We start from the raw sequence: 56,753 nt of genomic DNA, 5'->3' as shown, positions 1-56,753 counted from the left end.
CCTGGTACGGTAGGTACGCCGGCAACCTTCATGGCCTCGATGGCCGATACCTTGTCACCCATCAGGCGGATGACGTCGGCAGACGGGCCGACAAAGATGAAGCCGGAGCGTTCCACCTGCTCGGCAAAACCGGCATTTTCCGACAGGAAGCCGTAGCCCGGGTGAATTGCGGTCGAATCCGTTACCTCGGCGGCAGAAATCAGTGCCGGGATATTCAGATAGGATGCGCTGGAGGATGCCGGGCCGATACAGACGGCTTCGTCGGCCAGGCGCACGTGGATCAGGTCCCGATCAGCCTTGGAGTGCACGGCAACAGTCTTGATGCCAAGCTCCTTGCAGGCTCGCAGGATGCGAAGTCCAATTTCGCCGCGGTTGGCGATCAATACCTTCTCTAGCATGAGGGGTGTCCGTTGCGAATCAGGAAATGATGAGCATGGTTTGATCGAATTCAACCGGCTCGCCGTCTTCCACCAGAATGGCTTCGACGATACCGTCCTTGTCAGCCTCGATCTGGTTCATCATTTTCATGGCTTCAACGATACAGATCACATCGCCTTTCTTGACGCTGTGACCTACTTCGACAAAGGACTTGGCGCCCGGGGCCGGGGAGCGATAAAACGTGCCTACCATCGGAGAGGTCACGGCATGGCCGGCCGGGACGGAGGGGGCGGCGGAGTCTTCAGCCATCGGGGCTGCCTGCGCTGCCGGTGCCGGAGCGGGTTGTTGCGGCATTGCCTGCGGGTAATAACCACCCATCATGGGCTGCTGCATCTGACCCTGCCCCATGTTGCGACTGATGCGAACGGACTCCTCGCCTTCCTGAATCTCGATTTCGTTGATATTGGATTCTTCCAGAAGTTCGATCAGCTTTTTGACCTTGCGAATGTCCATGGGGGATATCCTGAATGTACATGGCTTGAGGTGTGGCACGGGGCCATCACCGTGAAAAAAGGAGGGTGTCAGACGCTGTTAACCTTGTCGTGTTTCAACACGATCACATCATTAACAAGCAAAATAGCGTCTGAAGTCACTGTTGGCGGAGTTTGCCGAAAAATGAAAGAGGTGTCCAGTCCGGGAGGCCTGGTAGCACAAACACTGTTTCTGAACCTTAGTCTGCCAGCACTTGTTCAAGCGCCTGTTGCAGACGTGCTGCCTCAGGCTCACCGATCAGACGGGTTGACTTGATTTCGCGCTTGCCATCATAAAATAAAAGTCCGGGTGGGCCGAACAGTCCCAGCTCCTTCAACAGCTTTCGACTGGCGAGTGAGTTGTCGGTTACATCCAGTCTGATAAGGGCCAGTTGCTTCAATGAAGCATGAATGGGGGGGCGGGGAAACAGTTCGTGCTCCATCGCCTGGCAGCTGATACACCAGTCGGCATAGACATCCACCATGGCCTTTTTACCTTGTTGACCTGCCTTTTCCAGCGCGGCCTGAAGTTCGCTTTGGTTGGTTACCGTTGTGAAGGTAAGTGTCGCTGGCGACGATGCGCGTGGTGCCTGCTCTGATGTAAAGGGAGCCAATGGCATCAGAGGCGATGAGCCCCCTGCCAGTGCGCCCAAAAGGGCACTGCTGCCATAAAGCCCCAGCGTCATGCCAGCGACCAACATGATGATACGGCGTGGTCGGGCGGGGTCGCTGGCTGGCGCTGAAGACACCCACAGGGTGACGGCGCTCATCAGCGCGAGTATGCCCCACAGGGCCATGCTGATCGTGCCGGGCAGCCAGCGTGCCGATAGCCAGATGGCCATGCCCAGCATCAGTATGGCAAAGCCGTGCTTGACTGTTTGCATCCAGGCGCCGGAGCGTGGCAGCAGGTGCGCGCCCAGTGTGGTGGCAATGATCAGCGGTAGCCCCATTCCCGCGCCCAGCAGGCCCAGCGCCAGGGCACCCTGCCAGACATCGGCGGTGGCTGACAGGTAAAGCATGATGCCGGCCAGAGGCGCTGAAATGCAGGGAGAGACTACCAGCGTTGACAGGGCGCCGGCGCCGGCAAGGCCCAGTGGCCCGCCGGTATGCAATCGCGTCTGCCACTGATCCGTTCGCTGCTGCCAGCGTCCGGGCAGTCTGACCTGTACCAGGTCGAACAACCACAGCGCAAATATCACAAACAGCAACGAAAAGGTCCCCAGTACCCAGGGAGACTGCAGGCGTGCCTGCAGATTCAGTGACGCGCCGAACAGGCCAAGTAGAATTCCCAGTACGGTATATGTCAGCACCATGCCGGTAACGTAACTGCTGGAAAGGCTCAGGGCACGACGTCGAGTGCTTTGGCGGCCGGCAATCAGCGACGCCAGTATCGGCAGCATGGGTAACACGCAGGGAGTGAATGTCAGCCCCAGTCCTGCCAGGAAATACAGGCCGAATGACCAGAGTCGTGGGGCATTATCCGGCGGCTCGATACCTTGTGTGGCCGGCTCGGACCTGACGGTATATCTGTCGGTGCTGGCTTGAGGTGATGCATTGAGAGGGCTGTCGCCACCGGTATCGACAGTCAGGGTGCGTGTTTCAGGCGGGTAGCACAGCCCGGCATCGGCACATCCCTGATAGTGAACCACAAGGCTCAGGGTTTCAGGCAGGGGGCCGTCAATGCTTCGAATGGGAGCAGATACCGTGACGTCGTGATAGTACGCCACAATGTCGCCGAGATAGTCGTCGTGTTTTGGCGTGCCTGCAGGCAGATCAAGCGAGCCAAGCGTTACGCCATCAGTCTTGCTGTCAAAAGCGAACTGACGCTTGTAAAGGTAATAGCCGTCGGCATTGGTAAAGCGTACAAAAAGCCGGCCCTGGTCTACCCATGCGCTGGGCGAAAAGGCCTGATCCACCGGCAGGAAGGCCGTGGCTTCACTGTGTTGGCCGGGAAGAGGGCTGCGGGTGGTGTTGCCATCGAACAGGCCGGCCTGGGCCGAAAGGCTCGAAAGAAGGGTCAGCAGCAGGAGGCAGGAGGCCAGAATCTGGGTCATGACAGGGCTCGGTGCAGGCACGCCGGTATCAGCGCGGCGCTGTAGAATGCGTAGGACAGTACGCACCATCAAAAAGGCCACCCGAAGGTGGCCCGTATTACGGTGCGACAGAACTAGTTGGACTCGTTCTGGTAGGCCGCGATGGACTTTTCGATGGCCTTGCGAGCGGCATCAGCATTGTCCCAGGACTCGATCTTGACCCATTTGCCCTTTTCGAGATCCTTGTAGTTCTCGAAGAAGTGCGCGATCTGCTGGCGAAGCAGCTCCGGCAGGTCGGTGACTTCCTGAACGTCATCGTAAAGCGCTGACAGTTTCTCGTGCGGTACGCAGACCAGTTTGGCATCTTCACCGGCTTCATCGGTCATGTTGAGTACGCCGACCGGCCGGGCCCGAATGACAGCACCTGGCTGTACCGGGTAGGGAGTTACAACAAGTGCGTCGAGCGGGTCGCCGTCATCTGCCAGAGTGTTCGGGATGAAGCCATAGTTGGCAGGGTAGAACATGGGGGTGGCCATGAAGCGATCCACGAGCAGCGCGTCCATGTCCTTGTCGATTTCGTACTTGATCGGCGCGTGATTGGCCGGGATCTCGATGGCGACATAAATGTCGTTGGGAATATCCTTTCCGGCCGGAATCTTGTCGAAACTCATGGTGAGTCCTTGCTTGGGTCAGTAAAACATAACGTAAAGTGGACGAATTATACGAACAGGCTCGTCCGATTACCAATGCCAGGTTTTTAGAGTTACGCTTTGGCACAATTTTGTGCGATGCACCATGCGGAGTGCTCAACCCTGGCGGCAGAATGCTTTATCATATGTTTTCAGCTTTAAAAAGAACTGAAAGCGAGGCGCGTGAATGGAAGATGCCGCTCGATTGAGTTTTGGTCAGGCGTTTGTGGCTGCGGACAAGCGCTACCATCGTTCCTCGATGGTGGTACAGATTCCCGACGGCGAAATGATGGCCAGTCAGGGTGCGTGCGCGCTGATTTCGGACTCGACATCACGCAATGCCATTGCCCGCCAGGCAGGCGACCTGTCGGCTCGTGGCTTTCTGGCTGACTATTATTCAACGCCCGAGCACTGGGACGTCAAGACGGCGGCAACACGAGTACTGCGTGCGCTGAATGGGTGGTGCTATAGCCAGAGCCGTTTCGTCAAGGGTGGGGGGTATGTGAGCTCCCTGTCAGCGATGGTGTTTCAGGGCACGGATGCCCACCTGTTTCACATGGGTGATACGCTGGTCTTTCGCCTGCGCGGCGCGGAGTTCGAGCAGATTTCCCGGGATCACGTGACCGATATCGGCGGCTATCGGTATCCTTCCCGCGCTCTCGGAATGGACGCCAATATCGATATCGATTACATGACCCTGCCGATGAAACAGGGCGATATCTTCCTGTTCACAACCCAGGCCGTCAGGGGAACGTTGCTGCCCTCCGATTACGTCCAGCAGATCCGTCTTTCTGCCGATTCTCTGGATGGGGCCTGTCAGCAGCTGGCCAGAGCCGCGGCTGCCCGTGCAGGGGAGCGGGGGTATGATGGGCAGTCGTTCTGCTTTCAGCTTGTCCGGGTGGATCGGTTGCCCGAGTCCGGCAGTGAAGGGCCGGACTTCCGCTTTGGCAAGCTGCCGGTGCCACCGGAGCTGGTGCCGGGGGAGCAGTTCGAGGGTTATGATATCGAGGTGGCACTTTCTCCTGGCGGGAAAGCGCGTGTATACCGTGTTCGCGATGTTGATACCGACCGTCGCTTCATCTTCAAGTCGCCCAGCCCCGGGCTGGCGCTGGATGATGCATATCTGGCTCATTTCATGCTGCAGCAGTGGGTAGCCGAGCGGGTCAGTTCACCGTTTATCGTACGCTCTGTCTCGCCGGCGCGCCCGCGTCGCCATCTTTATTACCTCATGGAGGATGTAGAGGGGGAGCCGCTTGATCAGTGGATGGCGCGCCACCCGGAAGCCAGCCTCGAGCAACGTCTGGATATTGCCCAGCAGATTTGCAAGGCCGTGCATGCTCTGCACCGCAAGAATATTCTCCATCAGGGGATCTGCCCCGAGAACATCATGCTGGACCGCCATGAGGGCGTGGTGCTGATTGATTTTGGAGCCTGCTACTTCATGGAGCACGATGATCAGGAGGGTGCTCGCGCACTGGTGTATGACATCGGGATGAACCCTCATCATTCGCCTGAATATGCGTTGAAGGATAATGTCAGTCGACGCAGCGATCAATTTGCGCTGGCCTCTGTCATTTACTGGCTGGTCAGCGGTGGCCTGCCTTACGGAGAGAGTCTGAATGGCCTTGCGGGTCGAAGTGAACTGGATGGTCTCTCCTACAGGCCGCTTGCACTGCAGCAGCCATCATTGCCACCGGTACTGGATGACACCCTTCGGCGAGCATTGATGCCTCAGAAGGCTCTGCGGTATCGACGCCTCTCTGAACTTGTGTATGGACTCAAGCTGGCGCGCCAGGCCTGGCATGCCGGGCAGGAGCTCATGGAGCCGCCGCCACAGCATGTTCCTGCCGGTCGCAGGACAGAAACCCGCTGGAAGATCGTGGCAGGGATTTCATTGCTGGCTCTGATTATTTCGTGGTGGTTTTGAGCGGATTACCGCCTCTGGTGGGACGCGGGGCAAAAAAAGGCAGCGACATCGGTCGCTGCCCCTGAGCCCCATCAGGCTGCTTCAGATTTCAAACGGTGCCAGCTTTTTCGGTACGGTAGCCAGTTTCAGTTTGGCATAGTCCGGCATGCCGTTGACGAACGGCGGGAAATCCTCGCCCTGGATCAGTGGCTCCAGGTAATCGCGGCAGGGCTGGGTGATGCCGAAGCCATCTTCACGAATGAAGTCAGCCGGCATGAATTTTTCCTGGTTGGCGATGTCGGCCAGCGGCGCATCAAAGATCGACCAGCTGTAGGGCGACTGACTGTCACGGCGAATGGCAGGCATGATGGCGTTCTTGCCTTCCAGAGCACATTCGACGGCGCGCACGCCGACGGCGTAGGCCTGCTCGACATCTACCCGTGATGCGAGATGGCGTGCAGAGCGTTGCAGGTAATCCGGGACTGACCAGTGATACTTGTAGCCCAGGTCCTGTTTCACCATGCCGGCCAGTGTCGGTGCGACACCTCCGAGCTGACGGTGGCCGAAGGCATCGGTATTACCTGCATCAGCAAGAAATGAGCCATCTTCGTAGCGGGCGCCTTCCGAGACCACAATGACGCAGTAACCGTATTGCTTGACGGTTTCATCGACCTTGCGCATCACGCGCCGGCGGTCAAAGGGGACTTCCGGGAAAATGACCATGTGAGGAGGCGCGGCGCCTTCTCCGCCAGCCAGCGCGCCGGCGGCGGCAATCCAGCCGGCATGACGTCCCATGGCTTCCATCACGAAGACCTTGGTAGAGGTGGCGCACATGGAGGCCACATCAAGCGCGGCTTCACGAATGGATGTCGCGATGTACTTGGCCACGGAGCCAAAACCGGGCGAGTTGTCGGTCAGCGGTAGATCGTTGTCGACGGTCTTGGCAACGTGAATTGCCTGGAGCGGATAACCCATGCGCTCGGAAAGCTGTGACACCTTCAGGCAGGTATCGGCACTGTCACCACCGCCATTATAGAAAAAGTAGCGAATGTCATGGGCCTGGAATACTTCGATCAGGCGCTCGTACTGAACCCTGTGAGTGTCGATGCCCTTGAGCTTGTAACGGCAGGAGCCGAACGCGCCGCCGGGGGTATGACGCAGTGCAGCGATGGCCTCATCACTTTCCTGGCCCACGTCAATCAGGTCTTCTGTCAGGGCACCAATGATGCCGTTATGGCCGGCATACAGGTGACCGATACGGTCACTGTGCTGTCGACAGGTTTCGATCACGCCACAGGCACTGGCGTTGATGACCGACGAGACACCGCCGGATTGCGCATAGAAGGCATTATGTTTTGCCATGGAAACTTCCTGCTGTTTTTTGGGGTTCTTCTCTCTTCTCTCTCTGAAATGCCGGGTTGCCTACTTGCGCTAACCGAACACTTGCGCCGGCCATCTTAGCGAAAAGAGATGACCGCTGCGAGGCAGAGACTGACGACTTGTTGATCTGCGTGCTAGTCTGATCCGGCTTTATTGATGAGTCAGGATTTATGCACGTTCATATTCTAGGTATATGCGGTACGTTCATGGGCAGCCTTGCGCTGCTGGCGCGGGAGTGCGGGCATCGGGTGACCGGCAGCGATGCCAATGTCTATCCGCCGATGAGTACTCAGCTTGAAGAGCAGGGCATCAGACTGATGTCCGGCTTTCATCCTGATAACCTGGCCGATACTCCGGATCTGGTGGTGATCGGAAACGCGCTGTCGCGCGGTAACCCTGAGGTGGAAGCAGTTCTTGATCGAAAGCTGCCTTACACCTCCGGCCCACAGTGGCTTGCCGAGCATGTGCTGCCGGGGCATCGTGTGCTGGCAGTAGCAGGAACACACGGGAAAACGACAACGGCGAGCATGCTGGCGTGGATTCTCGAGTGGGCGGGTCTGGCGCCCGGATTTTTGATCGGGGGTGTGCCCGGCAACTTTGACGTATCGGCGCGCCCGGCCAGCGGCAAGGCACCACTGTTTGTGGTCGAAGCGGATGAGTACGACACGGCCTTTTTTGACAAGCGTTCCAAGTTTGTTCATTACCGGCCGGATATCGCAGTGTTGAACAATCTGGAGTTCGATCATGCCGATATCTTTGATGATCTGGCCGCCATAGAACGTCAGTTTCATCACCTCGTGCGAACGGTGCCTGGGTCGGGCAGCGTTATTGTTGCCGACGATACTGCGGCACTTGAAAGAGTGCTCGAAAGAGGCGTGTGGTCGACGGTTGTTCGGTTCGGGGGAAGCGATAGCGGCTGGCAGGCACGTCTGGCCTCCGGTGGTCAGCAGGTGCGTGTAAGTCACGGTGAGGCGGAGTACACCATCGAATGGGGCATGACCGGGCGGCACAATGCCTTGAACGCTCTGGCGGCAATGGCGGCTGCCGAGTCGGTGGGTGTCGATCCCGAGTGTGCCGCCGCTGCGCTGTGCCGGTTCAATCCACCGAGGCGCCGTCAGCAGGTGCGCGGCGAGGTGCGGGGTGTCATGGTCATGGATGATTTTGCGCATCATCCGACCGCTATCGAGGCCACCCTGGAGGGGCTTTCTTCCCTGGCACGTCAACGTGGTGGCCGCCTGTGGGCCGTGATCGAACCCCGCTCCAACACCATGCGTCTGGGTACCATGAAGGCTCGGCTGAGTAGTAGTGTCGCCCAGGCCGATGGTGTCTGGTGGTTCCAGCCGACTGGACTCGACTGGTCACTGGATGAAGTGGTCTCCACCAGTTCGGTGCCATCCCATGTTTTCCATCATATCGATGAACTGGTGGACAGTGTGGCGGGGATGGCATCAGCACATGATCTGGTGGTGGTCATGAGCAACGGCAGCTTTGAAGGCGTTCACGAGCGCCTGCTGGCGGCGCTCGTGAACTGACGCTGACTTACACGGCCGGGAACAGCATGATGCGCCCGGCCATGAGAACCGCCGTTACCCACAGCAGGTGCCCCCAGGGCAGACGTGCTACCGGTCGATGCGAAAATCGGTGGTAGCTGATCCGAGTGACCGCACAGACGCACAATCCCAGAAGCGCCCCGCCAATCAGATCGCTGACCCAGTGTACGCCCATCATCAAGCGCGACCATGCCATCAATGCAATCAGCAGGGTTGCTGCCCAGTAGACCCAATGACGTCGTTGTGGTCGCACTACGCCATCGGCAATGAATGCCGCCGCCAGCCCATAGACAACTACTGCGCCTGAAGTATGTGCGCTTGGGTAGGAGAAGGAGCCGGTCAGGTAATCCGGTGTCATGGGTCGAGCGCGGCCTACCATATGCTTGAACCAGATATTGGCCAGCGCAATGCCACCCAGGGCCCCAAACCAGTGCAACAGGGTGACCCAGTAGCGCTGAATGACAAGCCATAGCATCCATGGTGCCATCAGTACCAGAATCCCCAGCTTATCGCCGGCCTTGGCAAGCATCAGGGCTACCGCATTGGCGGCAGGGCTCTCAAGGGTGGTAAAAAAGGCGTTGGCCCGGTGATCAAAGGGCAAGGGGTCGGGATGGTGGGCAATGAAAAGGCTCCATCCGGTAAAACCGATAAGTGCGCCAATCAGCAGCAACAGTGATGGCAAGGGTGGGGCGCCTGCAGTTTTATTCATTCGAAAGCTTAACCATAAACGTCGGCGCCATGCGGCACGGCGTGCCCACTGAAGCACAAGGCGGTACAGCGAGCCTGTGCGCTCGGTATGGCGCCTGATAAATGAAAAAAGCCAGGAGGCAGTAATGACTACCAGTCCCAGCAGCAATAACCAGCCAAAACTGTCCTGATAATGGCTGAGCGTGGTTTTCCAGGTTCTGCCCAGATAATACCCCGGCAACACATAGGCCGGCGCCCATAACAGGGCCGACATGATATTGACGGTAAAAAAACGGCCTGACGGCATGTGACACATGCCGGCGACCAGCGGAATGAAGGGGCGAATCGGGCCTATGAAACGGCCCAGCAGCACCGACATCACGCCATAGCGATGAAAAAAGGATGTCCCGCGGGCCAGGGCCTCCGGATAACGGTGAAAGGGCCACATCCGCGGCAGCCGCTCTCGGTTGCTGTATCCCAGCCAGTAGCTCAGCCCGTCGCCAACGATGGCACCGAGGGTGGCGCTGACCAGTAGCAGTACGATGGACAAATTGTCATGGCCGGCCAGAGAAGCAATGGCAGTGATGATGATGACGCCCGGAAAGGCCAGTCCAACCACTGCCAGGGATTCCAGCGCCGCCACCACGCCCAGCGCGATGATCAACAGGGTGGGTGAATGTGCGATGGGGTCTATCCACGTGGAAGCTTCCATTGACCATTATTTCCTTCGTCCATGTATCTGTGGGTATCCTGCCCACTAACGCAGTGTGCCATAAGCGGGTTGTGGGTGGCCTTGATTTTTACTTGCCCGGGCAGCTGACTTATAGTGACGTGAATGCGTTATACACCGGTACAGGGAGAGAGGCATGAATCAGGGGCAGGCCGAATCAGTATCGGTCGAGGAACACGTTTACGCATTGTGTCAGGCGGCTCGTGAAGCCAGCCAGGTGCTGCGAAGTACACCGGCACACGACAAGAACAAGGCGCTGCTGGCCATGGCCGAGGCGCTGGATTCGCGCCGTGAGGCACTGAAACAGGCCAATCAGCTTGATCTTGATCTGGCCAGAGCGCAGGGGCTGGACAAGGCTCTCATTGACCGGCTGGCACTGACCGATGAGCGCATCGATGGCATGATCAAGGGGCTGAGCACGGTTGCCTCGCTGGCTGATCCGGTGGGGGCGCTTGACCAGGTGCGCGAACAGGCCAATGGCCTGCGCATCGGCAAACGGCGAACGCCGATCGGTGTCATTGGCATCATTTATGAGTCTCGCCCCAATGTGACCATCGATGCGGCAGCCCTGTGCCTCAAGGCAGGTAATGCCGCGGTGCTTCGCGGAGGATCAGAGGCTCGTCATTCCAATGCCGCCATTGCTGGCTGCGTAAAGGATGGCCTTGCGGTTGCCGGATTGCCTGACGGTTCCGTCAGTGTCATAGGTACCACGGATCGCGCGGCGGTCGGAGCACTGATCACGGCCAGCAAACTGGTTGACCTGATCATTCCGCGGGGTGGCAAGTCGCTGATTACGCGCATTTCGAACGAGGCAACGATTCCAGTGCTCAAGCATCTGGAAGGGTTGTGTCATGTATATATTGATGCCCAGGCGCAAAGTGATGCCATGGCCATGGATATTGCCTTCAATGCCAAGTGTTATCGGTATGGCATCTGTGGCGCCATGGAGACATTGCTGGTCCATCGGGACCGGGCAGCAGCGATACTGCCTGCGCTGGTGTCGCGTCTGGTGGAGCATGGTGTCGAGGTTCGGGGATGTGACACGGTGCAGTCGCTGGTTGCCGTGCATCCTGCGACGGTTGATGACTGGTCCACCGAGTATCTCGGGCCGGTGCTGGCCGTCAGGGTGGTAAATGATCTGGATGAGGCTATTGCACACATCAACCATTACGGATCCCATCACAGTGACGCCATCGTGACAGACAGTCTGACGGCCAGCGAACGCTTTATGGCCGAGGTCGACTCAAGCTCTGTCATGGTCAATGCGCCGACCTGCTTTGCTGATGGCGGTGAATATGGTCTGGGCGCTGAAATCGGTATCTCTACCGACAAGTTGCATGCACGTGGACCGGTAGGGCTTGAAGGCCTGACGACCCAGAAATACATCGTGATCGGTCAGGGGCAGTGCCGTGGCTGAGCGAATTGCCATGCTGGGGGGAACGTTCAACCCGGTTCATCTGGCGCATCTTCGCAGTGCGGTTGAGCTTGGTGAGGCGCTGGCGCTTGACCGGGTGCATATGGTTCCGTGCCATGTGCCACCGCACCGCGATGAGCCGGCTACTTCCGCGGTGGACCGGCTGGCCATGCTGAAGGCCGGCATTGATGGCGCCTCGGGGCTGCTGGCGGACGATCGAGAGTTGAAACGAGACGGACCTTCCTGGTCACTGGATACATTGCGCTCCCTTCGAGAGGAGTATGGTCCCGATGTCCGTCTGGTCATGGCCATTGGCGATGATGCGTTCGAACGGCTGGATCAGTGGCGAGCGCCTGCCGCGCTTTTTGATTATGCCCACCTGGTGGTGATCGCACGGCCGGGCCATAAGCTGTCCCTGCCAGAAGAGCTTGGCGAATGGCTGAAGGCGCGTCATGCCGCCGATCCCGCAGCGCTGTTTGATGACGCGCCGGCCGGTCGCTGGCTTCGCCTCTCGCTTCCGTCGCCCATGGCCATTTCCTCCACCGATATTCGGGCTCGTCTGTGTGCGGGAGATTCCATACGTTTTCTGGTTCCTCGCGCCGTGGAGCGTTACATTCGGGACCATGGCCTTTATGATCAATAAATGCTGGCGAAAGCTGACTGTGTCAGTACAATGCCACCTCTTTTAATCAACCGTCGAGACACCATGCAAACAGAAACCCTGACCTCTTTGGTCGTCGAAGCCCTTGAGGGGCTCAAGGGGCGTGACATTACGACGATGGACGTTTCCGAACTGACCAACGTTACGGATGTCATGATTGTAGTCAGCGGCACTTCGAGCCGTCACATCAACGCGCTTGCCAATGCCGTCGTTGTTGATGTCAAGGCCAATGGCCTTCAGCCCATTGGAGTAGAAGGCAAGCAGGGCAGCGAATGGGTCCTGGTAGATCTGGGTGACGTGGTTGTTCATGTCATGACACCGGATACCCGTGCGCTTTATGACCTTGAGCGTCTCTGGAGTGATTTGCCCTCCGATACGGATCGCGAGTCCAGGGTCCGCCATTGAAGCTGAAGATTCTGGCCGTCGGCACAAAAATGCCGGACTGGGTGGAACGCGGCGTCAATGAATATGTCAAACGCATGCCACGCGACATGCCGGTCGAGTTCATTGAGCTGGCACCGGGGCCGCGACAGAAAAGCAGCTCCGTAGACAAGGCGATTGCCCAGGAGGGTGATCGCATGTTGTCAAAGCTGCGCGAACAGGATCATGTGGTTGCGCTTGATGTCCCGGGGAAACGGTGGGATACGCCGGCGTTATCGGGGCACATGGAGCAGTGGCGATCGCTGGGACAGGATATTGCGCTGTTGATCGGGGGCCCGGACGGGCTTGACGCTCGCTGCCTTGCTCGTGCGAATCAGTCCTGGTCACTGTCACCGCTGACGCTGCCGCACCCGCTGGTTCGAATTATTCTGGCAGAGCAGCTTTACCGTGCGTGGACACTGCTCGCGGGACATCCTTACCACCGCTAATTCCAACTTGGGTCAAAGTGCGACATGCGTCCACGCCGCCGCGCAACGCTTAACAATACCCAGCAGGAAATCAGTCTGTTCAGACGCCGCAGCATTGTGGCGCTTCTGGTCGTTGTGCTGCTGATGTCGACACTTATAGGCCGTCTGGTCTATCTGCAGGTCATCAAGCACGACGTTTTTATCACGCGTTCCGACAACAATCGGATGCGCGTTGAACCCCTGCCGCCCAATCGTGGCCTCATCTTTGATCGTAATCATCGCGTCCTGGCGGAAAATCGTCCCACTTATAACCTGACCATCGTGCGTGAGCGGGCTGATGATGCTGATGAGACGCTCAGGTTGCTGGTGGATATTCTCAATCTGCCAAAGGATGATATAGCGCTTTTCGAGCGTCGTTCACGTCAGCGCCAGCGTCCCTACCAGTCCGCCCTGCTGATGAGTGATTTGACGGAAGCGCAGATCGCCAATCTGGCTGTGAACCGTTACCGACTGCCCGGTGTCGACGTAGAGGCTCAGCTACTGCGCTATTACCCCAACGGCTACGTCATGTCGCATGTGCTGGGGTATGTAGGGCGGATCAGTGAAAAGGACCTGAAACGGCTGGATGCGGGGAACTACGCTGGTACGCACTTTGCCGGCAAGCTGGGCATCGAACGATTTTATGAGGACGAACTGCACGGCAAGGTTGGCTACCGCACGGTGGAAACCAACGCCCGCGGCCGTGCGCTTCGTGAACTGGATCGCACTCCGCCGATGTCCGGGAAAAACCTGACGTTGACCATCGACAGTGACCTCCAGTCACTGGGTTACAGGTTGCTGGAGGGCAAGCGTGGTGCCATCGTGGCCATCAATCCTGCTACCGGTGGCATTCTGGCCATGGTCTCGACACCTGGTTATGACATCAACAAGTTCGTGACCGGCATCGGGACCAAGGACTATCGGGCCCTGCAGGAAGATCATGATTTGCCACTGTATAACCGGGCGGTACGGGGGCAGTATCCGCCTGCCTCGACCGTCAAGCCCTACATGGCCCTTGCCGGTCTGGAGAACGGGGTGGTTACGCCACAGACAACCGTCTATGACCCGGGCTATTACAGGCTGCCGAATGACTCGCGCCGTTACCGCAACTGGCTGCGCTGGGGGCATGGGCGCGTCAATATGCGGCGGGCGCTCAGGGTTTCCAACGATACTTACTTCTATACTGTTGCCCATGACATGGGCATTACCCGTCTGTCGGATTTCATGAAACGCTTCGGCTTTGGCACGGATTACAGCATGGATGTATGGGGTGCTCAGAGTGGCATCATGCCATCGCCGGACTGGAAGCGCGGCCGGTTCAACAAGCCTTGGTATCCCGGCGAGACCCTTTCGGTGGGCATCGGGCAGGGATACTGGCTGGCGACGCCGCTACAGATGGCGACAGCTGCCGCAGTGCTGGCCAACAAGGGCAAATGGGTGCGTCCGCATCTGGCGATGAAGGTGGGTGATACTCCGATCGCTCCTCCCTTCGCGGAAACGCCGCCGGATGTCGAGCTGAAAAACAGCCAGTGGTGGCATCTGGTCGACCAGGGGCTTGAAGACGTCATTCAGAGCAATGAAGGGACGGCCAGGTCGCTCAAGCGGGGACTTGAATACACGATGGCAGGCAAGACCGGGACGGCGCAGGTCTTTACGCTGGGCCAGAACCAGAAGTACAACGCCTCCGAGCTGCGTGAACGATTGCGGGATCATGCGCTGTTCATGGCCTTTGCCCCGGTTGATGAACCCCAGATAGCCATTGCCCTGATCATCGAAAATGGTGGTGGTGATCATCTGGCAGCGCCCATCGGCCGCAAGATGCTGGATGCCTGGTTGCTGCCTCGAATGAAAAAGGAGGCAGCAGTGGCTGCGGCTCCCGATATTGAAGAGCTTGCCAGTGGTGCGTCTGATCATTAAGGAAGGCTTATGCAGCATGTAGCATCACGTTCTCGCCGGCGTCATAAAAAAAGATTTCATTGGCGCAGCTGGCGAATCGATCCCTGGTTGACGCTGGGGCTGTTGGTGCTGGTCTGCAGTGGGCTGGTGGTGCTTTATAGTGCCAGTGGCGAGTCCCGTTATCTGGTGGAAGCGCAAACCATGCGGTTTGTCGCAGCCTTCGCGGTCATGGCTGTGGTGGCTCAGATCCCGCCGCATTTGCTGATGCGAATGGTCCCCCTGTTTTACCTGTCGATTGTAGCCATGCTGGTTGCTGTGGATGTGATCGGTTCTCACGCCATGGGGGCGACGCGGTGGCTTGAGATACCCGGCGTTGTACGGTTTCAGCCGTCAGAGCTCATGAAGATCGTGATGCCAATGACGATTGCTGCCTATCTTTCCAAGCGTGACCTGCCTCCCAACTGGACCGATCTGGGTATCTGCCTGTTCATCATGGGATTGCCGGTAGCCCTGATTGCCAAACAGCCTGATCTGGGGACCTCGCTGCTGGTGGCTTCCTCGGCCGTATTCGTGGTGCTGCTGGGTGGTCTGTCGTGGCGACTGGTCGGTTTTTTTGCCGTGCTGGCACTCGCGGCGCTGCCGCTTTTATGGCTTAACATGCATGGCTATCAGAAGCAGCGTGTTCTGACCTTTCTGAATCCTGAAAGTGATCCGCTGGGCGCCGGCTGGAACATCATTCAGTCCAAGACCGCGATCGGCTCCGGAGGGATATCCGGCAAGGGGTGGATGGAGGGAACGCAGTCCCAGCTCGAGTTTCTGCCCGAGCGCCATACCGATTTCATTGTCGCGGTTCTGGGTGAGGAGTTCGGGCTGATCGGTATGCTGCTGCTGCTGCTGTGTTATCTGCTTATCATCTGTCGGGGGCTGTTCATGGCCAGCAGGGCTGGTGATACCTATGGTCGCTTGCTGGCGGGCAGTTTGATCCTGACGTTTTTCGTGTATGTGTTCGTCAACATCGGTATGGTCAGTGGTTTATTGCCGGTCGTCGGTGTGCCACTGCCTCTTGTCAGCTACGGCGGTACGGCCAGCGTGACCTTGATGGCCGGCTTCGGTATCCTGATGAGCGTTTATACCCATCGCAAGTCATCGTCGTGAAAAGGGAGTTCTGCATGGCGCTACATGCTGTAAAAGGAAAGGGACTGGTTGCTGGCTGTCTGGCAATATCGCTGGGCATCTTCTCTTCTGGAGCGATGGCAGCAGGGGAGTTTGACCCGGCCGACCATCCCGAGGTCAGGGCGATGATCGACAGCCTTGATGCCAAGGGGCTGGACCGCAGCAAGTTGATCCAGGTCATGCAGAACGCCGAGCTCAAGCAGAGCATCATCAAGGCCATGACACGGCCTGCCGAGCGCCACCTTCGCTGGGATGAATACCGTAATATCTTCATTCAGCCCAAGCGTGCGCAGGCCGGTGCGGCCTTTATCGAAAAATATCACGATGCCATGATGCGTGCCCAGCAGGAATACGGCGTACCGCCCGAGATCATCGCGGCCATCATCGGGGTCGAAACCTCCTATGGTGGTAACAAGGGCTCTTATCGCGTCATTGATGCACTGTCGACGCTGGCTTTCGAGTTTCCGCGTCGTGCCGATTTCTTCCGCAAGGAACTCGAAGCCTACCTGGATATTACCCTGAATCAGGGGCTTGATCCGCTGGCGCTGAAAGGGTCCTATGCCGGTGCCATGGGGTATCCGCAGTTCATGCCCACCAGTTATCAGGCCTACGCTGTCGATTTCAATGGCGACGGAATCAAGGACCTGTGGAACGAGCCGGAAGATGCCATTGGCAGTGTCGCGAGCTATTTTTCACGTCATCACTGGCAGAGCGGCGAACCGATTTACATTGATGCAACCGGTCCCATGACACCGCCCGGTGCCATCGCCTTCAACCAGGTGAGCAAGGGAACCTCGACCACCATCGCAGCGCTTGAACAGGCTGGTATCAAGGCTGACGGCGCATTGCCGAGTAATACCTCGGTGCTGCCGGTAGCGCTTGATTTCGAAGATGGCCATACCCGGTATGTTCTCGGAATGCCCAACTTCTATGTCATTACGCGCTACAACCATAGCCACCTTTACGCCATGGCAGTCACGACCCTGGCAGAGCACATCAAGGACGTCATGGCACAGGAGAAATAAGGTGTCGAGACAGTTTTGCTGCATTCTGGCACTGGCGCTGGCCCTGACGGGCTGCGCCAGCAGTGGAGGAGGCGCCGGTAGTTCCTCTTCCGGTGGTCGCTATCACCTGGACAAGGATGGGTATCCCGAGGACATGCTGGACATGTCCCATGTCAAGGACGCGGTACCTCGCAAGGAGCCGCGGTCCGCCAGCGGCAACCGACCGACCTATTCCGTATGGGGCAAGACCTACCATGTTCTGCCCAACAGTAACGGGTACAGTGCCACCGGGCTGGCTTCATTTTATGGTACCAAGTTTCAGGGGTATGCCACGGCCAGTGGCGAGCTTTATGACATGTATCAGATGACGGCAGCCCACAAGACCCTGCCACTGCCTACCTATGCGCGCGTCACCAACCTTGATAATGGCAAAAGCGTGATCGTGAAGGTCAATGACCGTGGTCCATTTCATGATGACCGTCTGATCGATCTTTCCTACGCTGCTGCCTATCGACTGGATATTCTGCACCACGGCACCGGGCGGGTTCGGGTGGATGCCATTGATCCCGATACATGGAAACAGGCAGCGCCAGTCAAACAGGCTGCAGGTGCTGTGCCTGCCGCGGTATCGAACAACCGTCAGGCCGCTGCGGCCGGCAATTATTTCGTTCAGGTGGCAGCCTTGAAGCAGGCTGCACAGGCTGAGCAGATGAGACAACAACTTGCTGCACGGGTAGCGCACCCTGTCCGTGTGATTCATGAGCAGGGGGTGTACAAGGTGCAGGTTGGACCACTGGCCGACAGGATTGTCGTACAATCAACAAAATCTGCCCTGGGGCGTGCTGGTTATCCTCAGGCGTTTACGGTCTCTCCCTCGGAGTGAATAGCAGTTTAAACGAGAGCAAGCTCTATGACTTTTTTAGCAGCATCCTTTACCCTTTTGCGGCGTTGTTCCATGGCCGCAGTGATAAGTACTGCCTTTCTGGCAGCGGCTCCGGTGCTGGCCGCCGATGAAGATCCGGTCGCTGATCCGCGACCCAATGTAGCCAATTTCGTGCCATCTCCCCCGGAGCTCAATGCCAAGTCGTGGGTATTGATGGATGCACGTAACGGCAAGATTCTGGTGCAGCACGATGCAGAAACCCGGCTGCCGCCAGCCAGCCTTACCAAGATGATGACTGCCTATATTGCTGAATACGAGATGGATCACGGCCGTCTGTCGCCGAATGATACCGTACGTATCAGTGAGAATGCCTGGCGGACCGGCGGGTCGCGGATGTTTGTCAAGGTAGGCTCACAGGTGCCGGTCAAGGACCTGATGCAGGGGATCGTGGTGCAGTCGGGCAACGATGCGACCGTCGCCATGGCGGAGCATATCGCCGGTAGTACTTCTTCCTTTGCTGATCTCATGAATCAGCATGCACAGCGCATGGGGCTTCAGAATACGCATTTCAAGAACCCTACCGGTCTGCCGGATGATGAGCACTATTCAACCGCGGCTGATCTGGCCACGATTGCTCAACACATCATCAAGGACTTTCCTGATCACTATAAGCTGTATTCCGAGAAGTATTTCACCTGGAATGGTATTCGCCAGCCGAACCGCAACCTGCTGTTGTGGCGTGATGCCCGGGTTGATGGGCTGAAGACCGGCCATACCGATGCTGCGGGCTTTTGCCTGGTGGCTTCGGGCAAGGAAAACGGTACCCGACTGATTTCCGTTGTCATGGGCACGGGGTCGGAAAATGCGCGTGCTCAGGAATCAGAGAAGCTGTTGAGCTACGGGTTCCGCTATTTCAAGACCCAGAAGGTTTACGATCAGGGGGCGGTGCTGAAAAAGGTTCGCGTCTGGGGCGGGGCCAGCAATGAGCTGTCTGCCGGCGTGGATCATGATGTTTTCCTGACGCTGAGCAGTCAGGGCAATACGGCGCTTAACGCCCGAATCAATATCAACAAGGATATCGATGCGCCCATCACGAAAGGGCAGCAGGTTGGTACGATCGATATTGTCCAGAACGGTAGCGTTATCCATCAGGAACCGCTGGTGGCCCTGAACGACATTGATGAAGGCAGCTTCTTCAAGCGCATCTGGGACAAGGTTGTTCAGTTTGTCATGAACCTGTTCTGACAGGCATGCTGATTCAGCGATGAAGTGATGCAATGAAGGCGGCCCGGCTGACGGGCCGCCTTTTTTTGCGTAAAATACCCGGCATTCCCCTGGACGTGGAGCGACATATCATGTCTGCATCTGATGAGCTTGTTGATTATCCGCGCGACTATGGTCTGCGCGTAGTGGGTGACAACGTTGACCAGCTCGAGCTGGACGTTATCGCTCTTATGGAAGAACACTGTGGTGACAGCTTTGATCCTGACAAGGTGACCACACAGCCCAGCAGTAATGGCACTTACATGTCGGTACGTGTGTCGTTTCGCGCTGAAAGCCCGCAGCATCTGTCACTGCTGTTCAGAGCGCTTCAGGCCAACAAGCGCGTGCGGATGGTGCTTTGAGCGCCCTGGACGCCATTGAGGTATTCTGTCTGGGTCGCCGATCCTATGAGCCTGTCTGGGCGGCGATGAAGGCCTACACTGATACCCGGGGAGACGATGACCCGGATCAGATATGGGTTGTCGAACATGACCCGGTCTTTACTCAGGGGCAGTCCGGCAAGGCCGAGCATATCCTGGCGTCTACGGGCATCCCTCTGGTTCAGACAGACCGTGGTGGCCAGGTCACCTATCATGGGCCGGGTCAGCTGGTAATGTATCCCCTGATCAATCTGCGGCGTCGCGGTGTGGGGGTACGTGACATGGTGAGCGCGCTGGAGCAGTGCGTGGTGGAGAGTCTCGCCGATCATGGCATTTCTGCAGCAGCCCGACCCGATGCACCAGGTGTTTATGTAAACCAGTGCAAGATTGCCTCTCTGGGTTTGAGGGTGCGCAAGGGAGCCAGCTATCATGGCGTTGCCTATAACCTGGATATGGATCTGACACCGTTTTCCGCTATCAATCCTTGCGGTTATGCCGGTCTGCAAATGACTCAGCTGGCTGATCTGATTACGAAAGCCGTTGATCAGTCTGCCGAAATGCACCGTGTGCTGGGGCATCTGGCACATCATCTCAACGACGCTTCATGGGTCATGCGGCCTGATTTACCTGCCGCTCTGGCCGACACTTTTTTCGACACAGGACAGCGTTAATGACCGAAACTCATGCAACTCCGAAAAAACAACGCGCAGAACGCGGTGTAAAACTGCGTGGCGCTGAAAAGGTCGCGCGCATCCCGGTCAAGGTTATCCCGACAGAAACCCTGCCTAAAAAGCCGGACTGGCTGCGGGTTCGCATGCCGGTATCCCAAGAAGTTACCCGTATCAAGGAAACCCTGCGTCGCCACAAGCTGCATACCGTGTGCGAGGAGGCATCATGCCCCAACCTTGGTGAGTGCTTCAATGGGGGTACGGCTACCTTCATGATCATGGGTGACATTTGCACTCGTCGTTGCCCCTTCTGCGACGTGGCTCATGGCCGTCCCAACGCATTGAATGAAGACGAGCCACGTGAACTTGCCGATGCCATCGCTGAAATGCGTCTCAAGTACGTGGTCATTACATCCGTGGATCGTGATGACCTGCGTGATGGAGGGGCCATGCACTTCAATAACTGCATCCGCGAGATTCGGGCTTCCAGCCCATCCATTGAAATCGAGGTGCTGGTTCCTGATTTCCGCGGTCGGATGGATGTCGCCATTGATATCATGCGCCAGGAGCCACCGGATGTGTTTAACCACAATCTGGAAACTGTCCCGACACTCTATCGGAAAGTGCGTCCGGGGGCAGATTATCAGTGGTCACTGGATCTGCTGAAGCGTTACAAGGAAGCTCGCCCGGAAGTGATGACCAAGTCAGGCCTGATGCTGGGTGTCGGTGAAACCGATGAGCAGGTTATCGAGGTCATGAAGGACCTTCGCGCCCATAATGTTGATATGCTCACGCTGGGTCAGTATATGCAGCCATCGCGTAACCATTTGCCGGTGGATCGCTGGGTTCACCCGGATACCTTTGACTGGTTCGCCGAAAAGGGCCATGAAATGGGATTTGTGCATGTGGCTTCCGGTCCGCTGGTTCGCTCAAGCTACCATGCCGACAAGCAGGCACATGGGGAAAAGGTGAAGTAAGCTCGCCGACTTCATGTTCAAAAGCCCGCCACAAGGCGGGCTTTTTTTACGCGATCGGAATATCTTTGGTGCCTGGTGGAGGCATAAAAAAACGCCTCAAGGCGAGCCTTGAGGCGTTTTGATATTCATGGTCGGAGCGACAGGATTCGAACCTGCGACCTCTGCAACCCCATTGCAGCGCGCTACCAAGCTGCGCCACGCTCCGAATGTTGTCAGGCGTAATGCCTTGAGAACGGAGCGTATCCTACACCACTGTTTAAAAAAAGAAAAGAGGTGTCGTTGTCCTTTTGCAGCTTGTCCCATAATCAATGACGTAGGAAAATAACAACAACGTCATGACAGAAACAGGAGAGGGTGGATATGCCGCTATTGTTTGGCTTTTCCGGACTGCTTGTATGTCAGTTCCTGGGAGAGCTGCTTGTCAAGACTACACATCTTCCGGTGCCTGGGCCCGTCGCCGGCATGGTGATCATGCTGGTGGCGCTGATGATCATCGGACGCGTGCCGGACAGCGTCAGACTGGCGTCGGAAGGGCTGTTGAAGTATCTGACATTATTGTATGTGCCGGCCGGGGTAGGAGTGATGGTGCACTTTGGCCTGATTGGCAACAACTTCGCGGCCATCGCTGCAACGCTGGTTGTTTCGACCATTGTGACCCAGCTGGCCACGCTTTATTGCCTGGCCTGGATGAAACGTCGCAACGGGCAGCAGTTTCAGCAGGAGGAAGAGGCATGACCCTCGGCGCACTTGACCAGCTATGGGTATATCTTACCTCCGAACCCTTGTTGAACCTGTTACTGACGCTACTGGCCTATATGGTGGGGGTGTATGCCAATCGCTGGTCAAAGGGGTTTGTTCTTTTTCACCCCGTGATTGTGGCGACAACCCTGATTGTCAGTGTGCTGCTTTATACGCAAACTTCCTACGCGCGTTATTTTGAAGGTGCCCAGTTCATTCATTTTCTTCTGGGGCCTGCTACGGTGGCACTGGCGATCCCGCTTTATGATCACCTGGCCAAGGTGCGTGCCATGTTGTTGCCCATTCTTGGAGCCTGTCTGGTGGGGATTCTGGTATCTGCCATGACGACCCTCGGTATCGCCTTTTTGATGGGGGCGCCGCACGAAATACTGATGACGCTGGCGCCGCGCTCCGTGACTACCCCCATTGCAATGGGCATTGCCAATGAACTGGGGGGGATACCTTCTCTGGCGGCAGGGCTGGTACTTATCACCGGCGCCATCGGGTCGGCGACAGGTCCACTGCTGTTCAGGCTGGCCGGCATGAAGGACCCTACGGTGCAGGGGTTTACCATGGGACTGTCGGCGCATGGCTTCGGCACTGCCCACAGCTTTGCTACACTCGGACCATTGGCAGGGGCCTTTGCTGGTCTGGCCATGGGGCTTACCGGCCTGATGACTGCTTTCGTGCTGCCCTTTGTTCTTCATCTGTCAGGGCTTTCCTGATCTGTCTTTTCTGGAGTGTGATGTGAGCCAATTGAATGTGACGCTGGTGCAGCCTGATTTGCACTGGGAAGATCCGGCGGCCAATCGAGCGAGTCTGGGGAAACTTCTTTCCAGCGTGGAAACTACCGACATCGTTGTACTGCCGGAGATGTTTGCCACCGGGTTCACCATGAATTCAAGGGAAATGGCCGAGCCCATGGCCGAGAGCACTACGGTATCCTGGATGCAGGACCAGGCCCGTCGACTGGGGGCTGTCATTACAGGGAGCGTGGCTATCGAGGATGATGGTGAATGCTTTAATCGCATGATATGGGCCACGCCCGAGGGTGAGCTTGTCTGGTATGACAAGCGTCATTTATTCCGTATGGCTGGTGAACACGAGCGTTATGGCATGGGCAGGGCGCCTGTCATTGTTGAGCGTAATGGTTTTCGAATCATGCTGAGCGTGTGTTATGACCTGCGCTTTCCTGTCTGGCTTCGTAATAATCCGGTGCATTATGACCTGCTGCTGTGTGTGGCCAACTGGCCGGCCGTTCGCCGTCATGCCTGGCGCACATTGTTGCAGGCCCGTGCCATTGAAAACCTGAGCTATGTGGTGGGCGTGAACCGCGTGGGTGATGATGCAAAGGGGCAGGCATACAGTGGGGATTCGCTGGCCATTGACTTCAAGGGCGAGTTGCTGCTGGACCCGCCTCAGCATCAGGCCTTTGTCGAATCGATCACGTTCAGGCGTGATGAGCTTGAAGCCTTTCGTGCAGGCTTTCCTGCCTGGCAGGACGCGGATACCTTCTCGATGTAAGATATAGTGCAGTTGGCCTTGTGCGGAAAAGCGGTGCGTGCATCGCTTTTTTTAATGGGATGGTCGCTATTTGACGGCCTGGCTCAGCAGTACCCTTGCGTAGGCGTCCAGGAAGCGACCATGGGCCTCGGTAGGTCGGCAGGGATCCATGACGTCAAGGTCAGGAAATACAGTGACGCCATCAAGAAGTTCTTCAGCCTCTTCCACCAGCGCTTCGCCGTGATAGCTGTTCAGTGCCGCGCGGTAAGCCTCCAGAGAGCCGGCATTCAGATTCAGTTCCAGCACATCCTGCAGCGCGCGCAGTCGCCCCTTGTCTGTCGGCATAAGCGCCGAGGTAGCAAGGATATCGCGAATATATTTCAGTCCTTCCTTCTGGTAACCCAGTGCCAGTGCCAGCCATAGCTTGAGCTCTCCTGTCCTGAGTCTTTCCCAGGCAGTACCGGGGTCTGCAATGATGCCGGCCCAGTCAAGAACCGGCCGCTGATCGCTGATATCGGCAGTTTCAAGATCCTCAAGAAAGGCATGCCATGCCGATCGGGGGGCGCCTGGCAGGTTGAACAGCGTTGCCCGATGAGCAAGGATAAGGCGATGATGTCCTTTCGCGACATGGTCTGGTGGTTCAACGTCCGATATGCCCGGTGCAATGATGCGACAGGTATATATGCCAAGATGGGTACTTTCAAGAATATACACATCGGTGCCTTCCTGATGAATCAGTGTCATCAGGTCGCGGCACCGTGCTGAATCATCACGATCGTCGTTCCAGTCTACAAAGGGGGTATCCGGTGTGTCAGACAGAAGTGCCCAGCTCAGGTGGCCATCGGCCGGTATAACGTGCCGTTTCATATTGTCTGTCAGGATGCTCTGATCCGAAACGGAACCGGGTGCAGGAAAGCCATCGAGCTGTTCGATTCTTCGGCCCTCAAGCAGGCCGGTCAGGGTTCGTTCCAGCGCAATCTCCATGCAGGGGTGGGCTGCAAAGGCAGCGCACAGTCCTCCGTCATTGGGGTTTTGCAGAGCGAGACACATGACGGGATACCGACCGCCCAGTGAGCCATCCAGTACTCGGGGCGTTAATCCGGCAGCTCTCAGTGCATCAATACCGGCGCTGATATTCGGGTAGCGATTGATAACCTCATCGGGCACTGCGGGCAGGGTCATTGACTCGCGAAGAATGCGTGCCTTGATGGTGTGCTCCAGTATTTCCGACATTGCCTGAATCTGGGCTTCTTCACGGCTGTTACCGGATGCCATGCCGATCGATTCGAACTGATGTGCAAGAAGGCTGACAGGGAACCAGATCCTGTGGCCATCGCGCTGGCGAATGAAGGGCAGCATGCAGATGCCTCGGCCAATATCACCGTGGCTATCCACTAGTGCCATCAGGCTAATGTGGCGATGCGGGTTATACGTTGCCCGGCAGGGTGGGTCCATCAGTTGCTCGGGCCATGTCTGATCATCGCGGTCTACCGAAAGCCACCGTTCATCCGGTTGATGAATATAATCGAAGTGCTCAAGGACAGGGGTCAGGTAGGTATGAGCCCACAGGTAACGGGTAGAAAGCCGCTCCAGCAGTTCGCCACAGGCACTGGCCAGGGCAGCATTGCGCGTGCTGCCGCGCCCACTGGCTGCTATCTGCGGGCAGTGGGCATCCTGAATCCTGACCGACCAGGCATGTGGTATGGGGTTCAGCCAGTGAGTTTCCTCCACGGCGAACCCGAGAGACCGGAGGGCCTGCTGCATTGATGCGATGGCCTGCTCAAGCGCGCTATCCTTTCCGGTAGCGAAGGTTTGCGTCATATCGTCCCCGTTCAACAGGTGACCACCGGCACTGTTCTGCCGCTAATCTAGCATGCATTCAACAGGGTTATAGGACGAATAACGGGCCTTTCGGCCCGTTAAAAAACGCTCAGCGAAGTGACAGTGTCTGGCCGGGATGCAATACGTCGGCGGTAGACAGGTTGTTGATGGTGGCCAGCTGGCGAGTAGTCAGGCCATGCTGTGACGCGATCGAAGACAGGGTGTCCCCACGGCTGACGATGACTCGGGCTTGTGGAGTTGTCGGAGCGGCGCTTGCCAGCATCTGATCAACATGACCGGGGACCAGCAGGGTCTGGCCGGCCCTCAGGCGGCTGGAGGTAAGATTGTTGCGCGCCTTGATGATATGCAGGGGTGCATTGTAGCGTCGGGCGATGACCGACAGCGCGTCCCCGGGTTTTACGGTGTAGCGCTGCCAGGTATCACGCTCCGAGGCCGGAAGGCTGGCCAGAGCCTGTTCAAATGCAGCCTTGCGATGAACCGGTATAAGTAGCGGACCATTGTTTGCCGGCCGAGTAGCCCAGCGGCGATATCCCGGATTGAGGGCGCGAATCTCTTCCAGTGAGGTGCCTGCCAGGCGCGCGGCCAGTTCCAGATCCAGTTGGCCATGCGTTCGAACCTCGGCAAAGGTCTTCTTGTCCGGGATGGTATTGATCGACATGCCATATCTTGCTGGATGGGCAATGATGGCCGAAAGCGCCAGCAGTTTTGGCACGTAATCCATGGTTTCTGCCGGCAGATGCAGATGCCAGTAGTCAGTAGGCCGGCTTCTGGCGGCTGCCAGGGCCTGGGCCCGATTGACGGTTCCGGCACCTGCGTTATATGCCGCCAGAGCCAGTAGCCAGTCACCGTCATACCAGCGGGTGCGCTGTTTGTCGAGATAGCCCAGGGCGGCGCTGGTGGCGCTGACTACATCCTTGCGGCCGTCATACCACCAGGTGCGGTCGAGGCCCATTTCATCGCCGGTTACCGGCATGAATTGCCACATCCCGGTTGCCCCGCTGTAAGGGTGCCTGGCTGTCGGGTTATAGGCGCTTTCGATAAAGGGCAGCAGGGCAATTTCGGCGGGAATATTTCGATTTTCTACCTGAAGGGTCACAAAACGAAGCCATGGGCGGGCCTGCTCGACGGTGTGCTCCAGATGCCTTGGGTGAGCCTGGTACCATTCAATCCAGGCGCGAACACGTGGGTTGCTGGTGTCATGCGCCAGTGTCATGCCTGATCGGAGACGTTCCCAGACGGAGTGATATGCGGTTTTCTGCAGCGTCAGGCTGTTATAAAAGGAGCGGGCGGCAGGCGCATCTGCACGCGCCTGAAGGCACACACCGCCAAGGGATGTGGCCAGAACCAGTGCCCCCGTCAGGCAGCGCACAAATCGGTGCGGTCGCGGGGTGATCATGTTGTATGTTTTCCTTGCTGCAGCACGGCTCCACGTTACGAGCCATTTGTGGTTATAAAACCGTGCCGGCGATCAAAAATTATTTTTCCATTGCCGCATGGTGGCAAAGGTGGTCAATGAATCTGTGGCAGTGCCCTGAGTAGCGACAGCGCGTTGTACTTCCGGGCGGTGAACCCTTAAAAATGGATTGATGGCCTTTTCCCGTCCGATCGTGCTGGGTAGTGTCGGGCGACCGTGCTCCCGCTCCCGCTCACAGGTTGCCTGATAGGCTTCAAGCGCGGCATTGTCCGGGTCTGCTGCCCGGGCGAATGCCACGTTGGCACGGGTGTACTCATGCCCGGCAAATACCAGGGTATCGTCATCCAGAGCGGCCAGCCGCTGAAGAGCCTTGTGCATCTGCTCCGGGCTGCCTTCAAACAGTCGCCCACACCCGGCACAGAACAGAGTGTCGCCACAAAAAAGAAGGCCGGGCGTGCCCGCCGCCAGAAAACTGAGGTGGTCAAGGGTATGGCCAGGCGTGGCCATGACGTCGAATACCCGTCCCAGAAGGCGGACGGTATCACCGTCGCTTACCGTTCTTGTCAGGTGGGTAATGCTGGAATCGGCCGGGCCGATGATGTTCGGGCCATAGCGGTCGGCCAGTGTGGCCAGTCCGCCGGTGTGATCCTTGTGATGGTGTGTTACCAGGATCGTATCAAGCACCAGGCCGTGGGCTTCTATATACTCGATTACCGGGTCGGCGTCGCCCGGGTCGACCACGGCGATGCGGGCGTCATTATCCTGCTGTAAAATCCAGATATAATTATCCTGGAAAGCGGGAAGCGGTTTCACGGTCAACATGAAAGCCTCAATAGTGGTTATGCGCGTTGATAACAGTGGAAATAACTACCTGAAATGAGCGTCAACCTTGCGGTGGAGCGCGTCATATGTCAAATCTTGAGTATCTGGTACGTCCTTCAGGCCCCTGGCCTGAGGGTACCATTGAAGCGAGGTCGTTCTGGGCCGGCGTCACCGGGCAGCACCTGTTGAAGAATCAGCGTGCAGTTCTTGGTCCACGACTTGAATCCCTGCGTGGACAGCGGGCCCTTGAGCTGTCCTGCGTGCCCATCTTTCCTGCTGCCCATGTCATGAATCAAGTGATCCACTGGGCTCCTTCCGTTTCTCAGGCATCATCACTGTCAACCCTGGTCTGTTCGCCGTCGGCACTCCCCCTTGAAGATGAAGCCATGGACCTTGTCGTGGTGCACCATCTACTTGAGATGACTGATGAGCCGCATGCCGTGTTGCGTGAAGCCACTCGAGTCACTTCCGATTCCGGTCGCCTTTTTCTACTGGGCTGGTGTCCCTCTGGTGTGCGGTGGTGGAAGGCACGATTGAAGGGACGCCAGCGTGCGGTCATGAGTCCTGCACGTGGGCGCAGTGTGCAGCAACTGACTGACTGGCTGGCATTCGTCGACTTCAGGGTGGAGCAGGTGCATTACTGCAACTTTTCCCCTTCGCTAAGACAGCGCGGCCGCCTTGAAACGGTCGGGCGACGCTATAATTGCCCGCTGGGCGCCGATACGCTCATCATTGAAGCGTGCCGACAGAGCGTTCCCGTACGGCCGATTCCGGTACGTGACCGGATGCGCACCTGGTTGCCATCATCTCTTTCCGGCGCGGGTACCCGGCTGGCGCGTAATGATCAGCGCCGTATTGTCCGGGAGCGATGACCACGCTGAACCGGTTTCAACGTGTTAGACTTTTCGCCGTTTTTATCTGGCCCCCTGGGCCGCAGTACAGCAGGAAACATGATAGTGAGTCAGCAGTCTCGAGTAGTGATTTATACCGACGGTGGTTGCCGGGGTAACCCCGGCCCAGGCGGCTGGGGTGCCGTACTGCAGGCCGGAGAGCATCAGAAATGTCTTAAGGGCGGCGAGCTGATGACGACCAATAACCGCATGGAGCTTACGGCGGCCATCATGGCGCTCAAGGCACTGAATCGGCCGTGCCGAATCGATCTATGGACTGACTCCCAGTACGTTCGAAAGGGCATCACCGAGTGGATTCATGGCTGGATCAAAAAGGGGTGGAAAACCGCGGCCAGACAGCCGGTCAAGAACGCCGAGCTCTGGCAGGCGCTGCTGGCCGAATGCGAGCGTCATGAGGTCGAGTGGCACTGGGTCAAGGGACACAGTGGCCACCCCGGTAATGAGCGAGCCGATTCGCTGGCCAATGAGGCCATGGATAATCTTGAGGATCGCAGTTCCTGACAGGGGCGCATCCCCGTTTGTATTGAAAATGCTGTAATTCATGGAGGCGCGCCATGGCGGGTAGAAGTATTGTGCTTGATACCGAGACGACCGGTATTGATCCAAGGGAAGGGCACCGGCTGGTCGAGATCGGTGCGGTTGAAGTGGTTAACCGTCGTTTTACCGGGCGGGTCTATCACCAGTACATCAATCCCGAGCGTCATATCGATGACGAGGTCATTGCCATCCACGGTATTGATAATGCACGTGTAGCCAATGAGCCGGCCTTTCGTGGCATTGCAGATGAGTTCTGGGAGTTTATCAAGGGCGCCGAGCTGATTATCCATAATGCGGCGTTTGACGTAGGTTTCATCGATCATGAATTCAGCCTTCTCAATCAGGAGCGCGGTGCGCCGGAGCTGGGGCCGGTAAAGGATCACTGCACGATTCTTGATACTCTGAAGATGGCGCGTGATCGTCATCCCGGTCAGCGCAATAACCTTGATGCATTGTGCAAGCGCTATGACGTGAACAATGCGCACCGAGAACTTCACGGTGCTCTTCTTGATGCTGAAATACTGGCAGATGTTTATCTGGCCATGACCGGTGGGCAGACAGCACTTCTGTTGGCAGATCAGGAAGCGGAAAGCAGTAATACCCAGCCCGGTAGTACAGTTCAGGACGCGGGTCGGATTCAGCAGGATCGAGCGGCGTTGCGGGTAGTGCGGCCAAGCGAGGATGAGTGGCAGGCCCACGCGGAAAAACTTGCCAGGATTCGTGGTGCCTCGGGCCAATGCCTGTGGGACGCATTGACTGAATCCGGTCAGGGAGCCGGGGATGTTTGAGCGAACACTGGTGGGTATTGACCGCGTACGCAGGGGTCAATTGATTCGCATGAATGACCAGGGGGTGGCACCGGGTGATGATGGTGTCATCAGTTACGATGTGCGGTGGCCTGATGGTGCAGTGGCTCTGGGGTACTGGAACGGTGAGCCGATTGCCGTTGCCATGGATGATCAGCCCGAGGCGGCAGCGTGGATGTCAGCGCGTGAATGGCTGGGGCAGTTGCCTGTAGTACAGACTGAGGTACTGTCCACGGCGCTTCAGGTCATGACCTGGCGTCGTGACCACCGATACTGCGGCCGCTGCGGTAGCGCAATGCGCCGCAAGCAGACTGAATTTGCCATGGTGTGTCCGAGCTGTCGGCTGACGAGCTTTCCGCGTATATCACCCTGTATCATCACTCTGGTAACACACGGCCGGGATCTGCTGCTGGCCCGAAGCCCGCGCTTTGCTCCCGGACGCTTCAGTACCCTGGCGGGTTTCATTGAAGCCGGCGAATCCGTTGAAGCTGCGGTGCGGCGTGAGGTAATGGAAGAAGTCGGTGTGAGCATCGGTCGCGTCCGCTACTTCAAAAGCCAGTCCTGGCCCTTTCCTCACTCACTGATGATGGGGTTTTATGCGGAGGCGGCTTCCAGGGACATTACCATCGATGGCGTGGAAATCGAGGCGGCGGACTGGTTCAGTCCGGAATACCTTCCCGGACTGCCACCGTCGTTTTCCATTGCTCATTCCCTGATCGACAATTTCCTGAAGGGGGTCGCGCCCTCCGGTTAAGGTCTGATTACTTGATGGTTTTGAACAGCCGCTTCAGGCGCGTGGCTACCATCCAGTCACCTTCTGCCTTGATATCGCCCATCATCATGGCAGTGGTGCCACTGACCTCGCCGTTGAAAATACGCTCTAACGTGGCGCTGTCCGTAATGAAGGTGATGTCGGGTTCGGGATGACGGTACTGATCAAACTGCATTGTGCCGTCGTCAATGAGCAGGGTGTAGGTCTTCTCATCAGTGAGATCGAACACAAACACGTTGCGAATACCCCTGGCCGCTCGGGGGTTGAAATGGTTTTCCAGTCTTTCGCGGATGCTTTCGATCAGTGAATGCATGCGTGTATCCTTTGGTATCCCGACAGATGGGTCCGTCAAGCCGGCTCATTTTTTCAATGCGTTTCAGAACGCACCCCGATCAGCATGGGACAAAACATGAACTGGTTATCCGAATTTGGTTTATTTGTTGCCGAGGCGCTCACTATTGTGGCTGCCATTGGTGCTGTCATTGCCCTTGTCGTTCGGGCACGTGGCCAGGCTGCGCCATCACGCCAAAGCATGAAGATTCGTGATCGACAGGAGTATTATCGCCAGTATCGTGAACAACTGGAGGACGCTCGTCTCGAAAAGGGCGCACGTGCGGCTGTTCGCAAGGCCAGAGAAAAAACGCGCGCTCAGACGTTGAAAAAAAGTCGCAAGGCGGCCAGAAAATCCGGTTCAGAGCCGACAGGCCCGACACTCTGGGTGCTGGATTTTCATGGTGACATCCGGGCATCGCGCGAGTCGGCCTTCAGCCAGGAAATTACGGCGCTGCTTCCACTGCTGACTCCTGATGATGAGGTGCTGGTAAGGCTTGAGTCTGGAGGAGGGTTGGTACATTCCTATGGGCTGGCGTCGGCCCAGATGGATCGGCTAAAGGCTTCCGGGGCCAGGCTGACGGTCAGCGTTGACAAGGTGGCTGCCAGTGGCGGGTATATGATGGCCTGCTGTGCGGATCATCTCATGGCAGCGCCCTTTGCCGTGATTGGCTCGATCGGTGTAGTGGCACAGATTCCCAATTTTCATCGTCTGCTCAAGAAAAATGATGTGGATGTCGAGGTGTTGACCGCGGGCCGGCACAAGCGAACCTTGACGCTTCTGGGCGAAAATACCGAAGAGGGTCGAGAGAAGTTTCTTGAAGACCTGAGCAAGACGCATGAGTTGTTCAAGACGCACGTTGCCGCCCGTCGACCTCGGCTGGACATGGACCAGGTGGCTGAAGGGGATGTCTGGTATGGAACCCAGGCAGTCAAACTTGGTCTGGTAGATGAAGTATTGACCAGTGACGATTACCTGCAGCGCCGCGCCGAGGAGGCAAGGATTCTTGAAGTGCAGCTGGTCACCAGGAAATCAGCGCTGGCACGGCTGGGTAAAAGTGCCAGTATATTGGTCGACAAGGGGATGGATCGTCGTGTGCAGCAGGATATGGAACAACGCTGGAATCGCATGTAGTCCATTTAACAGGCAGGAAAATTGACCTGTACGAAAAAGCCGGCCAGTGCCGGCTTTTTTACGTTCAGTGACCCAGTGCCATCAATATGTTAACGCTGCAGGGTACCGAGCGTGCTCAGTACGGCCTTGGCATGCTCGCCCTTCAGTGAGTAAAAGATGGTCTGTGACGCACGACGGGTGCTGACCAGTCCTTCGCGACGGAGCACGGCAAGGTGCTGTGACAGCGCGGACTGACTGAGTTCCAGTCGCGTATTGAGTTCGGAAACGGATTGCTCACCTTCTTTCAGCAGGCAGAGAATACGAAGGCGATTTTCGTTGGCCATGGCCTTGAGAATCGGCGTGGCTTCGGTGATGACCATTTCATATTCGGCAGTATTGGTATTGGCGGTATCGTATAAGCTCATGAGACATCCTTAGTCTGTTTATAAAATCAATAAGAGGATGATCATTTAAAACTGCCTCATTGTTCAAATGCCGAATTAAACGTTTTTTCATCGTTTTCAACGGAAGTGCTTGTACAAAGGCTCTACAGTGCGGCTTGTGTTTGTCACCTGACCACTCTAAACGTTAGACTTTCGCTACTTTCAGGGGTTCCCTCACCCCCTTTATGTCAAAAAAGGATATGAAATGCTGGTGTCTTCAACGCCGGGAACACGACTTTTAAACGGATTGGTTCTGGCTCATCTTGCAGTTATCTGCCTTAGTAACGTCCTTGTTCAGCACCCGGTAACGTTAATGGGGTGGCATACTACCTGGGGTGCTTTCAGCTTCCCGCTGATTTTTGTTCTAACGGATCTGACCGTTCGGCTGACCGGGCAGCGGCTGGCCTATAGGGTTATCTGGCGCGCCATGCTGCCGGCATTGTTTCTGTCCTGCCTGCTGTCCACCCTGTTTCAGCCAGGGCACTGGACTCCGGAACGGCTGCTTGATATTTCATGGGTCAGTATTCGGGTCGCCTTTGCAAGCTTTGGTGCTTACGTGTGCGGTCAGATGCTGGATGCCGGGCTGTTTGGCCGGCTCCGGCGGCGAGGGCATGCCATGCTGGCGCCTTTGCTGTCGACGGTATTCGGGAATCTGCTTGATACCTTCGTATTCTTTACCATTGCCTTTTGGGGCAGCAGCGATCCGTTCATGGCGACACACTGGGTTGAAATTGCCTGGGTGGACTACGTCATCAAGCTGGTGATCAGCGGCCTGTTGTTTCTGCCGTTGTATGGTATTTGTTTAATGCTGCTTACGCGCCTTGTCAGGCCCGGTATGCCTGACACCGCATGATGGCTGATGCTCCCTTCAAGGATTATTGAATGTCTAGTCGTATTACGCTTCGCCAGCTGCATGTGTTCGTGGCTGTGGCGCGCTCCGGGTCCGTCAGTGCAGCCGCGCGCGAACTGGGTCTGTCACAGTCGGCAACAAGCCAGGCACTGACTGAATTCGAGCGTCAGCTGGGGGTAAGCGTTGCCGAACGGTTGGGTCGACGTCTCGAGTTGAATGCGGTGGGGCAGCGTCTTCTGTCCCGCGCTGAACAGTTACTGGATGACGTGGATCTGTTTGAAAGCGAGGCACGTGAGCCGGATGGCCCCTTGAGCGGTGAGTTGCGTCTATCGGCCAGTGCGACGGTGGGCAGCTATCTGATGCCGAGTATCATCGGTGGATTCACAGCGCGCTATCCTGATGTTCGGCTCGATCTAAAACTGCGCAATACGTATGAGGTCATTGATAGCGTCCGTCGCTTTGAAGCCGATCTGGGGCTCATTGAGGGCATTTGTCATCATCGCGAACTGATCAGTGTGCCCTGGCAGGAAGACAGGCTGGTTATTATTGCCGCCCCGGATCACCCGCTTGCTGCTACTCCCAACGTCAGTGCTCAGGCCCTTTCTGATGCCGACTGGGTTTTGCGTGAGGAAGGTTCCGGGACCAGAGCGGTTTTTGAAGCAGCCATTCATGACCGGCTTGGTCGACTCAATATTCGTCTCGAGCTGGGCCAGCACGAAGCAATCAAGCAGGCGGTACGTGCCGGTCTGGGGCTGGGATGCCTATCGGAGCTGGCTGTCAGGGAGGAGCTTGAGCAGGGCACGCTGGTGGAGCTGTGTCTTGACGGACTGTCACTGAAACGCCATTTCTATATGGTATGGCATGCCAGCCGCTATCGTAGTCCGGTGTGGCAGGCCTTCAAGGTACATCTTGACGAGATTGACCACGCCGGTCGCGCGCCTTTTTCACCGCCTTATACTGCCGGGAGCTAACCTCATGAGCATTGTACTTCACGCCCTGGATGAGGGCCGGGACACATCTCTTCACCCGCCGCTGGTTATTCTTCATGGGTTGATGGGGAGTGCTGATAACTGGCGTTCTCACGTCAAGCATTGGCAGGCGCATGGTCGAGTCATTGCACTTGATTTACGTAATCATGGCCAGTCGCCGCATGCAGAGGGCATGAGCTATAAAGCCATGGCGCAGGATGTGCTGGCTACGCTTGAGCGCCTGGAGGTCAAGCGCTGCTATCTGCTGGGACATTCCATGGGTGGCAAGGTGGCGATGACAGTGGCCCGGTTGTCTCCCGAAACAGTTGAGCGACTGGTAGTGGCAGATATTGCGCCACTGGCGTATCAGCATGGTCACGATGATGTCTTCAGCGCGATGCGTGAGGTTGAAAGGGCTACCGTTAAAACCCGGCAGGAAGCCGACGAGCTGATGGCGCACCATGTGGATCAGCGTATGACGCGCCAGTTTCTGGCGACTAATCTGGTTCGTGAGGCAGGGCAGCTGGTCTGGCGGGTGGGGCTTGATAACATTGAAACCGATTATCCACGGATAATTGCGGCCCCCGACGGTGATGGGCCGATAGATATGCCTTCGCTGCTGATCCGAGGTGGTGCGTCGCCGTATGTAAACGATGAGGGGCTGGCGGCAGCGAATGCGCTGATGACAGCGCTGGACGTTGAAACACTGGAAGGTGCAGGTCACTGGATACATGCCGAAATGCCGGAGCGCTTCAGGCAGTGTGTCGAGGCCTTTCTGACACGCTGAGACCAAGGCGTGTGTGGTGGCTCATGCGCCCTGGTCTCAGCGCCGCCACTCCATCAGGGCAGGGTCCAGCGGAAGAACGTTCACGGTACCGGGCGGCGCTGAGACGCCGATATATCGCTTCAGCAGCCGGTAGATGTCGGCATCAAACCGTGGCCTGTCATGACGCGTGCGGTAGGCATCGCCGATGCTGTCTACTGCCCCTAGATAGCACCATTGGTCAAAAAGATGCCCCCGCTCGTTCTGCTCACCTTCCATGACCAGAATTGGCCCGTGCCAGCTCCAGTTGGCAAGGCGCCATGGCGCCATGGCCTGGCGGGCCCGATCTTCATGGGCCTCCCGGGATTCGATGCCCTGACAGGCGCCTGCACAGCGCCCGAGCTGGTATGCAAAGCACCGGCCGTGCGCTGGTTCCAATCCAAGTGTTTCAGGGCAGAGTCTGTGCTCCGTCGCTGTTTTTTTGAGGGTCTCGAGTCCTTCGCGCCGATTCTTGAAAAGCCCGTAGCAGGCGCTTTCGTCATGCAGCCACTGTGATGTCAGTACCGGTGTGGCAGCGTGCTTCGGCCATTGCCAGGTCAGCAGGTTCTTTTGGCGTCGAAGCTTCCTGTTGAACAGCGGCTGGCGGGCCTTGATCAGTTCTATTTCTCGTAATTGCGCGCTGAAGTCGCCATCGGTCTGTTCATACTCGATGCGTTCGGTCTGCTGACTGATACGCAGTTCCCTGTCATCGTGCAGGGCATTTGTGAAGTGGCTCGCCACGCGGCTTCTGAGATCAATACTCTTGCCTACATAAAGCAGTGCCTGGTTGGCCCCGTAAAACAGGTAAACGCCCGGGGCGTGAGGCAGGCTTGTCAGTTCTTCCGGCGATACTCGAGCCGGCAGGGCGCGCAGGCGGAGTTGGGTCAAAAGGCGAGCCACCAGCGTTTCATGGTCGTGTTGATCGGCCAGTATTCTCCAGCGGGTCATCAGGTCGTCGGAGGTATCCTGATGTGTACCATCGGGATCAATACCGAATTCCAGACGACGAAGGCATACCGGCTTCAGTGGCAGAACCTGTCCTGCCTTGCGAGTATAGTGATGAAAAAAGGCCAGCCAGTAGCGGGCATTATCAATGATGGGTAATGCCTCACCAACCCAGTTAGCCAGCCTGTCGAAAAACTCCGCGTTCGGGGGCGAGGGAACCTGCCATGTGTCGGCCCGTGTGATGCTGTTATTGCGATACTCAACAAGGTGAAGGCGGGTCAGGCTGTCATGTGAGGGGCGAGGCCCGGTAGCAGTCGGTTCGATGAAGACCAGTGCATCAGGATGACAGGCCTGCAGAGAGGGCGGATGAATGGCGTGTCTCCCCGGGTAACGAGACAGTCTCAGCGTGAGGTTGTTTCAAGGTCACCATGGTAACGCTGAATAAATGCACGCATGGCTTCAACCGTTTCGTGGCTGCAATGATGCTCTATGCCTTCGGAATCGGCGCGGGCTATGGCATCCGGTACGCCAAGGGCCAGTAGCGTGTTAAGCACGACCTCATGGCGCTGAGCAACCTTGACGGCAAGGTTTTCTCCCTGCTCGGTCAGAAAGATGCCACGGTAGGGGCGTGCATTGACCAGGCCATCCCGCTTGAGGCGAGTGACGACCTTGGAAACCGCAGCCGGACTGACGCCAAAACGCTCTGCCAAGTCGCTGGCACGCGCTTCACCCAGATGGTGGTGAAGGTGGGCGATCTCTTCCACATAATCCTCAACGAGTTCGCGCTGGTGATCCTGGCGAACGCGTTCGAAATGCTCGTGATGTGGGGTTACAGTCATGACTCTCTCTTGTCACTCGCCAAAACGCACAAAATAACACAAAAACCGCCGGCTCCGTAGCCTGGCCAGGCCAGGATATCAAGAAAGAGCGGCTATATACGGTTCCAGCGCAATGCCTTCATGATAGCACGCTGCCCTGTCAGCACCTAAAGGCCTTTATGGATCGTTATTTTGGTGCAGGGGGCAGGTTATTGATATCCAGCGTGAGCCTGTCTACAGGAACCTTCTGTTCAATGGCATGATTGTCCAGTAGAAACTGTTGAAACCGCAGATAGCGGCCAGCGTCGGTTGCGGCCGGGCGAAGGGCAAATCGGCTCACGCTTTGCTGCCAGGCCTGATGGTTTAGTTCATTGTCAAGGACCGGGTCATAGGCCTTGAACAACTCCCAGCCTTCGTTGGGGTGGTTGATGGTCCAGAGCGCCGCTTCCTCGATGGCTTTCATGAAGCTGGAGAAGGCGCGTTGATGGCTGGCGATGGTTTCGGTATTGGCAATGAATACCAGTTCTTCATAGGCGGGAACACCATGTTCCTCGATGTAAAAGGGCCGCCCCTCGACGCCTTCCTGGGCCATTTGTGCCAGTTCAAAGTTGCGGAAGGCGCCAGTAACGGCATCCACCTTGCCGCTGATCAAGGCAGGTGTCAGTGAAAAGTTCACGTTGACCAGATCAATGTCATGTTCACTGAGCCCGCTGTGCTTGAGCATGCCATCCAGCAGGACACGCTCGACACCACCGACCGAGTAGCCGACTGATTTTCCCTTCAGGTCCGAAAGCGACTTGATGTTGCTGTCCTTGCGAACCACCAGAACATTCAGTGGCGTGCCGATCAGCGTACCGACGCGTACCAGCGGCAGGCCCTGGCCCACCTGCAGGTGTAGCTGAGGCTGATAGCTCAGTGCCAGATCGATCTGGCCGGCGGCTACCAGTTTCGGCGGAGCGCTGGGGTCTGCTGGGGTACGAAGGGTGACGTCCAGGCCGTGTTCCTTGAAGAACCCCTTCTGATGGGCAATCACGATTGGCCCATGAGTCGGATTGACGTACCAGTCGAGCATGATGGATAGCGATGTGACCGGTGGTGGAGCGATCGGGTCGGCTTCTGCCGGTGCCGCGGGGGCAATGGCTGAATCATCTGCACGTGCAAGTGATGGCAGCGTGGCTGCTGCCGTCATAAAGGTTGCGGTCTTGAGCAGCCAGCGGCGTGAGTGATTGGTGGTTGTCATGATGGATATCCTTGTCGAAACATGCTCAGAGGGTTGTCGTGCGTTGTTGCCATGGCACCAGCCAGCGGCTTAGCCAGTCCACCAGTTGATAAAGGCCTACCGCGATGATGATCAGCATGAACAGAGCAGCAAACATCAGATCAGTCTGCATTCGCCCATTGGCCTGCAGCATCAGGTAACCGAGCCCCTGGCTCGAACCTACCCATTCCCCAATGACGGCACCTATTGGTGCCGCGGTGGCTGCCATGCGAAGTCCTGAGCACAGTGAAGGCAGGGCGGCAGGTAGCTGGATGCGAAACAGGCGCTGACGCCGTGTTGCACCGAGTGTGGTGGCCATGTCGAGCCACGCGGCAGGCGTGTGGCGCAGGCCGTCAAAGCAGGTAGAGGCGACCGGGAAATAGATGATCAGCATGGCCATGACGACCTTGGAAAGCAGTCCGTATCCCAGCCACAGCATCAACAGGGGCGCGATGGCAAAAATGGGGATGGTCTGTGAGGCCAGTAGTAGCGGAAGCAGGATGCGGCGTACCGGCAGAAAGGCCGCCAGCAGCAGTGCTGTCAGAATGCCCAGCAGAACGCCTCCCACAAAACCTAGGAGAATTTCCAGTGCAGTGTAAAGCCCGTGGGTGATTAGTAGGGGAGCAAATCGCTCCAGTGCCTGAATCACCGACAAGGGGCCTGGCAGGATGTAGCGGGGCAGGTCGGCAAGACTGACGATCGCCTGCCAGGCAATAATCAGCACTGTCAGTGTGAGTGCCAATGCGATCAGTTTTCGGCTACCGGTTGCAAGGGCGGTCATGGCGCTATACCTCCGAGCTGGCTCATGATGTGGCGCTCAAGGGCATCACGCTCCTCCAGTGAGAGTTCGGCAGGACGTTGTCCTTTTCGCGTGGAAAGGTGTTCCAGTTGGCCACTGGCAAGAATGTAAATATCATCACTCAGCCGTAGTGCCTCGCGAGGATCGTGAGTGACCATCAATACGGTTCGTTCGGCAAGAAGTTCGATCGACAGGGCGTGCAGCTCGCTGCGGGTAATGGCATCCACAGCGGAAAAGGGCTCATCCATCAGTACGATGGGCGCGGGTTGCATCAATGTGCGTGCCAGGGCTACTCGCTGGCGCTGCCCACCGGAAAGCTGATTTGGTCGGCTTTTTGCCCGATCGGCGAGTTGCAATCGTTCAAGCAGGGCGTGCGCCTGGTCACGATGCGTATCATCCAGCGTGTTTCGAAGTCTGGCGCCAATGGTTATATTATCCATGACATTGAGCCAGGGCAGTAGTGCATCCTGTTGAGCCATCCAGGCAATGCCCTGAGGGGGCAGCGGATTGCCACGGTGATCCGTGACCATAAGCGTTGGCCTGTCTGGCGCCTCCAGCCCGGCAATCAATCGCAGCAGTGAGCTTTTGCCACAGCCGCTTCGGCCCAGCAGACAGGTCCAGGTGGCAGGAGCAAATGTGAATGACAGATCTTTAAACAGCGGGCGTTGCTGATAGGACAGGGTAGCGTTGGCCACCTGCAGGCCAGGTACAGATGTCATTTACTTTCTCCGCTGGTAGCGCAGAGATAAGTTGCGATTGCGCGCATGGATATCCCTCCGCCGGTATAATCCGGATCAGGTTCAATGGGTTGTGGCAAGCACTCTCAGCCCGTAGGCACCCCCATCCTTCAAGAAAGTGTAACGTGTTATCGATCAGAGCGACCAGCGAAATGTCAGAGCCTTCAGATTCCCCTCCCGCGACGCTGACTCGCGCTGTGGCATCCTTTTTGAAGGACAGCCGACTGGTGGTGCTGCCGATTGCCTTTGATGACAGCGCCAACTGGCTGTGGCGAAGCCATGAACTCGATGCAATCATCAAAATGCCGCGTACGCCGACATGTGATGGCAGCTTCTGGCAGGGCATGCATGCGCTTTTTCAGGTAAATCGCTGGAGAGACGCTCCGAGTCGCCCCGAGTTGAAGGCATGGCTGCCGCCTCTGCCGCTCGAGGTGCTTGCGATGCGCTACCTCGGTGTGGTGGCGGAGCGCCCGTTATGGGCGTTGCCTTGGGTCGAGGGTGACCGGGTCGAATGGACATCACTCACGGCGCAAACTCTGGGGCATACCCTGGGACAGATTCATGTTGCGACCCAAGGGGAGTGTGTAGGGGATCCTGTATCAGCCGATCGTCAGACAAGTCTTTCAACATGGTCGGCCCGGGTTATCGATTTTTTGAAGGCAATGGATGGCTCGCCCTTGCCGGTAACGCCATTACCGCCCTCCGTGGGTACGGTAATGGCGTTACCTGATATGCGTCCTGATCAGTTTCTGCAGGGAGCGCAGCGGCTGATCTGGTGTGACTGGGAGGCGCTGGTGCGGGCGCCGATCGAATTTGACTGGACCCTTCTGGAATTGATGGTGCCTTCGGGGATGGCAAGGCAGGCCTTTATTGCCGCTTATCAGCAACATATGCCAGTGCCCTCTATCAGGGGGCATCGCGCATGGTATCGTCGGATACTTCATGCCATGCAGGTCACCGGCCCGTGTGAGTATGCACGCGTGGAAGAGGCGTCAGTCTGGATAGACCTTCTGTCATCGTGAAAACGTGGTATGAAATAGGGTAGTGACCAGTGAATACAATCGAGTGGAATATGCCTTGACGGATTTTAATAGTGTGTATGTGGTGGCCGGCCTGCTGGTCGTGCTCAGTATCCTGGCCAGCCGCGTGTCAGCCCGTATTGGTATGCCATTACTCCCCCTGTTTCTCTTTATCGGCATGATGGCCGGTGAAGAGGGTGTGCTGGGCATCCATTTTGATGATTACTCCAGAGCTTATGTGATCGGTCAGCTGGCTCTGGCGATGATTTTGCTTGATGGGGGGTTGCAGACACGGATGTCGACCTTCCGCGTGGGGCTTAAACCCGCTTTGTCGCTGGCAACACTCGGGGTCTTCATTACCAGTGGTCTGGTTGGCGTCGTCGCCATGTGGGTATTCGACCTGTCCCTGCTTCAGGGGTTACTGGTAGGAGCGATTGTAGGGTCTACCGACGCGGCAGCTGTATTTTCAATGCTCAACGGTCAGGGGATCAAGCTCAACGAGCGCGTTGGCGCCACCCTTGAAATCGAGTCCGGTACCAACGACCCGATGGCTATTTTCCTGACTCTGATTTTGTCCCAGATGCTGGTGGGGCAGGTAAGTGGTGTCTTTGAAACTGTCATGCTGTTCGTTGAACAGTTTGGCTGGGGGCTTGCTTTCGGCCTTGGTGGAGGATGGTGCATTGGCAGGCTTCTCAAGTGGCTGGATCTGGCTTCCGGGCTGTATGCCCTGTTGACCATGGCGCTGGGCCTGACGCTGTTTGCCTTGACCAATATGGTGAATGGGAGTGGTTTTCTTGCCATCTATCTGATGGGGCTTATGGTTGGCAATGTGCGCGGTCAACATATCGAACACATTTTGCCCGTGCATGATGGCATGGCCTGGCTCAGTTTGATTGCGCTGTTTCTTGTTCTGGGAATGCTGGTGACTCCAAGTCAGGTACTGGATTACCTGTGGCCTTCCCTGCTGGTGTCTGCTTCGCTGGTACTGGTCGCTCGCCCCATCGCCGTCATGCTTAGTCTGAAGCCCTTTTTCGGCTTTCGCTGGAAGGAGTTGATTTTTATATCCTGGGTAGGCCTTCGAGGTGCTGTCCCTATCGTGCTGGCCATTTTGCCAGTGATCAGCGGTGTTGAAGAGTCGGATATCTACTTTAATGTTGCCTTTGTGGTGGTGCTGATGTCACTGATCGTGCAAGGCATGTCATTGGCGCCCATGGCTCGATGGATGAAGGTTGTCGTACCCCCAAGCGCATCACCCTCACGACGGCGCACCATGGGAGTGTTACACGAAAATGATTATGAAATGCTGATGTACCATGTCGATAACCGAGGTGTGGAAAAAATACCGTTGCGGTATCTTCGTTTTCCATCCGGCACCTCACTTGCGGCGGTATTTCGTGATCACGAAATGATTTATCCGAAGGGCAGCACCGAGCTTGAAAAGCACGACCTTGTATGTGCGATTGGGCGTTCCGGCGATGTAGCGGCGCTGAATCGCATGTTTGATGGTGAAGCACGCCTCAAGGTGGCTCGTGACTTCTACGGTGCCTTCATCATTGATGGCAATGCGCCAATGCTGGAATTGGCACAGGCTTATGGGTTAACGCTTAGTGCCGGAGAAAAGGACAAGCTGTTGGGTGAGTTCATTGCCCGTCGTGTGGGTGGAAATCCGGTAGTAGGTGACGATGTGGACTGGCATGGCATCCACTGGGTTGTACATGAAGTGCAAGGCAATCAGGTGCTGAAGGTCGGCCTGCGTCTGCAGTAAGATATTGACGTCCCATACTTTTTTGGCATCAAGTTTTATTGTAACCAGACGTAATTGATGTTTATGATATGTTTCAAGCGTATCTTGTTGAGTCTGCATGCTTTTCTTGCACGTAAATAACGCATGGAAACCCTTTTTTTCAAGAGACCATTCCTGGAAAAGTGTTTGTAGACTATTGGAAAGATCAGAAGCACAAGTGGAGTCGGCCATGACAATGATTGAATTGCTGGGGAGGTACAAACGGGCTGTAGCCAGTAATCAGCGCGTAATATCCATGCATTTGGAGCGAGGCGCCTCATCGGCCGAACTTTTCGAGATGCTGCACTGGCAGGGTTGCCTGAAGCATCATCAGCAAGTGCTGCTTCGCTTTATCGTCTACCCCTTTATTGCTCCAGATCTCGACTGTGAACAGCTTCAGGAGCAGAACTATGTCAATGCACTTTGCCATGATCTGACGGTTGCCAACGCCAATACGCTCTCTCATATCCTCCTGTTTCTGAATAATGCCTATACCGCCTATCTCCGCTGGGATGCAGAAACCGTACCCACCGAGACCTGTTGATACAGGTAACAATTGATAAGGCGCCCGGAAGGGCGCTTTTTTTGTATGTTCGCCCTTTTTGTAACCAGATGTTTCGTTGTCAGCATACGCTGAGTCGCAAAAATTTCATGAAAAGTAGTAATTTTCTAATCTTATAGGTTGGTGTCTTTTCCACTACTGTACTACAAATAGGGGGTGGGTAGCTGCTTTAAAAAAGGTTGTTTTTTAATGAGATAGGGAGAGTTGTTTTATAAACTCATGTTTTTTAAGGGTTTTTTTTGATAGCCAAATTTAATTTAGGAAGGTGAGCCGATAGTTATTTTTGGGAGTATTAGACTGATTTTTTTGAGATTAGTGTTTGTAATCTTTTTGTGTGATGTGTAATCTAGCTGCAAAAGGTAACAAAAAATTTCAAAAGACCTTTAAGAAGAAAACTGGATTACAAAAAAACCATATTCAAGCGACATTCGAGGATCTCACCCATGAACTCTGCATCCAGCCTGCTCGAAGATATCCGTAACGTTAACCTGTCCTACCTGTTGCTGGTTCAGCGACTGTTGAACGAAGACCGTGATCAGGCCATGTTTCGGCTGAAGATCAGCGCAGAGATGGCTAACGTGCTGAGTGGTTTGCCGATTTCCGAGCTTGCCAAGCTTGCCAGCTCAAGCCAGTTGCTGTGCCATTTCTCTCTTGATAGCGTGCCAGCGCTTGAGGCACTCACCGGCAGCAACCGCACTAACGATCTTCAACGTACCCATGAAGCCATTTTGCTGGCAGGGCGCTCTGGTGGCGAAGCAGTAGCAGGAGGTAAGCGTCGTGGCTGATAAAAGCGTTCTCAATGAGGTTAAACAGGTTCAGATGGCCATCGAGCTGATTGAACTCGGTGCCCGGCTTCAAGTGCTTGAATCCGAAACAGATCTGAGTCGTGGCCGCCTTATCAAGCTCTATAAGGAAATACGGGGCATGTCGCCACCCAAGGGGATGCTGCCATTTTCGACTGACTGGTTTGTTACCTGGTCACCGAATATCCACTCATCGCTTTTTTACAATATTTATCGCTATGTCAGTGAGAGCAGTGATTGCTCACGGATGGATGCGCTCATTAAAAGCTACAAACTGTATCTGGAGCAGATTTCACTGCTTGAGGAAGATGAAGCGGTACTCGGACTGACACGGGCCTGGACGCTGATTCGTTTTTTCGAAAGCGACATGCTGCAGCTGTCACCTTGTACTCGCTGTGGCGGCCAGTTCGTGGCTCACGCGCACAGCCTTGAACATAATTTTGTATGCGGTATTTGTCAGCCTCCTTCTCGTGCAGGCAAGACCAGGAAAGCGGCCGAGAAGAAACGTCTTCAACAGGAAGGAGTGCAATAGCCCTTGGTTCAATTCTGGTGGTCATGTCGATGTCTGAAGTACGCATATGGATATTCCTTGCTGTATTAGCCCCGGTACACTGTACCAGGGCTTTTTTTAATGGTTTTTGAATCCATCATGTGGAATTGAGGATTAGATATCGAAATCCAGTTGAGCTCCTGCAAGGTAACAATACTCGCTGTCTGGCTGTTTCTGGCCTAGCAGTACCAAGTGGTTTCCCTGTACTTCGAATCGCATTTTGATGGGTTTGGGAGGGTTGAGGGAGGCATCTACCTGATATTTTGTATGCTCATGGCCTTCAAGCCAAAAATCTCCCCGTCGTTTTTCATCGTCCGCCTTTCTGCTCGCAATAAGCGTCAATGTGCCATAGAGCCCCTGCGGCAAGCCTCGAATGGTCAAGGCTTCAAATACATCGTCATGTCCGCTGTATAGATTGTGTGCAATCAGGGTCTCATTCTGGATACTGGCGCTGGTATCGCCTGTGCCCGTCGTTCGCCCCTTGTTATTGTGCCCGCTATAGCCCATCGAGGTGGCCCATACGCCATCGAGCGGCCGACCTTCGGTAGTCAGGACGCGAGAGCAGCCTGCGGCAGAATTTTGCCCGGTGCTCGAACCTGACTCATTGCTGGCAATCATGACGTTGATGTTATTGAAGGCCGACTTTTGATCCGGGCTGAAGGAAAAAACGATACGTTTTCCCTTGAAGTCTGCGGCACTGACTGCCGGACGTGAGTGCAGTAGCTCACCAAGTTTCATGGCCCACCAGGTTCTCATGGCACAGCGCATGGGGGGAGAGGGATGTACATTATCGTCCTGTAGCCATGGGCCCAGCTCCTGTGTGAGTCGATAAAAGTCCCAGGCTGGCCTGTCATTGTCCCAATCCCAGATTGCCGGTGAAAATTCCTTGATCAACGGCCAGCATATTTCTCGATTGTAAGTGGCGGTTTCACGGGGTTTTGATTTCTGGGGGCGACGATAGGTCAGCCCGAGATAAAGAGGGGTGTAGCCTCTATCGGCAATGCCCTGCAATACGGTGCGCATGCCCGTGTAAATTTCCTCGGCACCTCCGGGGTAAGGACCTTTGGCAGTGACTGAATTGCCCGGTCCATGAACCAGTATCAGCCCCTTTTCTGCACCTTTCATGGGGGCAAGCATGTTATCCAGATAGCGCACATATCCATCAACGGCCCGCCCGGAAACAGCCATGCCTGTAGCCCAGCGCGTTGATGCCGGCAGACCTACCTGTGTAAGGCGAAATTGCATCTCATCGGCATCCTCACTTCCGTTTCCTGTCATCCACATGATGGATGCGCCAAACGCCCCGATTCGATCCGGATAACGGCGAACATGAGTGCTGTTGATAACGCCTGCATAAGTGGAATAATCCATGAGTCACCTCGTTGTATTGGAATATTTACAATTCGCTACCTTGCAGTGCTCAGCATGGGCTTGTGAGTCGGCTATATCACGGAACAGGGAGTGTCCTATTAAGTGGGACACCGGGTTATAAACGTTTGATGCCGGTTTCCAAATGCGAGGTGTTATCGGCCCAATGGATATTGCATGTGGTGTAGTGTGTTCTACCGGAGACAGTTCAAGCTTCTTTGTATCTTGAACAGGGCCTTGTCGATCAGGCGGTGGATAATGCTTTGCATCCATTACTGACCGACCGGAGTGCGTCTGAACATCCGAAGCCCTGCAATGAGCCTTGAATGTCCGGATTGGAAAGTCTGAGTCTTTTAACATGAAAAATTGCGCTAACGCTCTGGCGACTGTTTCATGAACGAACCAGAAAAGCCGAGAAACAATGCTCCTGTCTACCAGGCTGCGCCGGGGTGGGGCGCCATTTATACGCTATCTGATGAGCAGCATGTTCGATAAGGCATTTCCAGCAGCCCGCTCGGATTAACGTGAGTCTGCTATAAGGGGTATATCGACGGGACATACTTTCAAGTCAGAGTTTTTTCCGGGTTGAAAGAAGGGCTGGCTGTATATGTCTATCAGGTCGCATCTGTAAGGTCAGCTGCCGATGGGCCTCCAGGCAGCAACACTCGCTTTCAACTCAAGCAAGTAGCTGTGGTTATTCAATGCAGGTAGAGTTGCGCCTGTTCAGGGGAGGCTTAAGTAATAAAGCTGTGGCTACTGATAGTAGAAGTACAAGTAGTGTTATGGGTGCCGACAGAACTTGCAAGGAATGTGAGAGCAATACTAACCACATTAGCATCGATATATTTGGGACTGGAAAAGGGTTTCCATGTGATATATCGAAGGTAACTCAATGATGTATTTGCCCATATCCGTATAACCGTATGCATCAGCATGCAAGGCCGAGGCTTCAGGATTACCGTGAGCTGTGGATACCACTCGATATACGGTGAGCCTCCAGTCTCGGAGAGCTCACCGATCCATTTGTTCCTGTAAGCCAGTAATAATAAGTTGGCTCAATAAGAATTATTGACAGAGTAATAGCGCATACCTTGTCAACTCAAAATAATTCGCATGGCCATCATTGCTTTTATGAAAGGTAATTTAATGAGCATTCCTGAGTGAGTCATCAGTGGAGTTCGTAAGCAAACTCACCCTGCTCATCAAGCATGATATCGAGCCGTTCGATTGCTTCACCTCGTGCCATGCGATCCAGTACCTGTGCTGCCAGCGAGGGCATGAGTGACCCGGAAAGAATATTGTCGATACTACGTGCGCCGCTATCGGTATCGGTACAGCGCTCGGCAATCGTCTCTATAATGGCCGGGTCATAGGCCAGCATTGCGCGATGGTTGTATTCGAAACGACTTTTGATGCGGTCAAGCTTGAGACGCACGATGTTGGCCAGAATCTCCTTTTGTACCGGGTAGTAAGGGATGATATTGAGCCGCCCGAGGAACGCAGGCTTGAATACGGTGTTGAGTTGGTTCCGAAGACCGTTAACGATGTCATCAGGCGCCGGTAGTGTCTCGGCGCCCAGGCAGCGCCGCATTATCTCTTCGGTGCCCACGTTGGAGGTCAATAAAATGACGGTATTGCGGAAGTTGATCTCGCGTCCTTCACCGTCATCAAGTACACCCTTGTCGAAGACCTGGAAAAAGAGTTCCAGAACATCGGGGTGCGCTTTTTCAACTTCGTCAAGAAGCACCACACTATAGGGCTTGCGTCTGACGGCCTCGGTCAGCACACCGCCTTCACCGTAACCCACATATCCGGGGGGGGAGCCTTTGAGGCTCGAGACGGTGTGGGCCTCCTGGTATTCCGACATGTTGATGGTGATGACATTGCGCTCGCCGCCATAGAGTGTATCCGCCAGCGACAGGGCAGTTTCGGTTTTGCCTACGCCACTGGGGCCTAGCAGCAGGAAGACACCGATCGGCTTGTTGGGATCTTCCATACGTGCGCGTGAAATGGCGATACGCTTGCCGATTTCCGCAAGGGCATGATCCTGTCCCAGCACACGCTCGCCCAGCAACTCGGGCAGTTGCTGAACAGTCGTGATCTCGTCTCGTACCATCTTGCCCAGTGGGATACCTGTCCAGCCGGAAATGACTTCCCCGATCACGTTGCCATCAACATGCCCATGTACCAGCGACTGCGCCTCCTGAACCTGTAAAAGTTCACGTCGTGTATCGCCGATCTGCCGGCCCAGCGCTTCAGAATCTTTTTCGCTATCCACTGTCGCCGTATTACTGGTCAGCTCATTACGCCGGGCTTCCAGCGTTTTCAGACGCTCGACAATTGCCATCTCGCGCTGCCAGCGGGACTCGAGTGACTCGATCTCATGTCGAGTGTTCTCAAGTGTCTCATTCAGTGTCACCAGCGCGTCACCGTGATCACTACCCTCGAACTGCTCGCGTTCGAGCACCTGAATCTCGGTCTGAATGTTATCAACGCGGCGATGGGCATCCTCCAGTGCAGCAGGTTGTGAGGATTGCGCCAGTGCTACCCGCGCACAGGCGGTATCCAGCACGCTAACGGCCTTGTCAGGCAGCTGACGACCGGTAATGTAGCGATGGGACAGACGGACGGCCTGAACAATGGCGTCGTCCATGATGGTCACGCCATGATGCTCCTGCATGCGGCTGGACAGGCCGCGCAGCATGTTAATGGCTACCGGCTCTTCGGGCTCCTCGACCTTGACCACCTGAAAACGGCGGGCGAGGGCGGCGTCCTTTTCAAAGTACTTCTTGTACTCGGCCCAGGTTGTAGCAGCGATGGTGCGAAGCTCGCCTCGTGCCAGTGCAGGCTTGAGCAGGTTGGCGGCATCACCCTGGCCGGCCTGACCACCGGTGCCGATCAGCGTATGAGCCTCATCAATGAAAAGAATGATTGGCTGGAGGCTCTTGCGCGTCTCTTCGATCACGTTTTTAAGACGGTTTTCGAACTCACCCTTGACGCCGGCACCTGCCTGTAAAAGGCCGAGATCCAGTGTGCGCAGTTCGACATTTTTCAGGGGGGGCGGTACGTCACCGTTGACGATGCGGAGTGCCAGGCCCTCGACCACCGCAGTCTTTCCCACCCCGGCTTCGCCGGTAAGGATCGGATTGTTCTGACGCCGGCGTGTCAGAATATCGACCATCTGGCGTACTTCCTGCTCTCGTCCCAGTACAGGGTCAATGCGACCGGCTCGGGCATTGCCTGTCAGGTTAACGGTGTATTGATCCAGCGCCGGTGTCTTTTGACTGCGAGTGCCAGCGGCCGCCCCCGATGCCCCGCTTGCGTTAAAAGCGCCTTCGGAGGGAGGACTGGCATGATGCTCCTCGCTGCTGCCGGTTACCAGATCACTGAAATGGGCCTGCAGGTCATCTACATTGATACGCTCGAGTGCGCGAGCACCATCAATCACCACACGGCGCAGCTCGTCATCCTTTAAAAGCGCGAGCAGCAGATGGCCACTGCGTATCAGAGTGTCGCCCTGGTCGATGGAGGCAATGACCCAGGCGCGTTCGATTAATTTCGTGATGCGCGGGGACAGGGCGGGCGTTCGGGTGTTGCCGGTCTTGAAGGTTGAAATGGTCTCTTCCAGCTGACCGGCCAGGCGATCAAGTGCCACATCATAATGGCGCGCAATGCGCAATACGTCGTTATCATCGCTGTCGAGCAGCTTTAACAGCAAATGTTCGACGTCGACGTCATACTGACGTTCCGCAAGACAGAGTGCTGCTGCACCCTCGGTAGCGGTGCGGGTGGGGTCATTGAGCTTATCGAACAAAGATTTGAGACTCACGCCGTGGCTCCATTGTAGAAAATGTCAAAGATTGCATGCCCGTGTGCCCGGGACTGACGATTGCCGGATTTAAGCCAACCCAGATGCCCCGGGCGAACATTGCCGGCCGCACCAAGCTGTGGTTCTGGAATGGCATCACGATCAAGTATCAATTCGATCTGGAAATCCAGTTCGATGCCAACATAAAAGCGCACCATGCGTACGAGCTTTCGATACTGATCGGTGCCGGGTAGCAGAGCCTCATAGGCTTCAAGGGATAATGGTCCGAAAGTAATGCGAAAAGTGGATTGGTAGTCCTTGACCCGGGTGCCGGCGATGGCACTTTCCCCAAGCCGGGCGTTGGACTGGCCCAGGCAGGTGTATTGATCACGTTCAAGAGTGATCCAGCGCCCGGCAAAAGAGCTGACATGGCAGGGCTGGCGGAAGGTGTACTCAAGCATTGCCTGCAGGTTGCCGGCATTGCGCGGCCGTTGCGTCCAGAGTCCTGAAAACCAGTCAAACAGTTCACGGCGCAGTGTTGCCGGATCGTCTTCGGCGAACGTTTTGTCCATGGTGTGCCGGGTCAGGCCGGTCAGATGCAGAAGGGCATCTTCAAAGGCAGCGCTGCCCTTGCGCTCGTACTCGATATGAAAGCGGTACTTTTGCCATGCCTCATAGAAGAGCGCCGTCATTCGATGGGAGAAAAAGTCCATGAAGGCGTGAGCTGCATCGTCACGCTTTTCCATATGACGGTTGATCAGCAGTTCGGTATAGGGGCGAGGCAGTACGCCGGACGGGCCGACCAGCCCCATGAACGTGACCTGAACCTCGCTGAGCGGGGCATCACCGGCCGGGCCGGAAGGCACGCTTTCAAAGCGCAGGTCGCTGATCTCGCTGGGTGGGAAGTTCAGCGACAGCAGGCTACGAAATCTCAACGGGTCCTGATGAGGACGATTTTCAGGATCAATACGACCGTTACGGCTGTAGTGCAGACGTAACAGTCGGACCAACTGGAAAAAGCCGAAACGCCAGGGCTCCGCACGCGCCTGATCGATCAGACCAGGGGCTGAGTACCGGTTCTTGGAGGCCATTGGGCAACTCGTTGTTCGCGCTGGGGCGAGCGCAGGGTCAATTGGGTGAAGCTGTTCAGAGAGCAGTACATGCCGAAAAAGCGATCCAGCACCATGGCAAAGAGGTAGATACCGCTACCGGTGAACTGGCTCTCATCCAGAGTCAGCGTAATACCCGTGCCACGTACGAAGGATGGTCTGGGATGGCCGATACGGGTCATGACCGGCGCACTTTCGACGGCGGTAATGCCGTTGATCTGTTTTCGGGTCGCTGACGTTTCGCGATAGTTGTAAAGCGTTAAAAGCTCCATCAATGCTTCGCGCCCGTCATTGACCAGCGACATGTGATTGAGAGACAAGTGTGAGACAAGGCGCCAGACTCGACCCTTGCCCAGTGGTGGGCGTACCGGTGCAGTCGGTTTTCTCAAGGCTCGAATACGTTGCACTACCTGTTCCTGCTCCATGGTGAAATCTCCCTGAGGGTGGCCAATGGCCATCAGCCCTGGCAGTTCACGGTTGCTGCAGGTAAGGCGCAGGCTCAGAGTGTCGCTGCTGCTCTCAACAAGCTCCAGCTCTCGATCCACTATTCGAAGTCGCATGTCCGTCCCCGGGTCCTGCCTGCTGGTTCCTGCCACCCTACGTCCGATCCAGTAGCTCTGATGCTTTCCATGATCACTGTCGCGAGGTTCGAAAAAGGGCAGGCAGGGCGTAATTTCATCGCGTGTTGCGCTGCGTACGACGCGGGTTACCTCATCGATGGAGACAATTTCCGTCGAATGGGCGTGACGCACGTCGGGTACCACGGGGTACTCGTGACGGGTATGGGTCAGGCGAATGGGCTCGGCCTGCTGAGTGAAAAGATTGACGATCGGTGTGCAGCCCAGACGAAAATTGTGCCGGCCAAGCGTCTGCTCCAGACGTGCCAGCTGATCCATCTGATCATATTGATGAAACGAAATATTGACCTGCACAGCGGTTACGGAATGATCGGCCAGCCGCCGGGACAGGCCGCTGAGATCAAAAAAAAGAAACTTTTCGGGAAAGACAAAGTATTCATGCAGAAGCCTATAGCCCATGAAGGAACGGGATGAATAATCGATCAGTCCTTCTTCGGCATCAAAGCCAACCGGCGTGATGGCATCATGATCAAGTGCCACTTCCCGGCGCTGACCCTTGTCGATAAAGCTCAGACTGACGCGCGCCACGTTATTGAACAGTAATTCGTGCAGTGTGTGCATCAGGCCGCCTTCCCCATCCAGAAAAAAGCGCAGGCGATCAACGGCCATCCTGGAAAAGTCGGTGTTGCCAAGACTTTCAAGAGAGAGGCTTAGGCGCGCGACATGCTCACTGCCGTGGGCATTGAAGCCCGATCGCTCCAGGCGCTTCATGCTGGCGTTTGTCACGGCAATGGGCCAGATATCGACCGGATAACAGGTGCGAAAACGACAGAAGGCATCGCCTACCGGACGCGAATGCAACAGGCTGTGACGCGGGACGTGGTAACACCCGGTCAGCGAGGTCTGTCTGCCTGGTTCAAACTCGACAATCGACATTGATGGCGTGGGGCGCAGATAGTGGGGATACAGCACGTCCAGAAAGGACTCGACGATTTCCGGAAAGTCGTCATCAAGCTTTTTGTGGACGCGCGCGCTCAGGAAAGCAAAGGATTCGATCATGCGCTCGGCATGAGGATCCTCACAGCGATCGCCTTCCAGTAGCAGGCGAGAGGCGATCTTGGGATAGCGTCCGGCGAACTCCTGCCCCAGAAAACGCAGGTGCGAGAGTTCCTTTTCGTAGTAGGGGAGCAGATCGTCGAGCATCAGGTAAGATTCGAAACCTTGTATTGGCGGGTGGTCACCTGGAGCACGGCATCGAAGGCGACTCGCTGGGAGGCTTCGCTGAGTGACAGGACGGCTTCAACACGGAACTGTAGCACCCGGTCATGATGCTCCTGGTTGAGCAGGCGTACCCGGACATTACTGAAGCGTCTATCTCCATGCTCTATGGTACGTTCGAGCTGGCGCTGGATCAGTCGCCGATCCACGCTGCTGTGTAATCCGCGGCTGATGAAGTCGGGCAGGCCATAGTCAAGCAGGGTGCCTTGCAGGGCTGGCCAGTCGTCCAGTTCACGGGCAATGAGTTCGCGACGAGTGTTGACCAGCAGCTCGAGATCACGCACGACGCTTGCCTTGTACTCGATCAGCGAGCACAGGTGTCCAGGGCGTGGTTCGCTTGACCTGGCAGGGTCATCATCGAGTAGCCTGTCCAGCAGAGTCGGTACCATTTGCAGGTGGTCACTCATCAGCGGGGCGCTCCTTCAGCATGGCAGGGATCTTTCACAGGCAGGGATCAGGAGATATTTCTGATGCCTGCCTGTGCCTGATCAGGAACTGCGCGTGGATTGCGGCAGTTCGGATACCAATCGCAGCGATGCGGTCAGCTCATCAAGCTGATAGTGCGGACGCAGGAAGGTGACCGCCTTGTAGACGCCGGGTTTCCCGGGGACTTCAGCAACCTCTACACGGGCTTCACGCAGTGGATATTGCGCCTTCGCTTCCTGACCAGCGTTGTCATCGAGCAAAACGTATTGAGACAACCATTCGTTGAGGTAGTCCTCGACGCTTTGGCGTGATGCAAAGCTCCCCACCTTGTCGCGCATGATGGCCTTCATGAAATGAGCGATACGCGATGTGGCGAAGATGTACTGCAGTTGCGAAGAGAGTCGAGCGTTGGCGTTGGCAACGTCGGTATTGTAGTGCTTGGGCAGCTGCGCCGATTGCGTGCCGAAAAAGGCCGCATAATCGGTGCCCTTGCAATGAACCAGCGGGATGAAGCCCAGATCCGAAAGCTCCTTCTCGCGACGATCGGTGATCGAAATTTCGGTTGGGCACTTGAGGGCCACTTCACCATCATCGGTCTGGAAGTTATGTGTCGGAAGGTCCTCTACCAGGCCGCCGCCCTCGACGCCCCGAATGGCGACACACCAGCCATATTTTGAAAAGGCATCGTTGACACGTGCGCCCATGGTATAGGCCGCATTCATCCAGAGATAGCGGTTGTGGTCTCGTCCATCGACGTTTTCGGTGAAGTTGAATTCTTCAACCGGCGTGGTTTCTTCGCCATAGGGCAGCCGGCCAAGAACATGGGGCAGGGTGAGGCCCACGTAGCGGGCATCTTCCGAGTTGCGAAAGGATTTCCACTTGGCGTATTCGACCGTGTCGAAGATTCTTGACAGGTCGCGGGGGCCTGACATGTCCGTAAAGGAGTCCCAGCCAAAGAGCTCGGGAGAGGCCGATGAAATAAACGGCGCATGCGCCGCGGCGGCCACATGGGAGATCTGCTCGAGCAGGTACATGTCCTGAGGATGACGCCCGAACTCATAGTCACCAATGAGCATGCCGTAAGGCGCTCCACCGAAGGTGCCATATTCTTCTTCGTAGACTTTCTTGAACAGCGCGCTCTGATCAAATTCAGAAGCCGACTTGAGATCCTTGACCAGATCCTTTTTGGATGCGTTCAGCACATGAATTTTCATGTTGGTGCTGGTTTCAGTCTGGTCGGTCAGGTACTTGAGCCCGCGCCAGGAGGATTCGAGCTGCTGAAATTCTCCGGCATGCATGATTTCGTTGAGCTGTTCGGACAATAGCGAGTCGATCTCTGCAATTCGCGAGTCAAGTACGGCAATCAGGTCCTTGCTGGGCGTTACTTCACCATCAAGTACCTGATGGACCAGTTCATCGATCAGGTCACGTGTACGGCTGCGCTCTGATTCCGAGCGTGCCACACGGCTTTCGGAGATGATGCTGTCCAGTAGCGAGGCTTCCGGGGCAAAGGTGTCCTGGGTCTCTCCTTGCATTTGCTGGTCTATCTGATTCTCGGCCATGGTTGCTCCTGTTATTCCTTGTCTTCGTGCGGTCTGGCGGCAGCTTCTCGACCCAGTTCTTCACCCAGGGTCTTGAGTTTGTCGGTATTTTGCAGAACGTCCATCAGGAGTTCCTCCAGCCGATCATTGCCTCCCATCTTGTTGCGAAGGTCTGCCAGCTTGCTGCGCACTTCCAGCAGCTTGCGAAGCGGCTCGACCTGGCGTACGACTTCCTGCGGCTCGAAATCTTCCATCCGGTTGAAATTAAGTTCGACCGGCAGCTGAGTGCCATCGTTGGCCAGCGTGTTGTCGACTCTATAGCTCAGGCGTGGCTTGATGCCCTTCATGACACTGTCGAAGTTGTCACGATCAACGTTGACGAACTTGCGATCCTTGAGGCGCGGCAATGGCTCGAGCGGATTGCCCGAGTAGTCGCCCGCCACCCCGACCACGAATGGCAGTTCCTTCTTTTCGATGCTGTCGCCAATCTCAACGTCATAGGTCAGATGAACACGGGGCGCACGTACACGTGAGAGTTTGTGCTGGGTACTATCATTTCTGGCCATGAAAGGTTTCCTGTTTCGTTATGGCGGGCTTGTTGGAGGATGACCGCAGCTCAGTGCGGCAAAAGTCATGTTCTGACCGGCATGTCGTGTACGGCCGTGAGAAGCTGCTCACGCAGATCGTCCTGCATGATGTCGATGGCGGTGTCATCAATCAACTCCTCGAAGCTGTGGGTGCCGGAAATGTCGGTGCTTTGACGGATGATATCTTCACCGGGCAGTGTGGCATTAATGGGCGAGCCCATGATGCAAAAGGGAAGATCACCAAACCCCTTGAGTCGTTGAAAGCTGATGGGAAAACGGAGGTCCCGTAGCAGCCTTCCCAGTCCATCAGCCTTGCTGAAACAATGAAACAGCATCAGATAGTGCACCACAAAGCGTTGCAGTTCCGAGCTGCTGCGATTGGGATCGTTGATCACCTTTCGAAAACGACTCAACTCAAAGGATGAATACCCCACCACCCAGCGCACCGGGCTGATAACACGTATACGTTCCTCGGCGGTCAGGTCGATATCGTATTCGAGTGCAAAAAGCGCAGGTGTCGAACTGATGATATTCAGTGGGATATCCAGTTCATTCATCAGGTTGAAGGGCGCTGCACCGGCATGCTTGTCAAACAGGGAGCGAAACTCCTTGAAATGATGCTGGCTTTCCCGACCGCTACCTCGCGGTGCGCCCTGTAGATATTCCCCGAACAAGGGCTGGGGTCTGACCAGTGGCGCCAGAGTAGATAGGTGATCGCTGGCCCGCGCCTTCAGCAGGTCCGAGATCATTCGTGTGCGTTTTCTTGCCTGAATGAACGTTTCAACATCGAGGGGCTGAGTCATCACGTTTTCCTGGACATGGTTGCAGATACCTTGTGTGTGAACCGCTTCATTCAGCCGCTGGCAGGCGACGCCCTGTTTTCGAGTATATTAATATAATTAATCAATATGCTTCTGTATTAAAGGTTCTGTTATTTTTCGTGGCTAATTTTGACATGTCTTTAAGCTGATGTTCCACTTCCGTTCGCTTTTCGTCTGTCCGTATTCAGGTCTTCTGCGCCTCAGGAAGAGGACGTTGTGGATATTGAAAGGTCAGGTGTCACGGGCTTCAAAAGGGCCTCTTTACCCTCATCATCGGTAATAGCCTGGCCTTCATTGTTCATGGGCTGAAGGGCGCCATCCGAGCGAATCAGCATAAGTTGCTCGTCTCCAATCTCTGGTATCAGCCGGTAGCAGCGGGTGTTGTCGTCAATAAGGTCATGTTCGATTCGCCACTGGCCCCAGCTTGTATTAACGCGCTGGCCTCCCGGCGCATCGACTCTGATTTCGTGCATATAGAAGCTTTCCGAGGCGCCGGTAATGGGGTCGCGACTGATTACCAGTTCGGTGGTGATACCTCGACAGTCAGGGCATGGCAGGGTCCCTTCAAATCGCTCCACTGCCCTGATGGCATGAACTTCGGGAGAGGGTGAGGCACAGCCTGTTAACCATGCCAGAACTGTCATCATTGATAGGGTCAGAATCGGTTTTTTCATGGTCCTTTGAATCGCCATAAAGTGTATTTTCGTAACTTGAGGTGAGTTTTTGTGCGGATTATAACGATTTAATCTGATAAAGTATGTGATGTATTTCATAAAGGCTATGTCAAACATGCCTTTTTCTCGATCAGAAGCCTGTTCAATCCGAGGCGTCGTCAATGTCACCAATGCGGTACGTACTAATATTTTGCGCGGTTTTCCTGGTTGGCGGTTGCGGCGTTGCTGATCGGGTTGGTAATCGTATGAGCAATTCCTGGGCGGGTGATCTATTTGGCAACCAGGAACGCGTGAGAGTAGTGATCACAAGCGACGCTTCGCTTAATCCGGATGTTCAGGGTGAGCCTT

At 56.1% G+C, this 56,753-nt stretch carries 56 protein-coding genes, 1 tRNA gene and 1 riboswitch (2 of these 58 running past the window's edge); of the genes, 31 read left to right on the top strand and 26 right to left on the bottom strand.

What is annotated here, in order from left to right; genetic code table 11:
- The 4 genes from accC to ppa form a co-directional block, all read right to left on the bottom strand.
- A protein-coding gene (accC, locus tag NAT21_RS08240; RefSeq protein ID WP_250937188.1) for an acetyl-CoA carboxylase biotin carboxylase subunit crosses the window boundary here: on the bottom strand, positions 1–398 show its 5' end (the start). Its footprint begins 946 nt before the window's first position; only the first 398 of its 1,344 coding nucleotides appear in the window; its start codon is at positions 396–398; its stop codon lies off the left edge, out of view.
- Between the two features lie 19 nt (positions 399–417).
- Complete coding sequence (gene accB / locus NAT21_RS08235) at positions 418–891, bottom strand: acetyl-CoA carboxylase biotin carboxyl carrier protein (protein ID WP_250937187.1); 474 nt, start codon at positions 889–891, stop codon at positions 418–420.
- Positions 892–1,108: 217 nt separating this feature from the next.
- Complete coding sequence (gene dsbD / locus NAT21_RS08230) at positions 1,109–3,031, bottom strand: protein-disulfide reductase DsbD (RefSeq protein WP_250937186.1); 1,923 nt, start codon at positions 3,029–3,031, stop codon at positions 1,109–1,111.
- 44 nt (positions 3,032–3,075) lie between these two features.
- Complete coding sequence (gene ppa, locus NAT21_RS08225; protein WP_250937185.1) at positions 3,076–3,612, bottom strand: inorganic diphosphatase; 537 nt, start codon at positions 3,610–3,612, stop codon at positions 3,076–3,078.
- A gap of 205 nt (positions 3,613–3,817) precedes the next feature.
- Here ppa and NAT21_RS08220 point away from each other — a divergent pair, with 205 nt between their 5' ends.
- Entirely contained in the window at positions 3,818–5,557 is a 1,740-nt protein-coding gene (locus tag NAT21_RS08220) for a bifunctional protein-serine/threonine kinase/phosphatase (RefSeq protein ID WP_250937184.1), read from the top strand.
- Between the two features lie 81 nt (positions 5,558–5,638).
- Here NAT21_RS08220 and NAT21_RS08215 read toward each other — a convergent pair whose 3' ends face one another.
- Entirely contained in the window at positions 5,639–6,898 is a 1,260-nt protein-coding gene (locus tag NAT21_RS08215) for a 6-phosphofructokinase (RefSeq protein ID WP_250937183.1), read from the bottom strand.
- A 188-nt stretch (positions 6,899–7,086) separates the two neighbouring features.
- Between NAT21_RS08215 and mpl the strand changes: the two genes are divergently transcribed.
- Positions 7,087–8,448, top strand: a complete 1,362-nt coding sequence (mpl, locus tag NAT21_RS08210; RefSeq protein WP_250937180.1) for a UDP-N-acetylmuramate:L-alanyl-gamma-D-glutamyl-meso-diaminopimelate ligase — start codon at positions 7,087–7,089, stop codon at positions 8,446–8,448.
- 7 nt (positions 8,449–8,455) lie between these two features.
- On the opposite strand, the gene NAT21_RS08205 is transcribed toward mpl, so the two are convergent.
- Complete coding sequence (locus NAT21_RS08205; RefSeq protein ID WP_250937177.1) at positions 8,456–9,865, bottom strand: bifunctional DedA family/phosphatase PAP2 family protein; 1,410 nt, start codon at positions 9,863–9,865, stop codon at positions 8,456–8,458.
- Positions 9,866–10,019: 154 nt separating this feature from the next.
- Between NAT21_RS08205 and NAT21_RS08200 the strand changes: the two genes are divergently transcribed.
- The 12 genes from NAT21_RS08200 (at position 10,020) to lipA (ending at position 21,089) form a co-directional block, all read left to right on the top strand.
- Entirely contained in the window at positions 10,020–11,300 is a 1,281-nt protein-coding gene (locus tag NAT21_RS08200) for a glutamate-5-semialdehyde dehydrogenase (protein ID WP_250937175.1), read from the top strand.
- Positions 11,293–11,940: a nicotinate-nucleotide adenylyltransferase gene (gene nadD / locus NAT21_RS08195; protein WP_322974098.1), complete on the top strand. Its 648-nt coding sequence runs from the start codon at positions 11,293–11,295 to the stop codon at positions 11,938–11,940. The genes NAT21_RS08200 and nadD overlap by 8 nt, the downstream gene beginning before the upstream one ends.
- 63 nt (positions 11,941–12,003) lie before the next feature.
- A complete protein-coding gene (rsfS, locus tag NAT21_RS08190) occupies positions 12,004–12,363 on the top strand; it encodes a ribosome silencing factor (protein ID WP_250937172.1) in 360 nt (119 codons plus the stop codon).
- Complete coding sequence (rlmH, locus tag NAT21_RS08185; RefSeq protein ID WP_250937171.1) at positions 12,360–12,827, top strand: 23S rRNA (pseudouridine(1915)-N(3))-methyltransferase RlmH; 468 nt, start codon at positions 12,360–12,362, stop codon at positions 12,825–12,827. The genes rsfS and rlmH overlap by 4 nt, the downstream gene beginning before the upstream one ends.
- Positions 12,828–12,851: 24 nt before the next feature.
- Positions 12,852–14,762 (top strand): penicillin-binding protein 2, encoded by a 1,911-nt coding sequence (mrdA, locus tag NAT21_RS08180; protein WP_250937167.1) that lies wholly within the window; start codon positions 12,852–12,854, stop codon positions 14,760–14,762.
- Positions 14,763–14,771: 9 nt separating this feature from the next.
- The gene (gene rodA / locus NAT21_RS08175; RefSeq protein ID WP_250937166.1) at positions 14,772–15,896 is read left to right on the top strand and encodes a rod shape-determining protein RodA; all 1,125 of its coding nucleotides are present in this window, start codon (positions 14,772–14,774) and stop codon (positions 15,894–15,896) included.
- A 14-nt stretch (positions 15,897–15,910) separates the two neighbouring features.
- Entirely contained in the window at positions 15,911–16,939 is a 1,029-nt protein-coding gene (mltB, locus tag NAT21_RS08170) for a lytic murein transglycosylase B (protein WP_250937163.1), read from the top strand.
- A gap of 1 nt (position 16,940) precedes the next feature.
- Positions 16,941–17,801 carry a septal ring lytic transglycosylase RlpA family protein gene (locus NAT21_RS08165; RefSeq protein ID WP_250937160.1) on the top strand — a complete coding sequence of 287 codons (861 nt, stop codon included), beginning with the start codon at positions 16,941–16,943 and terminating at the stop codon, positions 17,799–17,801.
- A 72-nt stretch (positions 17,802–17,873) separates the two neighbouring features.
- Positions 17,874–19,046: a D-alanyl-D-alanine carboxypeptidase family protein gene (locus NAT21_RS08160; protein ID WP_250937158.1), complete on the top strand. Its 1,173-nt coding sequence runs from the start codon at positions 17,874–17,876 to the stop codon at positions 19,044–19,046.
- 110 nt (positions 19,047–19,156) lie between these two features.
- A complete protein-coding gene (locus NAT21_RS08155; protein ID WP_250937157.1) occupies positions 19,157–19,426 on the top strand; it encodes a YbeD family protein in 270 nt (89 codons plus the stop codon).
- Positions 19,423–20,115: a lipoyl(octanoyl) transferase LipB gene (lipB, locus tag NAT21_RS08150; RefSeq protein ID WP_407658223.1), complete on the top strand. Its 693-nt coding sequence runs from the start codon at positions 19,423–19,425 to the stop codon at positions 20,113–20,115. The genes NAT21_RS08155 and lipB overlap by 4 nt, the downstream gene beginning before the upstream one ends.
- Positions 20,115–21,089, top strand: a complete 975-nt coding sequence (gene lipA / locus NAT21_RS08145; RefSeq protein WP_250937156.1) for a lipoyl synthase — start codon at positions 20,115–20,117, stop codon at positions 21,087–21,089. The genes lipB and lipA overlap by 1 nt, the downstream gene beginning before the upstream one ends.
- Positions 21,090–21,217: 128 nt before the next feature.
- Here lipA and NAT21_RS08140 read toward each other — a convergent pair.
- Positions 21,218–21,294, bottom strand: a tRNA-Pro gene (locus NAT21_RS08140).
- Positions 21,295–21,449: 155 nt separating this feature from the next.
- Here NAT21_RS08140 and NAT21_RS08135 point away from each other — a divergent pair.
- Genes NAT21_RS08135 through NAT21_RS08125 form a run of 3 tightly spaced genes read left to right on the top strand, consistent with a single transcriptional unit; the run spans position 21,450 to position 23,351 of the window.
- Positions 21,450–21,824 (top strand): CidA/LrgA family protein, encoded by a 375-nt coding sequence (locus tag NAT21_RS08135; RefSeq protein WP_250937155.1) that lies wholly within the window; start codon positions 21,450–21,452, stop codon positions 21,822–21,824.
- Entirely contained in the window at positions 21,821–22,552 is a 732-nt protein-coding gene (locus NAT21_RS08130; protein ID WP_250937154.1) for an LrgB family protein, read from the top strand. The genes NAT21_RS08135 and NAT21_RS08130 overlap by 4 nt, the downstream gene beginning before the upstream one ends.
- A 22-nt stretch (positions 22,553–22,574) precedes the next feature.
- Positions 22,575–23,351, top strand: a complete 777-nt coding sequence (locus NAT21_RS08125) for an amidohydrolase (RefSeq protein WP_250937153.1) — start codon at positions 22,575–22,577, stop codon at positions 23,349–23,351.
- A 66-nt stretch (positions 23,352–23,417) separates the two neighbouring features.
- Here the strand turns inward: NAT21_RS08125 and NAT21_RS08120 are convergent, their stop codons facing one another.
- From NAT21_RS08120 to gloB, 3 genes are all read right to left on the bottom strand, one after another.
- The gene (locus tag NAT21_RS08120) at positions 23,418–25,151 is read right to left on the bottom strand and encodes a YcaO-like family protein (RefSeq protein ID WP_250937150.1); all 1,734 of its coding nucleotides are present in this window, start codon (positions 25,149–25,151) and stop codon (positions 23,418–23,420) included.
- A gap of 109 nt (positions 25,152–25,260) precedes the next feature.
- Positions 25,261–26,568: a LysM peptidoglycan-binding domain-containing protein gene (locus NAT21_RS08115; protein ID WP_250937147.1), complete on the bottom strand. Its 1,308-nt coding sequence runs from the start codon at positions 26,566–26,568 to the stop codon at positions 25,261–25,263.
- A gap of 72 nt (positions 26,569–26,640) precedes the next feature.
- Positions 26,641–27,408, bottom strand: coding sequence for a hydroxyacylglutathione hydrolase (gloB, locus tag NAT21_RS08110; RefSeq protein ID WP_250937144.1), 768 nt, complete (start codon positions 27,406–27,408; stop codon positions 26,641–26,643).
- Between the two features lie 86 nt (positions 27,409–27,494).
- Between gloB and NAT21_RS08105 the strand changes: the two genes are divergently transcribed.
- The 4 genes from NAT21_RS08105 (at position 27,495) to nudC (ending at position 30,416) form a co-directional block, all read left to right on the top strand.
- A complete protein-coding gene (locus NAT21_RS08105) occupies positions 27,495–28,280 on the top strand; it encodes a methyltransferase domain-containing protein (protein ID WP_250937133.1) in 786 nt (261 codons plus the stop codon).
- Positions 28,281–28,364: 84 nt separating this feature from the next.
- Positions 28,365–28,820 (top strand): ribonuclease HI, encoded by a 456-nt coding sequence (rnhA, locus tag NAT21_RS08100; protein ID WP_250937132.1) that lies wholly within the window; start codon positions 28,365–28,367, stop codon positions 28,818–28,820.
- Positions 28,821–28,873: 53 nt separating this feature from the next.
- Complete coding sequence (gene dnaQ / locus NAT21_RS08095) at positions 28,874–29,644, top strand: DNA polymerase III subunit epsilon (RefSeq protein WP_250937123.1); 771 nt, start codon at positions 28,874–28,876, stop codon at positions 29,642–29,644.
- A complete protein-coding gene (nudC, locus tag NAT21_RS08090) occupies positions 29,637–30,416 on the top strand; it encodes an NAD(+) diphosphatase (RefSeq protein ID WP_250937121.1) in 780 nt (259 codons plus the stop codon). Before dnaQ ends, nudC begins: the two co-directional genes overlap by 8 nt.
- Before the next feature lie 7 nt (positions 30,417–30,423).
- Here the strand turns inward: nudC and NAT21_RS08085 are convergent, their stop codons facing one another.
- On the bottom strand, positions 30,424–30,747 hold the full coding sequence (locus NAT21_RS08085) for an SCP2 sterol-binding domain-containing protein (RefSeq protein WP_250937118.1): 324 nt from the start codon (positions 30,745–30,747) through the stop codon (positions 30,424–30,426).
- 96 nt (positions 30,748–30,843) lie between these two features.
- Between NAT21_RS08085 and sohB the strand changes: the two genes are divergently transcribed.
- Positions 30,844–31,899, top strand: coding sequence for a protease SohB (gene sohB / locus NAT21_RS08080; protein ID WP_250937116.1), 1,056 nt, complete (start codon positions 30,844–30,846; stop codon positions 31,897–31,899).
- Between the two features lie 89 nt (positions 31,900–31,988).
- Here sohB and NAT21_RS08075 read toward each other — a convergent pair whose 3' ends face one another.
- Entirely contained in the window at positions 31,989–32,303 is a 315-nt protein-coding gene (locus NAT21_RS08075) for an ArsR/SmtB family transcription factor (protein WP_250937113.1), read from the bottom strand.
- A 223-nt stretch (positions 32,304–32,526) separates the two neighbouring features.
- On the opposite strand from NAT21_RS08075, the gene NAT21_RS08070 reads away from it, so the two are divergent.
- The 3 genes from NAT21_RS08070 to NAT21_RS08060 are packed head-to-tail and all read left to right on the top strand — an operon-like array spanning position 32,527 to position 34,926.
- Positions 32,527–33,174, top strand: coding sequence for a 7-cyano-7-deazaguanine/7-aminomethyl-7-deazaguanine transporter (locus NAT21_RS08070; protein ID WP_250937110.1), 648 nt, complete (start codon positions 32,527–32,529; stop codon positions 33,172–33,174).
- Positions 33,175–33,203: 29 nt separating this feature from the next.
- Entirely contained in the window at positions 33,204–34,142 is a 939-nt protein-coding gene (locus NAT21_RS08065; RefSeq protein WP_250937107.1) for a LysR family transcriptional regulator, read from the top strand.
- Between the two features lie 4 nt (positions 34,143–34,146).
- Positions 34,147–34,926: an alpha/beta fold hydrolase gene (locus NAT21_RS08060; RefSeq protein ID WP_250937106.1), complete on the top strand. Its 780-nt coding sequence runs from the start codon at positions 34,147–34,149 to the stop codon at positions 34,924–34,926.
- 36 nt (positions 34,927–34,962) lie between these two features.
- On the opposite strand, the gene NAT21_RS08055 is transcribed toward NAT21_RS08060, so the two are convergent.
- The 5 genes from NAT21_RS08055 to NAT21_RS08035 all read right to left on the bottom strand — a co-directional run bounded on the left by NAT21_RS08055 (position 34,963) and on the right by NAT21_RS08035 (position 39,480).
- The gene (locus NAT21_RS08055) at positions 34,963–35,889 is read right to left on the bottom strand and encodes a GIY-YIG nuclease family protein (RefSeq protein ID WP_250937105.1); all 927 of its coding nucleotides are present in this window, start codon (positions 35,887–35,889) and stop codon (positions 34,963–34,965) included.
- A gap of 398 nt (positions 35,890–36,287) precedes the next feature.
- On the bottom strand, positions 36,288–36,725 hold the full coding sequence (gene mntR, locus NAT21_RS08050) for a manganese-binding transcriptional regulator MntR (protein ID WP_250937094.1): 438 nt from the start codon (positions 36,723–36,725) through the stop codon (positions 36,288–36,290).
- Positions 36,726–36,891: 166 nt separating this feature from the next.
- Positions 36,892–37,944: an ABC transporter substrate-binding protein gene (locus NAT21_RS08045; protein WP_250937092.1), complete on the bottom strand. Its 1,053-nt coding sequence runs from the start codon at positions 37,942–37,944 to the stop codon at positions 36,892–36,894.
- 25 nt (positions 37,945–37,969) lie between these two features.
- Positions 37,970–38,743 carry an ABC transporter permease gene (locus NAT21_RS08040; protein ID WP_250937089.1) on the bottom strand — a complete coding sequence of 258 codons (774 nt, stop codon included), beginning with the start codon at positions 38,741–38,743 and terminating at the stop codon, positions 37,970–37,972.
- Positions 38,740–39,480 (bottom strand): ABC transporter ATP-binding protein, encoded by a 741-nt coding sequence (locus tag NAT21_RS08035; RefSeq protein ID WP_250937087.1) that lies wholly within the window; start codon positions 39,478–39,480, stop codon positions 38,740–38,742. Before NAT21_RS08035 ends, NAT21_RS08040 begins: the two co-directional genes overlap by 4 nt.
- Positions 39,481–39,514: 34 nt before the next feature.
- Positions 39,515–39,613, bottom strand: a riboswitch (TPP riboswitch).
- 37 nt (positions 39,614–39,650) lie between these two features.
- On the opposite strand from NAT21_RS08035, the gene NAT21_RS08030 reads away from it, so the two are divergent.
- From NAT21_RS08030 to flhC, 5 genes are all read left to right on the top strand, one after another.
- Positions 39,651–40,520 carry a hypothetical protein gene (locus NAT21_RS08030; protein ID WP_250937084.1) on the top strand — a complete coding sequence of 290 codons (870 nt, stop codon included), beginning with the start codon at positions 39,651–39,653 and terminating at the stop codon, positions 40,518–40,520.
- A gap of 55 nt (positions 40,521–40,575) precedes the next feature.
- Complete coding sequence (locus NAT21_RS08025) at positions 40,576–42,282, top strand: potassium/proton antiporter (protein WP_250937082.1); 1,707 nt, start codon at positions 40,576–40,578, stop codon at positions 42,280–42,282.
- A gap of 208 nt (positions 42,283–42,490) precedes the next feature.
- A complete protein-coding gene (locus tag NAT21_RS08020) occupies positions 42,491–42,844 on the top strand; it encodes a hypothetical protein (RefSeq protein WP_250937079.1) in 354 nt (117 codons plus the stop codon).
- A gap of 461 nt (positions 42,845–43,305) precedes the next feature.
- Positions 43,306–43,647: a flagellar transcriptional regulator FlhD gene (gene flhD, locus NAT21_RS08015; RefSeq protein ID WP_250937077.1), complete on the top strand. Its 342-nt coding sequence runs from the start codon at positions 43,306–43,308 to the stop codon at positions 43,645–43,647.
- Entirely contained in the window at positions 43,640–44,197 is a 558-nt protein-coding gene (flhC, locus tag NAT21_RS08010) for a flagellar transcriptional regulator FlhC (protein WP_250937076.1), read from the top strand. The genes flhD and flhC overlap by 8 nt, the downstream gene beginning before the upstream one ends.
- Before the next feature lie 132 nt (positions 44,198–44,329).
- Here the strand turns inward: flhC and NAT21_RS08005 are convergent, their stop codons facing one another.
- The 9 genes from NAT21_RS08005 to NAT21_RS07965 all read right to left on the bottom strand — a co-directional run bounded on the left by NAT21_RS08005 (position 44,330) and on the right by NAT21_RS07965 (position 56,522).
- Positions 44,330–45,586, bottom strand: a complete 1,257-nt coding sequence (locus NAT21_RS08005; protein WP_250937075.1) for an SGNH/GDSL hydrolase family protein — start codon at positions 45,584–45,586, stop codon at positions 44,330–44,332.
- Between the two features lie 1,165 nt (positions 45,587–46,751).
- Positions 46,752–49,412 (bottom strand): type VI secretion system ATPase TssH, encoded by a 2,661-nt coding sequence (gene tssH, locus NAT21_RS08000; protein WP_250937074.1) that lies wholly within the window; start codon positions 49,410–49,412, stop codon positions 46,752–46,754.
- Positions 49,409–50,482: a type VI secretion system baseplate subunit TssG gene (gene tssG, locus NAT21_RS07995; protein WP_250937073.1), complete on the bottom strand. Its 1,074-nt coding sequence runs from the start codon at positions 50,480–50,482 to the stop codon at positions 49,409–49,411. Before tssG ends, tssH begins: the two co-directional genes overlap by 4 nt.
- Positions 50,446–52,281 carry a type VI secretion system baseplate subunit TssF gene (gene tssF / locus NAT21_RS07990; RefSeq protein ID WP_250937072.1) on the bottom strand — a complete coding sequence of 612 codons (1,836 nt, stop codon included), beginning with the start codon at positions 52,279–52,281 and terminating at the stop codon, positions 50,446–50,448. Before tssF ends, tssG begins: the two co-directional genes overlap by 37 nt.
- On the bottom strand, positions 52,281–52,763 hold the full coding sequence (tssE, locus tag NAT21_RS07985; protein ID WP_250937070.1) for a type VI secretion system baseplate subunit TssE: 483 nt from the start codon (positions 52,761–52,763) through the stop codon (positions 52,281–52,283). Before tssE ends, tssF begins: the two co-directional genes overlap by 1 nt.
- 81 nt (positions 52,764–52,844) lie before the next feature.
- Positions 52,845–54,344: a type VI secretion system contractile sheath large subunit gene (gene tssC, locus NAT21_RS07980; protein WP_250937067.1), complete on the bottom strand. Its 1,500-nt coding sequence runs from the start codon at positions 54,342–54,344 to the stop codon at positions 52,845–52,847.
- Between the two features lie 11 nt (positions 54,345–54,355).
- A complete protein-coding gene (gene tssB / locus NAT21_RS07975) occupies positions 54,356–54,889 on the bottom strand; it encodes a type VI secretion system contractile sheath small subunit (protein WP_250937065.1) in 534 nt (177 codons plus the stop codon).
- 65 nt (positions 54,890–54,954) lie between these two features.
- Positions 54,955–55,713, bottom strand: coding sequence for a hypothetical protein (locus NAT21_RS07970; RefSeq protein WP_250937054.1), 759 nt, complete (start codon positions 55,711–55,713; stop codon positions 54,955–54,957).
- 218 nt (positions 55,714–55,931) lie between these two features.
- Positions 55,932–56,522: a copper resistance protein NlpE N-terminal domain-containing protein gene (locus tag NAT21_RS07965; RefSeq protein WP_250937051.1), complete on the bottom strand. Its 591-nt coding sequence runs from the start codon at positions 56,520–56,522 to the stop codon at positions 55,932–55,934.
- Positions 56,523–56,566: 44 nt separating this feature from the next.
- Here NAT21_RS07965 and tssJ point away from each other — a divergent pair, with 44 nt between their 5' ends.
- Positions 56,567–56,753, top strand: partial view of a type VI secretion system lipoprotein TssJ gene (tssJ, locus tag NAT21_RS07960; protein WP_322974097.1) — the 5' portion only. The gene runs 356 nt beyond the window's last position; the window shows 187 of its 543 coding nt (coding positions 1–187); its start codon is at positions 56,567–56,569; its stop codon lies beyond the right edge, outside the window.

This window comes from Larsenimonas rhizosphaerae, from assembly GCF_023700005.1.
Classification (GTDB): Bacteria; Pseudomonadota; Gammaproteobacteria; order Pseudomonadales; family Halomonadaceae; genus Larsenimonas; species Larsenimonas rhizosphaerae.
This window is presented reverse-complemented; position numbering and strand designations above follow the sequence as displayed.

Bases quoted from the DNA above. Each gene is read 5' to 3' on its own strand.
- tssG (WP_250937073.1), bottom strand. From the start codon at position 50,482: ATGGCCTCCAAGAACCGGTACTCAGCCCCTGGTCTGATCGATCAGGCG.
- mrdA (WP_250937167.1), top strand. From the start codon at position 12,852: ATGCGTCCACGCCGCCGCGCAACGCTTAACAATACCCAGCAGGAAATC.
- dsbD (WP_250937186.1), bottom strand. From the start codon at position 3,031: ATGGTGCGTACTGTCCTACGCATTCTACAGCGCCGCGCTGATACCGGC.
- NAT21_RS08105 (WP_250937133.1), top strand. From the start codon at position 27,495: ATGTCAAATCTTGAGTATCTGGTACGTCCTTCAGGCCCCTGGCCTGAG.
- tssE (WP_250937070.1), bottom strand. From the start codon at position 52,763: ATGAGTGACCACCTGCAAATGGTACCGACTCTGCTGGACAGGCTACTC.
- mntR (WP_250937094.1), bottom strand. From the start codon at position 36,725: ATGACTGTAACCCCACATCACGAGCATTTCGAACGCGTTCGCCAGGAT.
- rodA (WP_250937166.1), top strand. From the start codon at position 14,772: ATGCAGCATGTAGCATCACGTTCTCGCCGGCGTCATAAAAAAAGATTT.
- accB (WP_250937187.1), bottom strand. From the start codon at position 891: ATGGACATTCGCAAGGTCAAAAAGCTGATCGAACTTCTGGAAGAATCC.
- NAT21_RS08160 (WP_250937158.1), top strand. From the start codon at position 17,874: ATGGCCGCAGTGATAAGTACTGCCTTTCTGGCAGCGGCTCCGGTGCTG.
- NAT21_RS07965 (WP_250937051.1), bottom strand. From the start codon at position 56,522: ATGTTTGACATAGCCTTTATGAAATACATCACATACTTTATCAGATTA.
- rsfS (WP_250937172.1), top strand. From the start codon at position 12,004: ATGCAAACAGAAACCCTGACCTCTTTGGTCGTCGAAGCCCTTGAGGGG.
- flhD (WP_250937077.1), top strand. From the start codon at position 43,306: ATGAACTCTGCATCCAGCCTGCTCGAAGATATCCGTAACGTTAACCTG.
- NAT21_RS08040 (WP_250937089.1), bottom strand. From the start codon at position 38,743: ATGACCGCCCTTGCAACCGGTAGCCGAAAACTGATCGCATTGGCACTC.
- NAT21_RS08215 (WP_250937183.1), bottom strand. From the start codon at position 6,898: ATGGCAAAACATAATGCCTTCTATGCGCAATCCGGCGGTGTCTCGTCG.
- NAT21_RS08130 (WP_250937154.1), top strand. From the start codon at position 21,821: ATGACCCTCGGCGCACTTGACCAGCTATGGGTATATCTTACCTCCGAA.
- mltB (WP_250937163.1), top strand. From the start codon at position 15,911: ATGGCGCTACATGCTGTAAAAGGAAAGGGACTGGTTGCTGGCTGTCTG.
- NAT21_RS08135 (WP_250937155.1), top strand. From the start codon at position 21,450: ATGCCGCTATTGTTTGGCTTTTCCGGACTGCTTGTATGTCAGTTCCTG.
- dnaQ (WP_250937123.1), top strand. From the start codon at position 28,874: ATGGCGGGTAGAAGTATTGTGCTTGATACCGAGACGACCGGTATTGAT.
- NAT21_RS08205 (WP_250937177.1), bottom strand. From the start codon at position 9,865: ATGGAAGCTTCCACGTGGATAGACCCCATCGCACATTCACCCACCCTG.
- tssF (WP_250937072.1), bottom strand. From the start codon at position 52,281: ATGCTCGACGATCTGCTCCCCTACTACGAAAAGGAACTCTCGCACCTG.
- NAT21_RS07970 (WP_250937054.1), bottom strand. From the start codon at position 55,713: ATGACTCAGCCCCTCGATGTTGAAACGTTCATTCAGGCAAGAAAACGC.
- NAT21_RS08220 (WP_250937184.1), top strand. From the start codon at position 3,818: ATGGAAGATGCCGCTCGATTGAGTTTTGGTCAGGCGTTTGTGGCTGCG.
- NAT21_RS08045 (WP_250937092.1), bottom strand. From the start codon at position 37,944: ATGACAACCACCAATCACTCACGCCGCTGGCTGCTCAAGACCGCAACC.
- NAT21_RS08005 (WP_250937075.1), bottom strand. From the start codon at position 45,586: ATGGATTATTCCACTTATGCAGGCGTTATCAACAGCACTCATGTTCGC.
- NAT21_RS08085 (WP_250937118.1), bottom strand. From the start codon at position 30,747: ATGCATTCACTGATCGAAAGCATCCGCGAAAGACTGGAAAACCATTTC.
- mpl (WP_250937180.1), top strand. From the start codon at position 7,087: ATGCACGTTCATATTCTAGGTATATGCGGTACGTTCATGGGCAGCCTT.
- NAT21_RS08055 (WP_250937105.1), bottom strand. From the start codon at position 35,889: ATGACCCGCTGGAGAATACTGGCCGATCAACACGACCATGAAACGCTG.
- tssC (WP_250937067.1), bottom strand. From the start codon at position 54,344: ATGGCCGAGAATCAGATAGACCAGCAAATGCAAGGAGAGACCCAGGAC.
- lipA (WP_250937156.1), top strand. From the start codon at position 20,115: ATGACCGAAACTCATGCAACTCCGAAAAAACAACGCGCAGAACGCGGT.
- NAT21_RS08020 (WP_250937079.1), top strand. From the start codon at position 42,491: ATGACAATGATTGAATTGCTGGGGAGGTACAAACGGGCTGTAGCCAGT.
- ppa (WP_250937185.1), bottom strand. From the start codon at position 3,612: ATGAGTTTCGACAAGATTCCGGCCGGAAAGGATATTCCCAACGACATT.
- NAT21_RS08060 (WP_250937106.1), top strand. From the start codon at position 34,147: ATGAGCATTGTACTTCACGCCCTGGATGAGGGCCGGGACACATCTCTT.
- NAT21_RS08200 (WP_250937175.1), top strand. From the start codon at position 10,020: ATGAATCAGGGGCAGGCCGAATCAGTATCGGTCGAGGAACACGTTTAC.
- NAT21_RS08120 (WP_250937150.1), bottom strand. From the start codon at position 25,151: ATGACGCAAACCTTCGCTACCGGAAAGGATAGCGCGCTTGAGCAGGCC.
- NAT21_RS08030 (WP_250937084.1), top strand. From the start codon at position 39,651: ATGTCAGAGCCTTCAGATTCCCCTCCCGCGACGCTGACTCGCGCTGTG.
- NAT21_RS08115 (WP_250937147.1), bottom strand. From the start codon at position 26,568: ATGATCACCCCGCGACCGCACCGATTTGTGCGCTGCCTGACGGGGGCA.
- nudC (WP_250937121.1), top strand. From the start codon at position 29,637: ATGTTTGAGCGAACACTGGTGGGTATTGACCGCGTACGCAGGGGTCAA.
- gloB (WP_250937144.1), bottom strand. From the start codon at position 27,408: ATGTTGACCGTGAAACCGCTTCCCGCTTTCCAGGATAATTATATCTGG.
- NAT21_RS08070 (WP_250937110.1), top strand. From the start codon at position 32,527: ATGCTGGTGTCTTCAACGCCGGGAACACGACTTTTAAACGGATTGGTT.
- NAT21_RS08075 (WP_250937113.1), bottom strand. From the start codon at position 32,303: ATGAGCTTATACGATACCGCCAATACCAATACTGCCGAATATGAAATG.
- sohB (WP_250937116.1), top strand. From the start codon at position 30,844: ATGAACTGGTTATCCGAATTTGGTTTATTTGTTGCCGAGGCGCTCACT.
- tssB (WP_250937065.1), bottom strand. From the start codon at position 54,889: ATGGCCAGAAATGATAGTACCCAGCACAAACTCTCACGTGTACGTGCG.
- NAT21_RS08065 (WP_250937107.1), top strand. From the start codon at position 33,204: ATGTCTAGTCGTATTACGCTTCGCCAGCTGCATGTGTTCGTGGCTGTG.
- NAT21_RS08155 (WP_250937157.1), top strand. From the start codon at position 19,157: ATGTCTGCATCTGATGAGCTTGTTGATTATCCGCGCGACTATGGTCTG.
- NAT21_RS08035 (WP_250937087.1), bottom strand. From the start codon at position 39,480: ATGACATCTGTACCTGGCCTGCAGGTGGCCAACGCTACCCTGTCCTAT.